Annotated in this window: 48 protein-coding genes and 1 tRNA gene (2 of these 49 running past the window's edge); 28 read left to right on the top strand and 21 right to left on the bottom strand. The window is 68.9% G+C overall.

Annotation, left to right across the window (positions count from 1 at the left end; all coding sequences use genetic code 11):
- Nucleotides 1-78 carry the 3' end of a hypothetical protein gene (locus AB0I19_RS23815; RefSeq protein WP_357151257.1) on the top strand. Its footprint begins 114 nt before the window's first position, so the window shows 78 of its 192 coding nt (coding positions 115-192); its start codon lies beyond the left edge, outside the window; it ends in the stop codon at nucleotides 76-78.
- Between the two features lie 2 nt (nucleotides 79-80).
- Here AB0I19_RS23815 and AB0I19_RS23810 read toward each other — a convergent pair whose 3' ends face one another.
- Entirely contained in the window at nucleotides 81-1,043 is a 963-nt protein-coding gene (locus tag AB0I19_RS23810) for a DUF5996 family protein (protein ID WP_357151255.1), read from the bottom strand.
- A 138-nt stretch (nucleotides 1,044-1,181) separates the two neighbouring features.
- Here AB0I19_RS23810 and AB0I19_RS23805 point away from each other — a divergent pair, with 138 nt between their 5' ends.
- From AB0I19_RS23805 to AB0I19_RS23760, 10 genes are all read left to right on the top strand, one after another.
- Complete coding sequence (locus AB0I19_RS23805; RefSeq protein ID WP_357151253.1) at nucleotides 1,182-2,165, top strand: diiron oxygenase; 984 nt, start codon at nucleotides 1,182-1,184, stop codon at nucleotides 2,163-2,165.
- Between the two features lie 46 nt (nucleotides 2,166-2,211).
- Entirely contained in the window at nucleotides 2,212-2,526 is a 315-nt protein-coding gene (locus AB0I19_RS23800; protein ID WP_067491628.1) for a type II toxin-antitoxin system prevent-host-death family antitoxin, read from the top strand.
- A complete protein-coding gene (locus tag AB0I19_RS23795) occupies nucleotides 2,523-2,900 on the top strand; it encodes a hypothetical protein (RefSeq protein WP_067491626.1) in 378 nt (125 codons plus the stop codon). Before AB0I19_RS23800 ends, AB0I19_RS23795 begins: the two co-directional genes overlap by 4 nt.
- A gap of 101 nt (nucleotides 2,901-3,001) precedes the next feature.
- Nucleotides 3,002-3,622: a hypothetical protein gene (locus tag AB0I19_RS23790; protein ID WP_357151251.1), complete on the top strand. Its 621-nt coding sequence runs from the start codon at nucleotides 3,002-3,004 to the stop codon at nucleotides 3,620-3,622.
- Between the two features lie 91 nt (nucleotides 3,623-3,713).
- Nucleotides 3,714-4,205, top strand: a complete 492-nt coding sequence (locus tag AB0I19_RS23785; RefSeq protein WP_067491622.1) for a helix-turn-helix domain-containing protein — start codon at nucleotides 3,714-3,716, stop codon at nucleotides 4,203-4,205.
- 80 nt (nucleotides 4,206-4,285) lie between these two features.
- Complete coding sequence (locus AB0I19_RS23780; protein WP_357151248.1) at nucleotides 4,286-5,929, top strand: acyl-CoA synthetase; 1,644 nt, start codon at nucleotides 4,286-4,288, stop codon at nucleotides 5,927-5,929.
- A 128-nt stretch (nucleotides 5,930-6,057) separates the two neighbouring features.
- The gene (locus AB0I19_RS23775) at nucleotides 6,058-7,716 is read left to right on the top strand and encodes an acyl-CoA synthetase (RefSeq protein ID WP_357151246.1); all 1,659 of its coding nucleotides are present in this window, start codon (nucleotides 6,058-6,060) and stop codon (nucleotides 7,714-7,716) included.
- Nucleotides 7,717-7,765: 49 nt separating this feature from the next.
- A complete protein-coding gene (locus AB0I19_RS23770) occupies nucleotides 7,766-8,320 on the top strand; it encodes a hypothetical protein (RefSeq protein ID WP_357151244.1) in 555 nt (184 codons plus the stop codon).
- 434 nt (nucleotides 8,321-8,754) lie between these two features.
- Nucleotides 8,755-10,194 (top strand): PepSY-associated TM helix domain-containing protein, encoded by a 1,440-nt coding sequence (locus AB0I19_RS23765; protein ID WP_357151242.1) that lies wholly within the window; start codon nucleotides 8,755-8,757, stop codon nucleotides 10,192-10,194.
- Between the two features lie 111 nt (nucleotides 10,195-10,305).
- Nucleotides 10,306-11,886, top strand: a complete 1,581-nt coding sequence (locus AB0I19_RS23760; protein WP_357151240.1) for an alkaline phosphatase D family protein — start codon at nucleotides 10,306-10,308, stop codon at nucleotides 11,884-11,886.
- On the opposite strand, the gene AB0I19_RS23755 is transcribed toward AB0I19_RS23760, so the two are convergent.
- The 3 genes from AB0I19_RS23755 to galK form a co-directional block, all read right to left on the bottom strand.
- Nucleotides 11,883-12,125, bottom strand: a complete 243-nt coding sequence (locus tag AB0I19_RS23755) for a hypothetical protein (protein ID WP_356986626.1) — start codon at nucleotides 12,123-12,125, stop codon at nucleotides 11,883-11,885. The genes AB0I19_RS23760 and AB0I19_RS23755 overlap by 4 nt on opposite strands.
- Nucleotides 12,126-12,137: 12 nt before the next feature.
- Nucleotides 12,138-13,835 (bottom strand): sodium:solute symporter family protein, encoded by a 1,698-nt coding sequence (locus tag AB0I19_RS23750; protein ID WP_357151300.1) that lies wholly within the window; start codon nucleotides 13,833-13,835, stop codon nucleotides 12,138-12,140.
- A gap of 176 nt (nucleotides 13,836-14,011) precedes the next feature.
- Nucleotides 14,012-15,124, bottom strand: coding sequence for a galactokinase (gene galK / locus AB0I19_RS23745; protein WP_357151238.1), 1,113 nt, complete (start codon nucleotides 15,122-15,124; stop codon nucleotides 14,012-14,014).
- Between the two features lie 264 nt (nucleotides 15,125-15,388).
- Between galK and AB0I19_RS23740 the strand changes: the two genes are divergently transcribed.
- Nucleotides 15,389-16,891: a GGDEF domain-containing protein gene (locus AB0I19_RS23740; protein ID WP_357151236.1), complete on the top strand. Its 1,503-nt coding sequence runs from the start codon at nucleotides 15,389-15,391 to the stop codon at nucleotides 16,889-16,891.
- Between the two features lie 4 nt (nucleotides 16,892-16,895).
- Here the strand turns inward: AB0I19_RS23740 and AB0I19_RS23735 are convergent, their stop codons facing one another.
- Entirely contained in the window at nucleotides 16,896-17,657 is a 762-nt protein-coding gene (locus AB0I19_RS23735) for a DUF6319 family protein (RefSeq protein WP_357151234.1), read from the bottom strand.
- Nucleotides 17,658-17,794: 137 nt separating this feature from the next.
- Nucleotides 17,795-18,964: an alpha-hydroxy-acid oxidizing protein gene (locus tag AB0I19_RS23730; RefSeq protein WP_357151232.1), complete on the bottom strand. Its 1,170-nt coding sequence runs from the start codon at nucleotides 18,962-18,964 to the stop codon at nucleotides 17,795-17,797.
- A gap of 122 nt (nucleotides 18,965-19,086) precedes the next feature.
- On the opposite strand from AB0I19_RS23730, the gene AB0I19_RS23725 reads away from it, so the two are divergent.
- The 5 genes from AB0I19_RS23725 to AB0I19_RS23705 all read left to right on the top strand — a co-directional run bounded on the left by AB0I19_RS23725 (nucleotide 19,087) and on the right by AB0I19_RS23705 (nucleotide 23,836).
- Entirely contained in the window at nucleotides 19,087-19,296 is a 210-nt protein-coding gene (locus tag AB0I19_RS23725) for a hypothetical protein (protein WP_067637281.1), read from the top strand.
- Nucleotides 19,297-19,576: 280 nt separating this feature from the next.
- Nucleotides 19,577-20,344 (top strand): DeoR/GlpR family DNA-binding transcription regulator, encoded by a 768-nt coding sequence (locus AB0I19_RS23720; RefSeq protein ID WP_357151298.1) that lies wholly within the window; start codon nucleotides 19,577-19,579, stop codon nucleotides 20,342-20,344.
- A complete protein-coding gene (locus AB0I19_RS23715) occupies nucleotides 20,341-21,324 on the top strand; it encodes a 1-phosphofructokinase family hexose kinase (protein WP_357151230.1) in 984 nt (327 codons plus the stop codon). Before AB0I19_RS23720 ends, AB0I19_RS23715 begins: the two co-directional genes overlap by 4 nt.
- 45 nt (nucleotides 21,325-21,369) lie before the next feature.
- The gene (locus tag AB0I19_RS23710; RefSeq protein WP_357151228.1) at nucleotides 21,370-23,535 is read left to right on the top strand and encodes a fructose-specific PTS transporter subunit EIIC; all 2,166 of its coding nucleotides are present in this window, start codon (nucleotides 21,370-21,372) and stop codon (nucleotides 23,533-23,535) included.
- Nucleotides 23,536-23,578: 43 nt separating this feature from the next.
- Nucleotides 23,579-23,836, top strand: a complete 258-nt coding sequence (locus tag AB0I19_RS23705; protein ID WP_357151226.1) for an HPr family phosphocarrier protein — start codon at nucleotides 23,579-23,581, stop codon at nucleotides 23,834-23,836.
- A gap of 74 nt (nucleotides 23,837-23,910) precedes the next feature.
- Here the strand turns inward: AB0I19_RS23705 and AB0I19_RS23700 are convergent, their stop codons facing one another.
- Both AB0I19_RS23700 and AB0I19_RS23695 read right to left on the bottom strand, forming a co-directional pair.
- Entirely contained in the window at nucleotides 23,911-25,242 is a 1,332-nt protein-coding gene (locus AB0I19_RS23700; protein WP_357151224.1) for a lipase family protein, read from the bottom strand.
- A gap of 243 nt (nucleotides 25,243-25,485) precedes the next feature.
- Nucleotides 25,486-25,559 (bottom strand) — tRNA-Met (locus AB0I19_RS23695).
- 354 nt (nucleotides 25,560-25,913) lie between these two features.
- On the opposite strand from AB0I19_RS23695, the gene AB0I19_RS23690 reads away from it, so the two are divergent.
- Nucleotides 25,914-26,462 (top strand): transglycosylase family protein, encoded by a 549-nt coding sequence (locus tag AB0I19_RS23690; protein ID WP_067491595.1) that lies wholly within the window; start codon nucleotides 25,914-25,916, stop codon nucleotides 26,460-26,462.
- Nucleotides 26,463-26,531: 69 nt separating this feature from the next.
- Here AB0I19_RS23690 and AB0I19_RS23685 read toward each other — a convergent pair whose 3' ends face one another.
- Entirely contained in the window at nucleotides 26,532-29,513 is a 2,982-nt protein-coding gene (locus tag AB0I19_RS23685; RefSeq protein ID WP_067491743.1) for a UPF0182 family protein, read from the bottom strand.
- Nucleotides 29,514-29,670: 157 nt separating this feature from the next.
- Between AB0I19_RS23685 and AB0I19_RS23680 the strand changes: the two genes are divergently transcribed.
- On the top strand, nucleotides 29,671-30,249 hold the full coding sequence (locus AB0I19_RS23680) for a PPA1309 family protein (protein WP_357151222.1): 579 nt from the start codon (nucleotides 29,671-29,673) through the stop codon (nucleotides 30,247-30,249).
- Nucleotides 30,250-30,371: 122 nt separating this feature from the next.
- Here the strand turns inward: AB0I19_RS23680 and AB0I19_RS23675 are convergent, their stop codons facing one another.
- Entirely contained in the window at nucleotides 30,372-31,397 is a 1,026-nt protein-coding gene (locus AB0I19_RS23675) for a PDZ domain-containing protein (protein WP_357151220.1), read from the bottom strand.
- Nucleotides 31,398-31,524: 127 nt separating this feature from the next.
- Here AB0I19_RS23675 and AB0I19_RS23670 point away from each other — a divergent pair, with 127 nt between their 5' ends.
- The 3 genes from AB0I19_RS23670 (at nucleotide 31,525) to AB0I19_RS23660 (ending at nucleotide 35,425) form a co-directional block, all read left to right on the top strand.
- A complete protein-coding gene (locus tag AB0I19_RS23670) occupies nucleotides 31,525-32,943 on the top strand; it encodes a zinc-dependent metalloprotease (protein WP_357151218.1) in 1,419 nt (472 codons plus the stop codon).
- A gap of 207 nt (nucleotides 32,944-33,150) precedes the next feature.
- Nucleotides 33,151-34,026 carry a TOMM precursor leader peptide-binding protein gene (locus tag AB0I19_RS23665; RefSeq protein ID WP_357151216.1) on the top strand — a complete coding sequence of 292 codons (876 nt, stop codon included), beginning with the start codon at nucleotides 33,151-33,153 and terminating at the stop codon, nucleotides 34,024-34,026.
- Nucleotides 34,027-34,072: 46 nt separating this feature from the next.
- Nucleotides 34,073-35,425: an AarF/UbiB family protein gene (locus tag AB0I19_RS23660; protein WP_067637292.1), complete on the top strand. Its 1,353-nt coding sequence runs from the start codon at nucleotides 34,073-34,075 to the stop codon at nucleotides 35,423-35,425.
- Nucleotides 35,426-35,573: 148 nt separating this feature from the next.
- Here the strand turns inward: AB0I19_RS23660 and AB0I19_RS23655 are convergent, their stop codons facing one another.
- The 3 genes from AB0I19_RS23655 to AB0I19_RS23645 form a co-directional block, all read right to left on the bottom strand.
- Nucleotides 35,574-35,900: a WhiB family transcriptional regulator gene (locus AB0I19_RS23655; protein WP_281201970.1), complete on the bottom strand. Its 327-nt coding sequence runs from the start codon at nucleotides 35,898-35,900 to the stop codon at nucleotides 35,574-35,576.
- Between the two features lie 136 nt (nucleotides 35,901-36,036).
- Nucleotides 36,037-36,369 (bottom strand): hypothetical protein, encoded by a 333-nt coding sequence (locus AB0I19_RS23650; RefSeq protein ID WP_357151213.1) that lies wholly within the window; start codon nucleotides 36,367-36,369, stop codon nucleotides 36,037-36,039.
- Nucleotides 36,370-36,479: 110 nt separating this feature from the next.
- Nucleotides 36,480-38,633, bottom strand: a complete 2,154-nt coding sequence (locus tag AB0I19_RS23645) for an ATP-dependent DNA helicase UvrD2 (RefSeq protein ID WP_357151296.1) — start codon at nucleotides 38,631-38,633, stop codon at nucleotides 36,480-36,482.
- A gap of 93 nt (nucleotides 38,634-38,726) precedes the next feature.
- On the opposite strand from AB0I19_RS23645, the gene AB0I19_RS23640 reads away from it, so the two are divergent.
- A complete protein-coding gene (locus AB0I19_RS23640) occupies nucleotides 38,727-38,957 on the top strand; it encodes a mycoredoxin (protein WP_067637296.1) in 231 nt (76 codons plus the stop codon).
- 6 nt (nucleotides 38,958-38,963) lie between these two features.
- Here the strand turns inward: AB0I19_RS23640 and nudC are convergent, their stop codons facing one another.
- The 4 genes from nudC to AB0I19_RS23620 all read right to left on the bottom strand — a co-directional run bounded on the left by nudC (nucleotide 38,964) and on the right by AB0I19_RS23620 (nucleotide 48,702).
- Complete coding sequence (gene nudC, locus AB0I19_RS23635) at nucleotides 38,964-39,857, bottom strand: NAD(+) diphosphatase (protein WP_357151211.1); 894 nt, start codon at nucleotides 39,855-39,857, stop codon at nucleotides 38,964-38,966.
- A gap of 23 nt (nucleotides 39,858-39,880) precedes the next feature.
- On the bottom strand, nucleotides 39,881-40,933 hold the full coding sequence (locus AB0I19_RS23630; RefSeq protein WP_067491584.1) for a potassium channel protein: 1,053 nt from the start codon (nucleotides 40,931-40,933) through the stop codon (nucleotides 39,881-39,883).
- 231 nt (nucleotides 40,934-41,164) lie between these two features.
- Nucleotides 41,165-44,824: a UvrD-helicase domain-containing protein gene (locus AB0I19_RS23625; RefSeq protein ID WP_357151209.1), complete on the bottom strand. Its 3,660-nt coding sequence runs from the start codon at nucleotides 44,822-44,824 to the stop codon at nucleotides 41,165-41,167.
- Entirely contained in the window at nucleotides 44,821-48,702 is a 3,882-nt protein-coding gene (locus AB0I19_RS23620) for a PD-(D/E)XK nuclease family protein (RefSeq protein WP_357151294.1), read from the bottom strand. The genes AB0I19_RS23625 and AB0I19_RS23620 overlap by 4 nt, the downstream gene beginning before the upstream one ends.
- Before the next feature lie 114 nt (nucleotides 48,703-48,816).
- Between AB0I19_RS23620 and AB0I19_RS23615 the strand changes: the two genes are divergently transcribed.
- The 4 genes from AB0I19_RS23615 to AB0I19_RS23600 all read left to right on the top strand — a co-directional run bounded on the left by AB0I19_RS23615 (nucleotide 48,817) and on the right by AB0I19_RS23600 (nucleotide 52,063).
- Nucleotides 48,817-49,605, top strand: coding sequence for an alpha/beta hydrolase (locus AB0I19_RS23615; protein ID WP_357151207.1), 789 nt, complete (start codon nucleotides 48,817-48,819; stop codon nucleotides 49,603-49,605).
- A gap of 3 nt (nucleotides 49,606-49,608) precedes the next feature.
- Nucleotides 49,609-49,899, top strand: a complete 291-nt coding sequence (locus AB0I19_RS23610) for an MGMT family protein (protein WP_357151205.1) — start codon at nucleotides 49,609-49,611, stop codon at nucleotides 49,897-49,899.
- 59 nt (nucleotides 49,900-49,958) lie between these two features.
- On the top strand, nucleotides 49,959-51,695 hold the full coding sequence (locus tag AB0I19_RS23605; protein WP_357151203.1) for an NTP transferase domain-containing protein: 1,737 nt from the start codon (nucleotides 49,959-49,961) through the stop codon (nucleotides 51,693-51,695).
- A 218-nt stretch (nucleotides 51,696-51,913) separates the two neighbouring features.
- Complete coding sequence (locus AB0I19_RS23600; protein ID WP_157104805.1) at nucleotides 51,914-52,063, top strand: hypothetical protein; 150 nt, start codon at nucleotides 51,914-51,916, stop codon at nucleotides 52,061-52,063.
- Between the two features lie 50 nt (nucleotides 52,064-52,113).
- On the opposite strand, the gene AB0I19_RS23595 is transcribed toward AB0I19_RS23600, so the two are convergent.
- From AB0I19_RS23595 to AB0I19_RS23580, 4 genes are read right to left on the bottom strand one after another with little or no spacing between them, the layout of a single operon-like run.
- Nucleotides 52,114-54,111, bottom strand: coding sequence for an ABC transporter ATP-binding protein (locus AB0I19_RS23595; protein ID WP_357151200.1), 1,998 nt, complete (start codon nucleotides 54,109-54,111; stop codon nucleotides 52,114-52,116).
- The gene (locus AB0I19_RS23590) at nucleotides 54,108-54,947 is read right to left on the bottom strand and encodes an ABC transporter permease (protein WP_357151198.1); all 840 of its coding nucleotides are present in this window, start codon (nucleotides 54,945-54,947) and stop codon (nucleotides 54,108-54,110) included. Before AB0I19_RS23590 ends, AB0I19_RS23595 begins: the two co-directional genes overlap by 4 nt.
- Nucleotides 54,944-55,903: an ABC transporter permease gene (locus tag AB0I19_RS23585; RefSeq protein WP_357151196.1), complete on the bottom strand. Its 960-nt coding sequence runs from the start codon at nucleotides 55,901-55,903 to the stop codon at nucleotides 54,944-54,946. Before AB0I19_RS23585 ends, AB0I19_RS23590 begins: the two co-directional genes overlap by 4 nt.
- Nucleotides 55,900-57,486, bottom strand: coding sequence for an ABC transporter substrate-binding protein (locus AB0I19_RS23580; RefSeq protein ID WP_357151194.1), 1,587 nt, complete (start codon nucleotides 57,484-57,486; stop codon nucleotides 55,900-55,902). Before AB0I19_RS23580 ends, AB0I19_RS23585 begins: the two co-directional genes overlap by 4 nt.
- A 98-nt stretch (nucleotides 57,487-57,584) precedes the next feature.
- On the opposite strand from AB0I19_RS23580, the gene AB0I19_RS23575 reads away from it, so the two are divergent.
- Nucleotides 57,585-57,671 carry the 5' portion of an arylsulfatase gene (locus tag AB0I19_RS23575; protein WP_357151192.1) on the top strand. Its footprint extends 2,268 nt past the window's final position, so the window shows 87 of its 2,355 coding nt (coding positions 1-87); it begins with the start codon at nucleotides 57,585-57,587; the stop codon falls past the right edge of the window.

Here is a 57,671-nt window from a genome sequence, read left to right as displayed (position 1 = left end):
ATCTGGCTGATAGCGGCGGGGATTCTGCTCTATCGGCAGCGCCGGGAAACAGCGGAGAAGACCGCCGAACGGGAGTGACCTCAGATGGTTGCCGTGTCGTCGGCGTGGAGGCGGCGGTCCAGGCGGTGCGGGTTCACGTCGAGCAGCGCCCGATCCCAATCGGCCAGGTCGGCAGCGGCGGCGTAGGTCGTATCGAGGAAGTGCAGGAGGGTGGCGTCGGGGTCGTCCGACTCACGAACCACCTCGTACGGCAGGACGAACTCGCCGAGTGCCGCGTCCCAGTGCGCACCGTCGGGTCCCGCGGGCCGCGACGAATATCCGTCCGGGGCCGGATAGCTGTAGGCGTAGAACATGCCTTCGGTGTCGCCGGGCCAGAATCCCGCGCTGGCGCATTCACGCGAATACGCCTCCTCCATCACCCAGTTCGCGCAGTTGGGCGCCCCGCCGGGATGCGTCGGCGCGCTACGCCCGGAGAAGCGGGTACACGCCAGGTCGAGCGAACCCCAGAACAGATGCACCGGGCTGGATTTTCCGGCGAAGCCCGCTCGCCACAGCTGGAACACCCGATTCGCCTGCACGAGTTGCTGCCAGTAGACGCCGACCGCATCGGCGTCGTAGGACTGATGAACGGTGTCCTCGGCGAACGGGATCGCGGGGTCGACCTCGTTCGGTGAGGCCTCGATATCGACCGTGATGTCCAAGCGTCCGAGCACCTCGACGAGCTCGGCGTAGAAATCGGCGACCGTGCGTGGTCGCAGCGCGAGCGTGGCCCGGCGTCCGTCGCTGGTGCGCAGCACGAGTTCGTGCGCGGCGAAATCGAATTCGATGTCGAGAATGCGGCCGTCGACCGGGATGGCGCCGGTGGCCAACCCCCGCGCGCTCACCGTGAACGTGACGTTCCACCAGTGGTTGATCAGCGGCGTGCCCGCCATCTTCAGCTTGCCGACGATCTGCGACCACATGTGCAGGGTGTCGCGGGTATCGGACCAGGTGTCGACCTTCAGTGCGGGCCAGCGGGCCTTCTCCGGTGTCAGTCGAGCCATCGGGTTCTCACTCCTTCGGTACGCGGCGAGCGGTCGGATTCCGTGGAGCAGCTTTCATCCTACGGCGAGTCGGCACTTGTCTGAGACCCTGGGTCTCATATAACGTGCGAGCTGCGCCACACGAAGGAGACACCGCTGATGCTGTCGACAGTCAAGAACACCGCGACCGATCCCGAGTACCACGAGATCCTGCGCAACCTGTCCGAAGGTTCGGTGAACCGGCACTTCGATCCCTATGTCGACATCGATTGGGATTCGCCCGAGTTCGCCGTGCACAGCGACGACCCGCGCTGGATCATGCCCGACGAGGACCCGCTCGGCCGTCACCCCTGGTACAAGGCGCAACCGATCGAGAAGCAGATCGCCATCGGAATGTGGCGCCAGGCCGGTATCGCCAAGGTCGGCCTGGATTTCGAGCAGCTGCTCATCCGCGGCCTGATGCAGTACCTGATCTCGGTCCCCAACGGTGACCCGGAATTCCGGTACGTTACGCACGAGGCTGCCGAAGAGTGCAACCACACGATGATGTTCCAGGAGATGATCAACCGCATCGGCTACCGCGATGTGATCGGCATGGGCACGATCGACCGCAAGCTCACGATGATCATCTGGCCCGCGGTCAAGTACTTCCCCGAGCTGTTCTTCACGATGATCCTCGGCGGCGAGGAACCGATCGATCACCTGCAGAAGTCGCTGCTGCGCGGCGGTGTGGACCTGCATCCGATGGTGCACCGGGTGATGCAGATCCACGTGGCCGAGGAAGCCCGCCACATCTCCTTCGCCCACGAGTACCTGCGCCGCAATGTGCCGGGCATGAACGCGGTCACCAAATCCCTGCTGTCGGTGCTGTTCCCGGTCGCGATGCGGATCATGCTCGACATGATCATGACCCCGCCCAAGGAGTTCGTCGAGAAGTTCGACATCCCCGCCGAGGTGATGCGCGATGCCTACTGGTCGAACCCGGAATCGCAGACCATGATGCGCAATATCTTCGGCGATGTGCGCGCGCTGGCCACCAACAGCGGCCTGATGAACCCGGTTTCGCGCCTGGCGTGGCGGCTGCTCGGTATCGACGGTCCCGTCACCCGGTACCGCAGCGAACCTGCCCGCAAGGCCGCCTGAGTCGAATTCGCCGTATCCCACTGTACACAGCGATGTACAGTGGGATATGGCCGATTACGAGAGTGTTCCGCTGACCGAATTACGGGGTCAGCTCGGTAGTGTTTTCGACGGGGTGTCCGCGAGCGGACGACCGGTGATCGTCACCAGGGAGGGGAAAGAATTGGTCGCAGTGGTACCGGCGGAAGTGTTGCGGCACGCGGCATTGCCACCCGCCTATTTCAACGACGACCTGCGCGAACAGATCCTCGGCAGACTCGATGACCGGATCAAACAGCATTCCGCCGAAGACATCGCCGAGGCGGAGGCGAAACTGAGCAAGGTGATGGGCGCGCTCGACGGCACGAGCGCGAGCCGCCGGTGAGCGTCGCCGACCACACCGCCCTCACCTCGCTTGCCCTGTCCCCGCTGTTCGGGCAGGTCATCATGCGCCAGTTCACCCAGCAGCGCCGCATCATGGTGGTGCCGACGGTGAGCCTGATGGCCGCCATGCGCGCGGTCGACAATGTCGACGAACTCGGCCGCCTACTCGACAACCGCGTCGCGGTGCGCTGGGCCGACCTCGACGCGGCGGGTGCCATTCGCACGGGAACCACGGTTCCCATCGCCGACAATCACACCGATTGGCCACTCATCGCCCCGGTCGTCTTCACCGCACAGAATCTCGACATGCCGGTGCTCACCGCGAAACCCGAGTTGTATCGCGGATACAAGGTGCACGTCGCCCCGATGCCCTGAACTGTATTTTCGCGGGGGCGGGCAATAAACGTGATCCAGGTCTCCGTTACGGTGCCAGCGACAGGAAAAGCTGTACCAGGAACACTCTAGGAGAGCTGGTTATGCAGAGTTTCATGCGTCGTTTCATCACCGCGGTAGCCGCGACCTCGGCCGCCGCCGCCATTGTTTTCGCAGGCCCCGCCGTCGCCGAACCCACCGAGACCCAGACCGTCGACGTGGCTGCCGCCGTGTCCCAGCTGCGCACCTCCGTCGCGGACAACCCCGGCGCGCTCGCCGCCCTCGACCAGCTCGTCGCCGACGGCACGGTCGATGTCGCCCTGCCCGCGCAGCCGTTCCAGATCCCGGCCACCTCCGATATCGGCCAGAACGGTGGCGGACCCGGCGTGTACGGCTCGGGTATCGCGCTCGATGTCGACGGTTTCCGCTTCGGCTTCTTCGGCGGACCGGGCACTATCTCGCCGAATCAGAACGGCGCCAAGCTCGAGGTGATGTGGCTGAACCTGTCGAACGGGCAGAGCGGGACTGCCGTGCTCACCGAGCACATGGACGTCCCCGTCGACACCACCATCCGCACCGCGCCGCTGAACACCGGCGGCGGCCTGATCGTCGCCGCGGTATACGGCAGCCTGTGGCACCGCTGGCCCGACGCCGGCCAGCCCGACGGTTACGCCTACCGGCTCGGCCACATCCAGCAGCCGTCGTTCGGCGCCGTCACGCGCTGATTCGCACCGACAACGACACCCCGGGCCGTACAGTCCCGGGGTGTTCGCGTTCGGGGCAACGGCGGATCCGGCGGTGGCGTAGGTTGACCGCGTGGATCTGGACGAGCGACTCGAGGCATTGGAGCGGCGGGTCGCCGCCCTCGAAGGCACCCCGCACACCGACGAGCGGCTGCCCTGGGCGGTGGCGCGGTTGCGCGCGGAATTCGACGACGCGGGCGACCGCAACGGCGGCGTCCTGCTGGCAGGCGCGCTGAAGCTGCCGACGGGTGAGCGGGTGGACTGGCAGGCGCAATATGCCACCGACGCCATCGTCGGCGACATCTGGACCATCGAAGCGGCCAATTGCCTTGCCGCCCTTGCCGATCCGGTTCGCCTGCGACTGCTGCGCGAGATCGTGTACGGTCGCCGCACCGCCGCGGATCTGGCGGCCATCGCCGAACTGGGCACCTCGGCCGAGATCTATCAGCATCTGCGCCAGTTGGCGGCGGTCGGCTGGTTGCAGACCGCGGGTCTCGGCCGCTTCGAGGTGCCCGAGGGCAGGCTCGTTCCGCTGCTCGCCGCGCTGGCGAGCGCTCAGCGATGATTGGGAATTGTCCCAATTGTCCTGATTTACCACTGTGACGCAGGCCACCACACTGCTACCGTGAGCAGCGAAGACAAACGATGTGTGGAGGTAGACGAGTGAGCGTGGCCCATCTTCTCGAAACGGTGAAAGCCCTCGGTGTTCTGCGTTCGCGTGGCGTCTCCGATCCAACAAAGCCGCTCGAGACCCTGCGGACGATGAAAGAGTCCAAGATCTACGGCCCGCAGGCCACCCTGGTCCGGCACTCCGCCCGCGTCGCCCCCGAACAGGTCGCCCTGGCCGACGAACGCGGCGAACTCACCTACCGCGAACTCGACGACCAGTCCACGGCGGTGGCCCGTGGTCTCCAGGCGGCCGGCATCAGCGAGGGCATGGTGATCGCGGTCCTGGCTCGCGACCATCGCGGTCTCATCATGTCGATGATCGCGGCGGGCAAGCTCGGGGCGCGCATCGCTCTGATGAACACCGGGTTCGCCAAACCGCAGTTCGCCGAGGTGTGCGAGCGCGAGAAGGTGCGCGCGGTCCTGCACGACAGCGAGTTCCTCGGCCTGCTCGACGCACTGCCCGCCGACCTACCGCGCTACCTCACCTGGGTCGACGAAGGCGCCGAGATCCCGGCGGGCGCAACCACTTTCGACGACCTGATCGCCGCAAACTCCGCCGAGCCGCTGCCCGCGCCGAGCAAGCCGGGCGGTTTCATCATCCTCACCAGCGGCACCACCGGCCTGCCCAAGGGCGCGCCGCGCACCAAGGTGACGCCGATGGCCACCGCGCAGTTCGTCGACCGGGTGCCCTTCCCCAAGCGCGGCGTGATGATGATCGTCTCGCCGATCTTCCACAGCACAGGCCTCGGTACCTGGCTGGTCGGCACCATCCTGTCGAACAAGATCGTCATGCGGCGCCGCTTCGACGCCGAGGCCACGCTGGCCTCGATCGCCGAGCACAAGGTGGAGATGCTGGTCTGCGTGCCGACGATGCTGCACCGGATGACCGAGCTGCCCGCCGAGGTCCGCGCGAAGTACGACCTGTCGTCGCTGAAGGTCATCCTGTTCGCCGGGTCGGCGCTCACCCCTGAGCTGTGCATCCGGGCCACCGAGGTGTTCGGGCCGGTGCTCTACAACCTCTACGGCTCCACCGAGGTGGCCATCGCCTCCATCGCCAACCCCGCCGAGCTGGCGGAGGCGCCGGGCACGGTCGGCCGCTCCCCCATCACCTGCGAGGTCCGCCTCTACGACGAGAACGACCAGCCGGTCCGCGAACCCGGCGCCAAGGGCCGGATCTTCGTGCGCAGCGGTGCCCCGTTCGAGGGCTACACCGACGGCAGGCACAAGCAGATCATCGACGGCTTCATGTCCAGTGGCGACATGGGCCATTTCACCGAGTCCGGCCTGCTCATGGTCGACGGCCGCGACGACGACATGATCGTCTCCGGCGGCGAGAACGTCTACCCGCAGGAGGTGGAGAACCTGCTGATCGAGCACCCGCAGGTGTTCGATGTGGCGGTGGTCGGCGTCGACGACCCCGAGTTCGGAAAACGCTTGCGCGCCTTCGTCGTGCCCGAACCCGGCCAGACACCCGACGCCGCCGCGCTGCAGGCACACGTGAAGGAGAACCTGGCCCGCTTCAAGGTGCCGCGCGAGGTGGTGTTCGTCGAGGAACTGCCCCGTAATGCCACCGGCAAGATCCTGCGCCGGGTGCTCATCGACTATGAGGTGTCACAGTGATGTCTCAGGGCTGAGACGGGCGACACAGTAAGAGCGCCGTGCTTGCTATTGTTAGCACCAGCACTGGATCTCGAAGACGCGGTCCGGCCCCGCGGTGACGCGGGCTCGGTCTGCCGAAAGGCTGTTCGATGTCTCTGTCTCTGCCCGCGCTAGGCGGCACGGCTCGGCGTGCGGGCGATTTCGCCCTCGGCGTCAAGGTCATGGTCGACCGCAAGCTGTTCAACCCCCTACGCCTCGACCATGCCGCGCGCTCGTTCCGCAATGTGTCGAAATTCGGCCCGTTCGCCGGTGTGGTCATGCACGCCGCCCAGACGCGACCCGGCGCGGGCGCGATCGTCGACGAACGCGGTGAGCTCACCTTCGGGATGCTCGACGAGCAGTCGAGCGCGTTGGCCCGCGGGCTGCGCGCCAGCGGCATCAGCGAGGGCGATGTCATCGCGGTGCTGGCGCGCGACCACCGTGGCATGGTGCTGAGCCTGCTCGCGGCGGGCAAGCTCGGCGTGCGCGCGGTCCTGATGAACACCGGTTTCGCCAAACCGCAGTTCGCCGATGTGGCCACCCGCGAGAAGGTCAAGGCGGTACTGCACGACAGCGAGTTCATGGATCTCATGAGCGCCATTCCCGCCGAGATCCCGCGCATCCTGACCTGGGTCGACGAGGCGCACGGTGTGGATCCGTCGATCCCGACGGTCGAATCGCTGATCTCGGGGCGCTCGGTGGAACCGCTGACGCCGCCGAGCAAGCCGGGCGGCATGGTGATCCTGACCAGCGGCACCACCGGTACCCCCAAGGGCGCGCCGCGCGACAAGGTGAGCCCGTTCGCGTCGGCTCAGTTCGTCGACCGGGTGCCGCTGCCCTACAACGGCACGATGATCATGGCGGCGCCGATCTTCCACGGCACCGGTCTGTCGCAGTTCACCCTCGGTCTGGCGTTGGGCAACCGGGTGATCTTCCAGCAGCGCAAGTTCGACCCCGAGCAGACCCTGGCCAATATCGTGCAGTACCGGGCGGATTCGCTGGTCGTCGTCCCGACGATGCTGCAGCGCATCCTCGACCTGGACGAGAAGATCCTGGCGAAGTACGACCCGTCCACGATCAAGGTGATCTTCGCGGCCGGCTCGGCCATCGCACCCGATGTGGTGACCCGCTGCCTGGACTACTTCGGCGACAGCCTCTACAACCTCTACGGTTCCACCGAATGCGCGGTGATGACCGTGGCCACCCCCGAGGACCTGCGCAAGTCGCCGACCACCGCGGGCAAGCCGCCGGTCGGTATCCGCATCGTGCTGCTCGACGAGAACCGCAAGCCGATCACCGAACCGAACGTCACCGGGACGATCTTCGTGGACAACGGTTTCGCCTTCACCGGCTACACCGACGGCCGGACCAAGGAAATGGTCGACGGCATGATGTCCAGCGGCGACGTGGGCCATTTCGACGAAGACGGCCTGCTCTACATCGACGGCCGCGACGACGACATGATCGTGTCCGGCGGTGAGAACGTCTTCCCGCTCGAGGTGGAGAACCTCATCGCGGGCCGCCACGACGTATTCGAAGCGGCCGTGGTCGGTGTCGACGACCGCGACTACGGGAAGCGTCTGCGCGCCTTCGTCGTGCCCGGGCCCGACTCCGCCCGGGATGCCGACGAGATCAAGGACTTCGTGCGCCAGAACCTGGCCCGCTACAAGGTGCCGCGCGAAGTGATCTTCCTCGACGAACTCCCCCGCAACGCCACCGGCAAACTGCTGCGCAAGCCGCTGATCGAGATGGACATCGAGGGGCAGTGATCCCGTCGCACCGTCGGGACCCGTCTCGGCGGTGCTTTATCATCGGCCGGTGATCATCGAGTTCCGGCAGGCGTCCGCGCCGTCGCGTGCCCTCGGCGCGCGCGTGCGCGGTGCCTGTGCGGGCTCGATGTCGGGTGCGTTGTCGCTGGCCGCCCACGGGCTGGCCGCCGGGAGCGCGATGCCCGGCAGCACAACGGTCGCGCTGCTGGCGGCCGTGTCCGCCGTGGTGGGCGCGCTGGTGGCCGGGCCGGTGCGTCACGGTGCGCTCGGGCTCGCGGTGGTGCTGCTGGGTGGTCAGCTCGTGGGTCACACCACGATGAGCTGGTCCGGTCACGGACACCACGTGGAGGATTCGCTCGGCCTCGGCATGCTCACGGCCCACACCGTCGCGGCCGTCCTCGCCGCGGTGGTCGTCATCGGCGCCGAAGCCGCTTACCGCGCCGCGGGCGCCCTGCTGGCCCGCGCCCTCCCCCAGCGCTACCGCACCCCGCGCATTCCCGGTCGCGCACCGCTGCGCCTCACCCACCGCGACCGCGTCATCCTGCGCGTCCTCACCGCGCGATCACTGCGCACCCGAGCCCCGCCTCTCGCCTTCGCCTTCTGACCTTTTCCCGGTGCGCGCGATCTCGCGCACTGGTCACCAATGCATGCACCCGTGCTCGGCGGCTGTGAGTCTCGCCCGCCGACCGGCTTCGTGCGCGCCCGCTCGCCGTGATCGCGGTGGTCGGTGCGCTCGCGCGGCTCCGGCCTGGCGGTTCATCGTGGCCGGCGGCTGACAGCTCGCCTCGCGACGTCGGCCACTGTGCTCACGCGGCGGCGGCCGAGGCATACCGCTCGAAGCGATTCGGTGGGCTCGTGCCCGACAGACCTCGTGTTCGCGGAGCACGCCGACGAAAGCCACGGTAGCTCGTGTCTTCCGGCGCGGATGTCGTGGCTGATTCTGTGCGACTGCCGATGTCTGCTTCGGCGAACGCTCGTGCGGTGGCTGCTGCTCGCGATGGTGAGCACCGGGTTTCACTACTTCAGAAACGAATGATGATGAGCATTACCGATATTCGTCCGGCCGAGAGTTCGGTCGGGGACGGTGAGCGGTCACCTCGCGCGCGGCGCGGGATGCGGGTCGCTCCCTTGGCCATGCGGCTGCATTTCTACGCGGGGTTCTTCGTCGCCCCGTTCATCCTGATCGCGGCGCTCACCGGCGCGCTGTATGCGATCGCGCCGACGATCGAAGGGTTCGTGTCGCGGGATCTGCTTCAGGTGCAGACCTCCGGGCCGGATCAATCCTTGTCGGCGCAGGTGGGCGCCGCGGTCGCCGGCAAGCCCGACCTGGCGTTGGTGGCCGTCGCCCCGGCCGCGGCCGACGGGGAAACCATGCGGGTGTTGTTCAGCGATCCCGCGCTGGGTGATTCCGAACGCCTCTCGGTGTTCGTCGACCCGCACACCGCCCAGCCGGTGGGCGAGGCCGTCGTCTACGGCAGTGGTGGCGCGCTGCCGTTGCGGGCGTGGCTCAGCGAGTTCCACCGGAGTCTGCACCTGGGTGAGCCCGGGCGGCTCTACAGCGAGCTCGCGGCCTCGTGGCTGTGGGTGATCGCCCTGTTCGGGCTGGTGCTGTGGGTGAACCGGGTGCGCAAGCGTCGTGCGCGCAACGGTGCGCGGTGGCTGGTAGCGCCGGATCTTTCGCAGCCGAAACGCCGGAAGATGAACTGGCACGCCGCGATCGGTGTGTGGACGCTGCCGGTGATCCTGTTGCTGTCCGCGACGGGTCTGACCTGGTCCGCCTATGCCGGTGAGAACGTGACGAAGCTGCGCGAGGAAATGAGCTGGACCACCCCGGCGGTGAGCGTGGCACTCCCCGGCGCGGCCGCACCGGCGACGACCGGCGGCGACCACCACAGCGGCGGTAGCACCACACCCGCACCGGTCGATCAGCACCTCAGGATCGCGCAACTCGACCGGGTATACGAGGTTGCGCGGGCCAACGGCATCACCCAGGCCGCCGAGATCACTGTCCCGGCGGAATCGGACGCCGCTTTCGGTGTCAAGGAGCTGCGCAAGCCGGGCACCTACACGATCGACTCGGTCGCGGTCGACGGCAACGGCACAGTCACCGATCGACTCGCCTACGCCGACTGGCCGCTGATGGCCAAGCTCACCAACTGGGGTATCGCCTTCCACATGGGGCTGCTGTTCGGCCTGGTCAACCAGCTGTTGTTGCTGGCGATCATGCTCGGTCTCGTGGTCATGATCGTCCTCGGCTACCGGATGTGGTGGCAGCGGCGACCCACCCGCGCGGGCTCTTTGCCGATGCCACCACGGCGCGGAGTACTACGCAAGACGTCGCTGTGGATCACGATTCCGCTCGTCGCGGCGGCCGTGGTGATCGGATGGTTCGTACCCCTGCTCGGGCTCAGTCTGCTCGGGTTCTTCCTGATCGACGTGGCGCTCGGCCTGGCCGCCCGCGCCTACCCGAACAGCTGAGTGCGCTGTCGGCGAGGTGAAACTGCCTCGCCGACAGCCGCTTTCGGCTTGGCAACCGGTGCTTTCCCCGCGTGCCCGGTCCGCCCGGCGCGGGATGCTTAGGATCGGGGCATGGCGATCGACCGGCGGCAGTTCCTCCGATACGGCGCGGCCGGGTCGATCGTGGCGGCGGTCGGGGTGTCGGCGGCGAGCAGCGCACCGTTTCCCGCACCCCGTTTCCTGGGCGAACCGTTCTCCCTCGGCGTGGCCTCCGGCGAACCGACACCCGACGGTGTGGTGCTGTGGACCCGGCTCGCCCCCGACCCGCTGGCCCCCGACGGGTACGGCGGTATGCCGGTCGACCCGGTGACGGTCGACTACGAGGTCGCCGAGGACGAACGATTCACCAAGGTCGTCGTCCGGGGTTCGGCGGTGGCCACCCGCGCCCTCGGCCACAGCGTGCACCCCGAGGTGACCGGCCTGGCGCCGGACCGCTGGTACTACTACCGCTTCCGCGCGGGCTCGGCCATCTCACCGGTCGGACGCACCCGCACCGCGCCGCCGCCGGACCGGCCGACGCAGCGGATGCGATTCGCGTTCGCCTCCTGCCAGTCGTGGAGCTCGGGCTACTACACCGCCTATGAGCACATGGCCGCCGAGGACCTCGACCTCGTCGTCCACCTGGGCGACTACATCTACGAGTCCTCGTGGGTGGTCGCCCGGCGCGGCGTGAAGCTGCCGCCGCAGCTCGAGGGCGAAGCGGTCGACCTCGCCGGATACCGGCTGCGATACGCCCAGGCCAAGGCCGAAGCGCCACTGCAAGCCGCCCACGCCGCGTTCCCCTGGCTGGTCACCTTCGACGACCACGAACTCGACAACAACTGGGCCGGTGAGCATCCCGGCCTCGGCAACGACGTGCACCGCCTGCCGTTCCTGTTCCGGCGCCGCAAAGCCGCCGCGTTCCAGGCGATGTACGAGCATCAGCCGATGCGCCTGGCACAGCTCCCGTCGGGTTCGGCGATCCGCCTGCATCGCCGCTACCGCTTCGGCGACCTGGCCGAATTCACCATGATCGACACCAGGCAGTACCGCGACGAACAGGCCTGCGGCGACGGCAAAGCGGTGCTCGACTGCGCCGACCGGTACTCGACCGGGCGTTCGATTCTCGGTGCGGCCCAGCGTGACTGGCTCGTCGACGGTTTCGCCGCGTCCACCGCGCGCTGGCAGATCCTCGGCAACCAGGTCGCCATGGCCGAATCCGACTACGATCCCGGCCCGGATCTGCTGCTCGGCACCGACGCCTGGGACGGCTACATCGCCGACCGCAATGCCGTGCTCAGCGCCGCCGTCGACCACGACGTGGCCAACCTGGTGGTGATCACCGGTGACCGGCACGAGAACTACGTCGCCGACCTGCACCGCGACTACACCGATCCCGAATCACCCGTGGTGGCCACCGAATTCACGGGCACCTCGATCAGCACGGGCGGGGACGGCGAGGACTTCCCCGACACCGGCCGCGCCCTGCTGGCCGCCAACCCGCACATGCGGTTCTACAACAAGCAACGCGGCTATGTGCGGGTCGAGCTCGACCATGATTTGTGGCGCAACGACTTCCGGGTGGTGCCGTACGTGCGTTCGCCGGGGGCGCCCATCAGCACCCGTGCCAGTTTCGTCGTGCAGGACGGCATTCCGGGCACGATCGAGGCCTAGTGGGTGAAGTCCTCCAGCGTCTGCTCGGGCACTTCGGGTACCTGCACGGGACGTAGCAGCGCCCAGCCGACGAATACCACTGCCACTCCGGCCATTCCAAGACCAGCCCACAGATTCACATCGACCCCGCCGGTCTTCGCCTCCTGGGCGGCGGAGTCCTGCAGCAGTGAGGTGACCACGAGCACGACACCGTAGAGACCGAGCAGCGCACCGATGATGGTGCGGATATCGAAAAGCATTGCGACGACTCCTTATCCGATGACGATATTGAGCGCGACCACCAGCACGAGCGCGATCCCGGCGAGCAGGACCGGTCGCTGATACCAGGGCAGCGAGTCGGCGTCGGCGTCGGTGCGCAGCGCCTTGGGAGTCTCCGAGTACACCAGGCCCACCAGCTCGGCGGCCGGCTTCGGCCGGGTCACCATCGTCACCGCCACGCTGACGACGATATCGACGACGAAGGCCACACCCGCGGCGACGAAACTGGCGCCCTGCCCCGACAGCGAGGTCACCCCTGTCTCGTTGAGCACGAACACCACGATGGCGGCCAGCGTGCCACTGACCAGGCCGATCCAGCCCGCGGCCGCGGTCATCCGCTTCCACAGCATGCCGAGGATGAAGGTGGCGAACAGCGGCGCGTTGAAGAAACTGAACAGCGTCTGCAGGTAGTCCATCATGTTGCTGAACCCGCCCGCGATGAACGCGGTGAAGATCGCCGCCACCGTCGCACCGACCGTGGCCAGCCTGCCGACCCGCAGGTAGTAGCCGTCGGACCGGTCCTTGCGCACGTACTGCTGCCACAGGTCGAAGCTGAATACGGTGTTGAACGCGGAGATATTGGCCGCCATGCCCGCCATGAACGCCGCGAGCAGACCGGCGAGCCCCACCCCGAGCAACCCGTTGGGCAGCACCTCTTTCATCAGGAACAGCAGCGCCTGGTTGTAGGTGACATCGCCCTCGAAGTCGGGGTTCGCGGCGACCTGCTGCTTGTACTCGATCATCTGCGGGACGAGGACCGCGCTGATCATGCCGGGGATCACCACGATCAGCGGGATGAACATCTTCGGGTAGGCGCCGATGATCGGCGTGCGCTGCGCGGCCGCGATCGAATGTGTGGCGAGGGCTCGCTGAACCTCCACAAAATTGGTCGTCCAGTAGCCGAACGACAGCACGAAACCGAGACCGAACACGATGCCCATGATCGAGGCGAAATTGTCGGTGAACCCGCTCATCGCGTTGCCCGGCCAGGTGTGCAGCTGGTCGGCGCCGCCCGGTGACGCACTCACCTTGTCCTGCAACCCGTCCCAACCGCCGACCCGATGCAGCCCGACGAGGGTGAGCGGCAGCAGCGCGGCGACGATCACGAAGAACTGCAGCACCTCGTTGTAGATCGCGGCCGACAACCCACCGAGGGTGACATACGACAGCACGATCACTGCGGCGACCGCCACCGAGATCCACAGCGGCCAGCCGAGCAGCACGTTCAGGATGGTGCCGAGCAGGTAGAGGTTCACCCCGGCGATCAGCACCTGCGCCACGGCGAAACTCAGCGCGTTCACCAGGTGCGCGCCGGTGCCGAAGCGCCTGCGCATGAACTCCGGTACCGAGCGCACCTTCGAGCCGTAGTAGAACGGCATCATCACCACGCCGAGGAAGAGCATGGCGGGCACGGCGCCGATCCAGAAGTAGTTGAACGTCGGGAAGCCGTACTGAGCCCCGTTGGCGGACATGCCCATGATCTCCACCGCGCCGAGGTTGGCGGAGATGAAGGCGAGGCCCGTCACCCAGGCGGGTAGCGACCGGCCGGACAGGAAGAAGTCGACACTGGAGGACACCCGGCTGCGTGCGATCAGGCCGATGCCGAGGACGAAGACGAAATACAGGGCGACGAGCGCGTAATCGACCGGAGCCGCGTCCAGCCGCAGCGACGACGAGGCATCGAGCACGATCGAGGGCGAATGAGCAAGCGGCACAGTGGATCCCTCCTGGACTGGGAACCGGGCGGCGTAGAGCGTCGTTCACACGGCGCGGGCTGCGACGCCCGCCGAACTGTTTCGGTTGGTACCACTGTGCGTGATTGTGCCCCGCGTCACACCCGAAACGGGGTGAACAATTGGGCAACCGTTCAATCCAGTTTGCGGGCGCCCGCCCCCGGTTCGGCCGTGATCACCCGGGGCGCGGCCAGGTCCGCCGCCGTGAAGCGCCGCCCGATCGCGGCGCCGATCCGGTCGGCATCGGCGCGTTCCACCAGGGCGAGCACGCTGCCGCCGAAACCGCCGCCGACCATCCGCGCACCGTAGGCGCCCGCGTCGAGCGCCGCGTCGACGGCGAGGTCGAGCGCCGGTGTCGAGACCTCGAAGTCGTCGCGCAGTGACCGGTGGGAGGCGGTGAGCAGCGGGCCGATGGCGCGCGGGTCGGCACCGGAACGCAACCGCGAGACCACGTCGAGGACGCGATCGTTCTCGGTGACGACGTGGGTCGCCCTGCGGCGCAGCACCGGATCGTGCAGCCGGGCCATGTTCAGCTCGGTGGCGTCACGCAGCGCGTGGACGCCGAGAACGGCGGCGGCCGCCGCGCATTCGTTGCGACGCTCGGCGTAGCCACCGTCGGCCAGGTCGTGTGGATGACCGGTATCGGCGACGATCAACGCCAGCCCCGCGGCCCGCAGGTCGAACGGGATCTGTTCCACCGCACCGGCTTCGCCGTTCAGATAGGCACGCACATCGAGGAACAAAGCGTGGCCCTCGGTACACAGGATGGCGGCGGACTGGTCGAGGATGCCGGTCGGCACACCGGCGAAACCGTTCTCGGCCGCCCGCGCGATCCGCACCATCGCCCGGTCGTCGAGGCCGGGCGCGAACAGGTCACGCAGGGCTATGGTCACCGCGCAACACAACGCCGCCGAACTCGACAGGCCCGCACCGATCGGCACCGCGCCGTCGAGTTGGAGATCGACCCCGGTGATCGGACGCCCACCCGCGACGAACTCGCCCACCACACCGAGCGGATAACGCGCCCAGCCGGGCAGCTGATCCCGTTGCCCGGCAAGATCGTCCAGGGCCAGTTCGACGTCCTCGCCCGGCCGCTGCACCGAAGCGACCCGTACCCGGCCGTCCGTACGCGCCCCGGCCGCGCACACCACCCCGAGCGACAACGCGATCGGCAGCACGAACCCGTCGTTGTAGTCGGTGTGCTCGCCGATGATGTTGACCCGGCCCGGCGCGATCCACCTGTCCACCCACACTCCCTTCTCACCGCCCCCCGAACACCACCCCTGCGGACCATCAAACACCGTCTACCCGTGCGGCAGCCGAATCCCTGTCGCGACGGCGCGGGACGTGTCATGATCGACTCAGTTGTAAAGGTTTTTCAGCGTCGGCGCGCCCGCCGGCCGGGAATTCCACTCGGACAACGACACTCGGTGCTCCTCGGCCGACACCCCGAACCGAATTCCCCGGCTCCACGTTTCATCGGCGCGTCGCGGCGGATCGAGGGGGATCTGATGAAGGTCGGCACAGCACATCGGGGTAGTACGCGCTGGTGGACGCCTTCGCTCGGCGCGGTGGGTGTCATCGCGATCGCACCACTGCTCGGCGGCCGGCCCCTGTCGTTCCTGCTGCTCCTGATCGTGGCCGCGGGCAGTCTGACGATGATCGGCGTCGGCCTGCGCCGGTTCCGGCCCGCCAACCGACTGCCCTGGTGTCTGCTCGCCACGTCCATCCCCCTTTTCGCCGCGGGCACCACGATCCGTGAACTGGACACGCACACCACCTGGCACCCGGCCGACGATCTGAGCACCCTGGCCGCCTACGTGTGCCTCGCGCTCGCGGCCGTCGGCTGGTTGCAGCCGCGCAGGCTCACCGGTGCGTGCGACTCCTGGCTCGACTCGACTCTCATCGGCATCAGCGCGCTCCTGACCTCGTGGACGTTCCTGATCTCGCCGATTCTGCGCCACAACACCGGTGTCGACGCGGTGATCGCCGCGAGCTACCCGGTGATCGACGCGCTGCTGCTCACGGCGCTGGCGCATTCGCTCGTCACCGTCGCCCGGTCCGACATCGCCTTGCGGCTGTTGCACGTGGCGCTGCTCGCAGTGCTGGTCTCGGGAGTGGTCGAAAGTCTTTCGGCGGCAGGATTTCTCGCGACCCAGAACCCATTCGGTCTGGTGCCGCACCAGCTGGCCTATCTGCTGGCGGGGCTGGCCGCGCTGCACCCGACCATGGACGTGAGCCGCGACGGCGCCGAGGCCCATCCGCACCGCTCGCGCAGGCGGGCGGGCGTGATCGCGGTGGCTCTGGTCGGCGCCTCGCTGATGAGCGTGGTCGGCACCGATCTCGGCACGGGCGACCGGATGGTGATCTGCCTGCTGCTCACCTCGCTGCTGGTCGGGGTGCTCGTGCGCAGCGAACGCGCCATCGCCCGCAGTCAGTTCAGCGAGCGCCGCGCCCAGTACCGGGCCGACCACGACGTGCTCACCGGACTGCTCAACCGGGCCGCACTGCTGCGCGCACCGCAGCGGCTGCGCACGCAGTGGGCGGGAAAACCATTGTGCCTGCTGTTCATCGACCTCGACGGCTTCAAGATGGTCAACGACAGTTACGGCCACGCGATCGGCGACGAGCTGATCGCGCGGGCCGCGTCCCGCATCCGTCGCACGGCGCGGCGCACCGACGTGACCGCCCGCTACGGCGGCGACGAATTCGTCGTCCTCTCCCCGCGCACCCGCGCCGAGGCGGCGGTCCTCGCCGAACATCTGCTCGGCGCGTTCGTGCGGCCCTTCGAGCTGAGCTGCGGGGAAATCCCCATCACCGCCAGTATCGGGGTGGCGTGCGTGCGCACCCGGCCCAGCGACACCACCGTCTACGACCTGATCCGCGAGGCCGACGCGGCCATGTATCACGCCAAGGAGCACCGCCTCGGCCTGACTTTTCACGACGACATGCACCGGCCGGGTTTCCGGCGGGCACTGCGCCGCGCCGCCGACCCGACGAGCACGGCGGTGTGAGGTGTCAGTCTCCTAGTTCGGCGAGCAGCCTTTTGGCCGCCTCCAGTTCGGCCTGCAGCTGAGCCACCTTGGCCTGCTGCACCTCCCGCGCGGCCTCCAGGATCCCCGCGACCACTTCCTCGACCTCCGGGTGCAGGATCTTGGCAGCCTGGGCGACCGCACCGCTGTTCACCGCGAGCCCCTTGACGCTGCGCTTCTTGCCGTTCACGACGTCGACGGTCCATTCGCCGTCGGCGGTGCCGGTGAGGGTGACGGTGACCTCGGGCGCCTTGGGCTTGCGCGCCGCCGTAGCCTTGGCCGGACGCGGCGCCGCCGGTTTCGCTGCGGCGGTGGCCTCGTCGGGCACGGGCGCGAGCGAACGCGGCGCGGCGGGCTTCGGCGCGGCACTCGGCGGAGACGAGGGCTGGGTCACGTGGGTGTCCTTTCGGTTGCTCGGCTCGGGAACGTGGTGCGTGGCGGGCTTGGCGCCGCCGGGCGCAACGGTAGTCCCGCGGGCCGGCTTGGTCAGCGTCACCTCGCTCGGGCCGAACGAGAGCACATCTTTGGAACCGGTCGGGCGCACCTGCAGGAAGTCGCCGTCGGCCGGGTCACCGAGCGCGACGATCTTGCCGGACTTGCCCTCCTCGATGCCGACGGCCGCAGAGGTGAACCACACCATCGGAGGTTTGCCCTCGGCCAGCTCGCCTGCGATGCGCGCGAGCTCGGCCTCGGACAGAACCGGAGGAGCTGATCGACGGGATGCGGACTTGGTGCTCGGCGAGGACATCGTGGACTCCGGGAGGTTGGTGCGTGCTAGAGCGTGGTGTGCCCCTGATGATGCCGCACCCCACCGACAAGTTCCGGCCGAGCCCGTCGGCGGGACCCCAAAACCCGCCCCCCGAGCGGGTTCTGGGGCCGAAGATCTCAGCCGCGAGTGGCGTGGATGCTCCGGCGGATGTTGGCGCGCACGGCGGCCACGTCGGGGTAGCCGTTGACGGCCAGCAGCAGGTCGGCCTCGGCGGCGTAGGCCCGCAGCAGATGCACCAGACCGCGTACCCCGCCCAGAGCCAGCGCGTAGACGTAGGGCCTGCCGATACCGACCATCGTCGCACCGAGCCCGAGCGCCTTCACCACGTCGGCTCCCGAACGCACGCCGGAGTCGAAGAGCACCGGCACCCGGCCATCGCAGGCGGCGGCGACCTCGGGCAGGGTTTCCAGCGCGCTCAGTCCGCCGTTGGCCTGGCGCCCACCGTGATTGGAGCAGTAGATGCCGTCGGCGCCGAGGTCGATGGCGCGGCGTGCGTCGTCGGGATGCGAGATGCCCTTGAGGATCAGCGGCAGGTCGGTGAGCGAGCGCAGCCAGGTCAGGTCGTCCCAGGTCAGCGAGTGACCGAAGGTCGAAACCCAGTGCAGCACAATCATCTTCGGGTCGTCGGAACCGACCATCGCCTGGAACACCGGGTCGCTGGTGTAGTTCTTCAGTACATGGCCACGCAGCTGCGGGAAGTTGCCGCTGGACAGGTCGCGGGGCCGCCAGCCTGGCACCCAGGTGTCGAGGGTGACGGTGATGCCCGCGTAACCCGCGGCTTCGGCGCGGTGCACGAGGCTTTCCGCGAGTTCGCGATTCTTGGGGGTGTAGAGCTGGAAGAACGACGGGGTGTCGCCCGCGTGCGGACGAACCTCTTCCAGGGGGTCTTCCATCAGCGTCGAATACATCGCGGGCACACCGGTTTCGGCCGATGCCTTGGCGATCGCGATGTCACCGTGCCCCTGTTCACCGACCAGACCGATCACACCGACCGGCGCCAGGAACAACGGACTGGCGAAGGTGTGCCCGAACGCGCTGACGGTGAGGTCGCGTTCGGTCGCGCCGACCAGCATGCGCGGCAGCAGCCCCCAGTCGGCGAAGGCTTCGGCATTGCGTCGCTGGGTGAGCTCGTCACCGGCGCCACCGGCGATGTAATGCAGCAGCGTATCGGGCAGGGCGGCGGTGGCTTTACGCTCGAGAGTGGCGTAGTCCATGGGGAATTCGGGCAGAACGCCCCCGAGCGCGGTGAGATAGATCTCGTTCTGATAGTCGGCGAACTGACTCATCGCTGAACTTTCGCACGCGACCCGCCCTCGCGCGCCGCCGGGGCCATGTAAGGTGCGTCATACTCCAACGTAGGCAGCACCTACCCCCAGCAGCGCGTTCCGAGATTGTGAGTGCCCCTGTCGTGACCGTCGTCGAACACTCGGCCGCTCCCGCCGATCCGGATGTAGCACTGGCCGAACGCATCAACTGCGACCGCGTGCGCCACCTGACCCGGCTCGCCCTCGGCCTGTCCCAGGATTCGATGGATCTGCTCACCTCCGTCACCGATCGACTACGCGCCGCCGAAGGTGCGTTACGCGATCCGCTCACCAGCGACCTCGGCTTCGACTGACCTCCCCTTGATTCCGAGCGCTCGACGCTCGACCATTCCGGCTCCCGCGCCGTAGAGCGCGCAGCCGTGCGCAGGCCCCATCGCGCGGCCCCGTCCGGGCCCCGATCGTGCGGCCGCCTCGTGTTCTGCCCGCGTTATGCGGATATCTCCTTCTCCCGGTTGCCGTGGCCTCGTCATGCCCGTCGGCAACGATTGTGACTCGGCTCACCAAAAGTCGTTGACAAAGCCACACAAGTGGGCATAAAACAACATGAGTACACATTCACGAACCGGAGGAACCATGTACGCCGAGGAACGGCAACAGGCCATCGCGACCCTCGTCGGGCAGCGCGGTCGCGTCTCCGTCGCCGAACTCGCCGACAAATACGGGGTGACCACCGAAACCGTCCGCCGCGACCTGGCCGTACTCGACCGGCTCGGCCTGATCCGGCGAGTGCACGGCGGAGCGGTCGGGGCGGGCGCGCTCACCACCATCGAACTGGGCACCGTCGAACGCGACAGCACCCGCGCCGCCGAGAAGGACCGCATCGCCGAACTCGCCCAGCGCTACCTGCCCGCGTCCGGTGGCAGCGTGCTGTTCGACGCGGGCACGACGACCTCACGGGTCGCGGCCGCCCTACCGGTCGATCTGGACCTGGTCGCCGTCACCAACTCGCTGCCCGTCGCCACACGCCTCACCGGGTACGCCGGGGTGCGGACGCATCTGCTCGGTGGGCGCGTGCGCGGTGTCACCCAGGCCGCCGTCGGGGCCGAAACCCTGCGCGTACTGGGCGAATTGCGCGTCGACGTCGCGTTCGTCGGCACCAACGCGCTCACCGTTCGACACGGGCTGTCCACCCCCGATCCTGAGGAGGCCGCCGTGAAGCGGGCCATGATCGCGGCCGCCGACCGCGTGGTCGTCGTCGCCGACGCCTCCAAGATCGGGCGCGAGGACTTCGTGAGCTTCGGTACCACCGCCGATATCGACGTGCTGGTCACCGACACCGACATACCGTCCGCCGCACACGACAAACTGATCGCCGAGGGAATCGAAGTGGTGCTCGCATGATCGTCACACTGACCGCGAACCCGAGTGTCGACCGGACGGTGACGCTCACCGAACCGCTGCGCCGAGGGCAGGTGCACCGCGCGGCGAACGTCACCTCCCAGCCCGGCGGCAAGGGCGTGAACGTGGCACGCGTGCTCACCTCGGGCGGGGCGTCCGCGCTCGCCGTGCTGCCGGGCACCGAGGACGACCCGGTGGTTAGCGGATTGCGCGGCGCGGGCATCGCGTTCCGTGCCGTGCCGACCGTCGGCGCCCCACGGACCAATCTCACGATCGCCGAAATCGACGGCACCACAACGAAAATCAACGAACCCGGGCATCCGCTGCGAGCGCCGGAACTCGACGCACTCGCCGGCGCGCTGGCAGAAGCGGCCGCGGGCGCTTCGTGGGTCGTGCTGTCCGGTTCGTTGCCGCCCGGTGTGCCCGTGGATTGGTACGCGCGGCTCGTGGGTGAGCTGTCGGCCACCGGCTCGGCCAGGATCGCGGTCGACACCTCCGAAACACCGTTGCTCGCCCTGTTCGACGAACCGGGTTCTGCCGCACCGGATCTCATCAAACCGAACAGCGAGGAGCTTGCCCAGCTCACGGGGCTTGACGCTGGCGATCTCGAGAATCCCACGGCCGCGGCGCAGGCGGCCACGTCACTGATCGAGCACGGCGTCGGTGCCGTGCTCGCCACCCTCGGTGCGGCGGGAGCGGTGCTGGTCACCGCCGAGGGCGCCTGGTTCGCCGGTGCGCCGCCGATCGTCGCGCGCAGCACGGTCGGTGCCGGCGATTCCGCACTGGCCGGGTACCTGCTCGCCGATCTGGCCGGCCTCGATCCGGCCGATCGGCTGCGCGCCGCCGTCGCCTACGGCAGCGCCGCCACCGCGCTGCCCGGTACGGAACTGCCGGGCCCCGCCGACATCCTGCTCGAAGCCGTCATGGCCCACCCGCTCCCGGACGCGCTGCCGAAGGCACTGGGCGACACCGCGACCAGCTGACCTCCCGTTCGATCCCGCTCCACCCGACACCGGAAAGACACGACGATGGCCGATTCGATCATCACCCAAGACCTGGTCACGCTCGACGCCGACTTCGGCGCCGACAAGCAATCGGTCATCACCGCACTGGCGGGCACCCTGGCCGCGCAGGGCCGGGCCACCGACGCAGGCGCCGTCAGCGAGGCCGCGCTGAACCGGGAGGCCCAATCGGCGACCGGATTACCCGGCGGCATCGCCATCCCGCACTGCCGGGCCGCTGCCGTCACCGCCCCCTCGCTCGCCTTCGCCCGGCTCTCGCCCGGCGTCGACTTCGGCGCACCCGACGGACCGGCCGACCTGGTGTTCCTCATCGCCGCCCCCGAAGGCGCGGGTGCGGACCACATGAAGCTGCTGTCGTCCCTGGCACGGGCGCTGGTCCGCCCTGCCTTCGTCAACGACCTTCGCTCGGCCGCCACACCCGCCGAGGTTGTCGCGTTGGTCGATGGGGTCATCAATCCGCCTGCGGCGACAGCCGACACGACTGATGCTGTCGGTGCGGGTGCGGCCACTGCCTCATCGTCCGTCGCGGGCGCGACTTCCGCGTCCGATGGAGGTAACTCACCCGATGCCGCCGGTCATGCGGCATCGAGCGGTGACGCGGTCACCCCAGCTGACGCGACCGACCTGAATAAAGCGGCGACGGGTGGTGCGGCGGGTGCCGACGTCACGACTCGTCGAAGCGACACGAGTGAGACCGCCGACGCGGGAGCACCGACGAAGATCGTGGCGGTCACGGCGTGCCCGACCGGCATCGCCCACACCTATATGGCCGCCGATTCCCTCGCCGCCGCCGCGGAGCGGGCAGGCGTCGACCTCGCGGTGGAGACCCAGGGATCCAGCGGTGGAGACAAACTCGATCCGGGAACCATCACCGGCGCCGACGCGGTCATCTTCGCCACCGATGTGGGAGTGAAAGATCGGAGCCGGTTCGCGGGGAAACCGGTCATCGAATCCGGCGTGAAGCGGGCCATCAACGAACCGGACACCATGATCGCCGAGGCGGTCGCGGCCGCACGGACCCCCGGCGCCGCCACGGTCGGCGGGGCAGCACCCGCGACAGGTGAGCAGGCGGCCAAGGGCATCGGCTGGGGTACGCGGCTGCGGCAGATCCTGCTGACCGGTGTGAGCTACATGATCCCGTTCGTCGCGGCGGGTGGCCTGCTGATCGCGTTGAGTTTCCTGCTCGGCGGTTACGAGATCTCCGACAGCGCCAAAGACATCGTGCTGAACAACTCGCTCACCGACCTGCCCGACGGCGGTCTGGCCACCTATTTCGCCGCCGTGCTCAACCAGATCGGTGTGCTCGCGTTCGGCTTCCTCGTTCCGGCGCTGGCCGGGTACATCGCCTTCGCCATCGCCGACCGGCCCGGTCTCGCACCGGGCTTCACGGCGGGTGCGATCGCCCTCGTCGTCGGCGCGGGCTTCCTCGGCGGCCTCGTCGGCGGTCTGATCGGTGGTTTCGCGGCGCTGTGGGTGAGCAAACTGCCCGTCCCCACGTGGGCGCGCGGGCTGATGCCCGTGGTGGTGATTCCGCTGCTGGCCTCGCTGATCGTCGGTGTGCTGATGTTCGTGCTGCTCGGCAAGCCGTTGGCGGCGGTCACCGACGCGCTCACCGATTGGCTCGGTGGTCTTTCGGGTAGTTCGGCGATCGCGCTCGGGGTGATCCTCGGTGTGATGATGTGCTTCGACCTCGGCGGCCCGGTGAACAAGGCGGCCTACTCGTTCGCCGCCGCTGGCCTGTCGGTCACCGACAACACCACCTTGCGGATCATGGCCGCGGTGATGGCGGCGGGCATGGTTCCGCCGCTCGCGATGGCGCTGTCGACCACGCTGCGGCCCCGGCTCTACACCGAGGCCGAGCGGGAGAACGGCAAGGCGGCCTGGCTGCTCGGCGCCTCGTTCATCTCCGAGGGCGCCATCCCGTTCGCCGCGGCCGACCCGCTGCGGGTGCTGCCGTCGATGATGGTCGGCGGCGCGGTGACCGGTGGCATGGTCATGGCCACCGAGGTCACGCTGAGCGCACCGCACGGCGGGATCTTCGTGTTCTTCGCCATCGGCCACGTGCTGTGGTTCATCGTGTCGGTGCTCGCGGGCACCGTCGTCGGCGCCGCCTGCGTCACCCTCGCCAAGGAGTTCACCGGCAAGAAGTCACCCGCTCTGGCCACCGCGTAAGTCACCCTCGCACAACATCACCTCGCACAACAAGGAGAAACTCATGCCAAGCACCACCGTCACCGTCGGCTCGTCGGTCGGCCTGCACGCGCGCCCCGCTGCCCTGATCGCGGAGGCGGTGGGGGCGGCGGGCGTGCCCGTCACCATCGCGCTCGCGGGCGGCGATCCGGTCGATGCCGGGTCGGCGCTGATGATCATGACCCTCGGCGCGGGTCAGGGCGCGGAGGTCGTCATCAGCTCCGACGATCAGCCGACGCTCGACAAGATCGCGGAACTGGTGGCCAGCGACCTCGACGCCTGACCACACGCTCTACCGCCGACGGCGCCGACCCCCCCCAGGGGCGGCGCCGTCGGCTTTTGCCCGCCCGGCCACGGTCAGGGGCACTCCCGCGGCGCCGGTGTCCCGGTCAGCCGGGCATCCATCCACTCCATCGCACCGGGCCAGCCGGCCATCATCCCGAGGCTGTGTTCGGTGGGCAACGACCGGAAGACCACCTGCGTATCGCCGGCGCAGTGCCGCCTGGCGACGGCGAGACCCTGTTCCGGTGGTACGCCGAAATCGAATTGCCCGTGATAGATGTACAGCGGCGCGTCGGCGGTGCGGCCGCTCAGGTCGGTGCGTGTGAAGATCTCCCGGATCGCGTCGGAGGCGAGCGGGTTCGGTGGTGACATCCCGACGTCCACCGGCAGGCCGAGCAGACCGAGCGGGCCGTTGCTGTCACCGCAGAGGTCGCGGATCGGTGAGGTCGCCACCCACTGACCGAGATGGTTCAGCTGGGCGAGCAGGGCGGGGTGTTCGCGGGCGACGGCGAAGCCCGCGGCCATCAGGATTCCGGAGGCGAAGCTGCCGTTGAAGCGGGCGGCGATGGCGGGATAGTCGCTGATCAGGCCGCCCATAGCGACCCCGGCGAGCGCGTCGCCGAGTTCGGGTGCGTATTCGGGTTGCAGCACGGCGGCGCCGTAGGCGGCGATCGCGCCGCCGGAGTACCCGCCGACGGCGAACCGGCTGTCGCCGAATACCTCGGGACGCACCGCACGCACCGCGCGAATCGCGTCGAGCACCGCGTGCCCGGCGACCGTCGGCTCCGCGTACGCCATCAACGGTCCCTCGTGGTCCGGCACGAGCACCGCATGGCCCCGGTTCAGCGCCCAGGCCATCGTCGGCGGGAAGAGGTCGCCCATGTTGAATTTCGGGTGGGCACCGTGGGCGAGCCCGTATCCCGGCGTGCAGGACGCGCCGAGCGAGTTGATCGGCAGGGCGTTGACCACCACTTGCCTGGTCGTTCCGGACGGGGGTGCGGTTGTGGGAATGAGCAGGGTCGCGGTCGCGAAGGACGGCGCGCCGCGCGAGTCGGTGGTGCGGAACTTCAGCAGCACGGCCTGCTGGATCGGCACGACCGCGAACGGCGCCGCCGTGGCAGTCACATCGCGCTGTTCGATGATCTCCCCCGGGCGCCGGTCCGCGAGGTCGGCGGGCCAGGCGTCGAACAGGGTGTCGCCGGTCGGGGTGGCGCGGGTGGCTTGCCACAGGGCGGCGACGTCGGCGGGAAGGTCCTTGATCAATTGTGTGGACGCCGCGGGCAGCGACGGGGCGGGCAGGACGTCGTCGACCAGCGACGGCCCTGCCCAGGCCGGGGCTGCCGTGAGCGCCGCCGCGACGGCGAGCGCGGTGATCGCGCAGGTTCGCAAACTACCGGGCCGCGACATGTGGTCCCTCCCCAGGAGCATCAGCCGGATCGTGGGGCGGTCGACCCCACGCGGCCATCGAGGCCGTCCCGAACCTATGCCGGGGAATCCGTGGACAACACGGTGTCGGCTGCGTCCTTGTACATGTCACCGACGGTGAACAGCGGGAACGGTGACGGTCAACAGGGTCGCGAGACGCAGCCGTACGGCGCCTGGACAAAAAGAAGACGGTCCTGACCGTGTGACCAGGACCGTCTTCGTTTGTAGCGGGGACAGGATTTGAACCTGCGACCTCTGGGTTATGAGCCCAGCGAGCTACCGAGCTGCTCCACCCCGCGTCGGTGAATACAACATTACACACGGGTTAGCGTAGATGCCAAATCGTCAGGTCAGGCGGGGTTTTTCGCAGTTGCGGAGCCCTCTTCCCCGACATGGGATCCACGACGGTGCGTTCAATTGTGATCACCATCACCGGAATCTAGGCAAACCCGGCCCGCATGTCGGATTCGGTGACGGGGATCACTATTTCGGCGTGATCTCGGGCACATAACGGTGCGATTACAAACTGTTCGGCACTTATGCATTCCCGCCGGATACACCGCATAAACCTCGAAAAGACGACTGTTCCAATCACACAATGAGTCCGTTATCAAGATGTGATCGGCGCGCAATTCTTGGTTAGCGTCTCCCCCATGACTGAAACCCGGAAATTCCGCACCCGTGCCCTCGGCGTCGCCGCCGTCACCGGCGCCCTGGTTGCCGTTCCGTTCAGCCTCGCCACCGGTACCGCCTCCGCCGCCGCCCACAACTGGGACGGCGTCGCCCAGTGCGAGAGCGGCGGCAACTGGGGCATCAACACCGGCAACGGTTACTACGGTGGCCTGCAGTTCTCGCAGAGCACCTGGGCTGCCAACGGCGGACAGGGCTCGGCCCACACCGCGAGCAAGGAAGAGCAGATCCGCGTCGCGGAGAACGTGCTCGCCACCCAGGGTGTCGGCGCGTGGCCGCACTGCGGCAAGTACCTCCAGGCCGCCGAGCCCGAGCCCATCCCGGCCCCGATCGAGGAGCCTGCCGTCGAGCTGCCGGTCGAGCTGCCCGCCGAGGCCCCCAGCGAGGTGCGCGCCGCCGTCGACCAGGCGACCGCCGCGGGCCGTGCCCTGGCCGAGCAGTACGGTGTCGCCGGTCAGTACCAGGACCTGCTCAACGCCAACGCCCCGCTGATCGCACAGATCGCCGGCTGATCCACTCGTTTCCCCCTGCAGCAAGAAGGCCCCGCCGATTCCGGCGGGGCCTTCTTGTGTCGCGAACCGTTACCGGCCGCCCGCGTCCTGGTAGGCCTGCACGGCCTTGTCCAGTTCCTCGAGCGCCTTACCGAAATCGGCGAAGTTGCCCGTGCGCATCGCGGTGCGCACCGCCTCGATCTTGCGGCTCAGCTCGGCTGCGGCGGCTTCCTGAGTCGGCGTCGACGGGGTACCCGACGCGGGCGGCGGCGGAACGACGCCACCGGCTGGCGGGGTCGAGCCCTGGTCGACCGGCGGGGTCGCCCCCGGTTTCGGCTTCACCGACGGGTCGCCGCCGAACGGTGTCGCCAGCGAACCGGCGCCCGGGATCACCTGATTGAGCGCGTCGGCCAGGGTCGCCGCGTAGCCCACCTTCACACCGCCACCGGAGTCGCGGTAGCTCACCAGCACGCGCAGCAGCTGCGGGAACGTCGACGAACCGGTGTTGCGTTCGTTGTAGAACGGTTCCACGTACAGGATGCCGCCGTCGGCCACCGGCAGGGTGAGCAGATTGCCGTAGCGGATCTTGTTCGAGTTCGACAGCAGCGTCTTCTCCCGTGACACCGCGTCGGCGGTGGTCATCGAGTTCTGTGTCTGCTGCGGACCCTGCGTCTGCGTCTCGCCGGGCAGCTGCAGCACCGTGAACTTGCCGTAGCCCTCCGGGTCCGAGCGGACCGAGATGTAGGCCGACAGGTACTCGCGGTTGTAGCCGACCATCGAGGACGTCAGGTTGAACACCGGCTTGTTCGTCTTCGGATCACCGAGCAGCACGTAGTACGGCGGCTGGTTGAAGGTGCCGCCCTCGATCGTCGGATCGCTCGGCACCGACCAGAAGGCGTTGTTGGTGAAGAACTCGCGCGGGTTGTCCACGTGGTACTTGGTGAGCATCTCGCGCTGCACCTTGAACAGGTCTTCCGGGTAGCGGAAGTGGGCGCGCAGTTCCGCCGAGATCTCGCTCTCGGGCTTCACCGCATCCGGGAAGACACCCTGCCAGGCGTTGAGCACCGGGTCGTTGGTGTCGGTCTCGTACAGGGTGACGGTGCCGTCGTAGGCGTCGACGGTCGCCTTCACCGAGTTGCGGATGTAGCTGACCTCCTTGCGCGGGATGGCCCGGCCGGTCTTCTTGTCGATGCTGTCCTCGACGGCGCCGTCGAGCGAGGTCGACTGCGCGTAGGGGTACTTGTCGAGGGTGGTGTAGGCATCGACGATCCACACGATGCGCTCGCCGACAACCGCCGGGTACGCGTTGCCGTCGGTGGTCAACCACGGCGCCACCTTCTGCACCCGATCGCGCGGCGACCGGTTGAACAGGATCTTGGAGTCGTCGCTGATCGCCGAGGAGAACAGGATGTTGCGCTCGGCGTACTTGGCGGCGAAGGCCAAGCGGTTGAACCAGTTGCCCACCGGCACGCCGCCGCTGCCGTCGTAGGTGAATTGCGCGGTGTCGGAATCGTATTCGCGCGGCGCCTCACCCTCGGCGGTACCGACGATGGCGTAGTCGGGGTCGGTCTGGGAGATCAGCTCGCCGAAGTAGATGCGCGGCTGATCGACCTTGATCACCTGCTTGTCCTTCTCGGTGAACAGGTCGCTCACCGTGAACAGCGGGTACCCCGAGTCGCTGCCGCCCGAAGCGCTCTGCGCATCCGACTGCGGCTTGTTCACCCGGTTGGCGGGCGCGGCGACGAAACCGTTGCCGTGGGTGTAGACGGTGTGCTGGTTGATCCAGTCCTTCTGGTTACCCGACAGCGCCGCCGGATGCAGCTCGCGCGCGGCGACGATGTAGTCCTGCAGCTCGCCGTTGACGTTGTAGCGGTCGATGTCGAGCGACTCCGGGAAGCCGTAGAAGTTCTTGCGCTGCTGCAGCTGGGTGAACGTGGGCGAGAGGATGTTCGGGTCGAGCAGCCTGGCATTGCCGATGGTCGCCGCGTCGGCGGGGACCTCGAGCGGGCTCTTGGTGCTCACACCCTGGTAGTCGCGATACTCGACCTTGTCGTCGGTGATGCCGTACGCCTCGCGCGTGGCTTGGATATTGCGCTCGATGTACTGGCTTTCCTTCTCGGCGGCATTGGGTCGCACCGAGAACTGCTCAACGACCATCGGCCACACCGCACCGACCAGGATCGAGGAGAGCACGAGCAGCGCCGCCGCCATCGCGGGCACCCGCAGATCGCGCAGCACGATGCCTGCGAAGAACGCGATCGCGCAGATCACCGCGATCGAGAGCAGGATCAGCTTGGCAGGCAGTACCGCGTTGATGTCGGTGAACGACGGACCGCTGAAGGTGGGTTCCTTGCGCGTGCTCGACAGCAGGTCGTACCGGTCGAACCAGTACGCCACGGCCTTGAGCAGCACGAAGATGCCGGCGATCACGGCCAGCTGCACCCGTGCGGCACGGGTGAGCGCGCCCTCGCGTCCGGCCAGGCGCAGCCCGCCGAACACGTAGTGGGTCACCAGGTTCGCGAAGAACGCGATGACCACCGCGACGAACAGCCAGTTCAGCACCATCCGGTAGAACGGCAGGTCGAAGGTGTAGAACCCGATGTCGAGATGGAACTGCGGGTCCTGCTGACCGAAGTCGCCGCCGTGCAGGAACAGCTGCACGGTTGCCCAATTCGACTGCGCCACCAGGCCCGACAGCAGGCCGAGCAGCACCGGGATGCCGATGCCGAACCAGCGCAGCCGCGCCATCACGGTGGTGCGGTAGCGCGCGATCGGATCGTTGGGCCCGGCGACCGGCACGAACACCGGACGCGAACGGTAAGCGAGCAGCAGCGCCGCCCACACCACGAGCCCGACGAACAGGCCGATCACGACGAACAAGATGAATCTGGTGCGCAGCACACCCAGATACACACTGCGATAACCGACCTCGCCGAACCACAACCAGTTGGTATAGGCGTCGGTGAGGCGGGGCCCGAGCAGCAGCAGCGCCGCGAGGACGACAGCCGTCACCAGCAGCACACGGCTGCGTCGGGACAACGAAGGTAAGCCGGTGGGGGGCCGCATGCCCACGGTGCCACTCTCCATGCTCCGGCGGTTCCGCGACCGATTCCGGGCGCGGACACCGCAGTCCGATGTTGCGGGTGATCCTGTTCGGGATCGTTGGCGCCCACTCTACGGAAATCGGACACCGTGCAAGCGGCAGGGCCGAAAATGATTGGATGGTCGGGTGACCGATGACGAGCACGCCGAAGTTCTCCTCGCCCGCTGTGTGCGCGAGGTCGTCGAGTTCGCCGACGCCGAGGGCTGGGGCAATCCGCCGCAGATGTTCGCGTTGGTGCCGACCGCCGACCTGGCCGCGGCCGAACCGGACCTGCAGGATCAGCTCGACGAGGGCAGCGAACTGACACCGGTGGCCCAGGAAGCCTTCCCCGACGACATCACCGGCGGTTCGATGGCGCTCGACGAATTCCTGGCCACCACCACCTGGCCGCCCGCGGTCGAGGGTTGCGTGCTCGTCCAGGAGATCGTGGTGCTGCCGCCGGACGCGGAGAGCGATCTGGACGAGGCGCTCGTTCCGCTGCTCGCCGACGACGAAGCCGCCGACGCGGCCGGGCGCGCCGCCGCCCACGCCCACCCGGGCCGCCGCGATGCCCGCCTCATCGCGGGCGTGTTGCGCCAGGGCGCGTCGCTGTGCCTGCTGCAGATCCGCCCCGAGGACGACGACGGCTTCGGCGACCTCGACCTGCGCACCTACCCGAACCTGGCACCGGGCCTCGTCGAGGCCCTGCACCACACGCTCGAGTGATCAACTGCCGAGTTCTCGGCGCGTCCCCCGCCTCTGGACTGACCGGAGGGTGCGACGAAGGAGTGCCCGGAGGGAGGGAAGAGGCGGGGGTTTAGCGCCGAGAACCGCGGCGCCAGCCGCCGTCATGCACAGCTGATGGGTTCGCGGCCCGCTTCGATGTCGGACAGGGCGGTGATCGCGGTGTCGAGGGTGTCGACCTTCACCAGTCGCAGCCCCTCCGGGATGCGCTGAGCTGCCTCGTTGCAATTGGCGGCGGGCACGAGGAAGGTTTCGGCGCCCGCCTCACGCGCGGCGATCATCTTGTACTGGATGCCGCCGATCGGGCCGACCTTGCCGTCCTGGTCGATGGTTCCGGTGCCCGCGACGAACTTTCCGCCGTTGAGTTCACCAGGTGAGAGCTTGTCGATCAGGGCCAGGCTGAACATGAGCCCGGCCGAGGGACCGCCGATGTCGGCGAGGTTGAATTCCACCTTCAGCGGCGGGCGCCCGCCCTCGCCGAGGCCGATGCCCAGGTAGCCCTTGTCGCTGTCGTCGGGGCGGGCGGCGAGGGTGATCGGGGTGGTCTGCTCGACGTCGCCGCGCCGGTAGACGACGGTGATGACGTCGCCGGGGCCCTTGGTGCCGACCAGGTCGATCACTTCCTGGGGTGCGGTGATCGGCTTGCCGTCGATGCTGATGATCTGGTCGTCGGCGGCGAGGATGTCCTTGGCCGGGCCGTCCTCGACGACACCGCGCACCAGGACCACCGTCGGCAGGTTCAGGTGGTGCAGCGCGGCGACCTCGGCGTTGCTCTCGGAGTCCTTGAAGTCCTGCTGGTTGGACTTGTCCACCTCTTCGCGCGACACGCCGGGCGGGTACACCTCGGCGCGCGGGACGAGGCCGTGCTCACCGCTCACCCAGAAGCCGAACGCTTCGAACAGGTTGAGCTCGTCGCGCACCGAAACGGTCGTCATATTGAGCTGACCGGTGGTCGGATCGAGGGGTGCGCCCGTGACGTCGACCACCTGCTTACCGTCGACCTGGCCGAGGGTGTCGAAGGTCGGGCCGGGGCCGAGTGCGACGAACGGGACGGTGACCACACTGCCGACCACGCCGAGCACGAGGACGGGTACCAGGGCCACGATCAGGGTGAGGATCCGACGATTCACTCCGACCACAGTAGTGATCACCTTCGGCGGGTGACGGCAGTGCCACGCTTTTGCGCTGTCGGCCCTGCCGAGGATTTCGCGATGCGCGAACACCGTGGACCGGCAGGTCCCGCGTAACGTAAGAGGCATGAGCGATCACCCCTTCGGCTTCTCGAACCGCGACGACGACGAGTCCGGTAAGCGTCGCGACGAGGCGAACGGACCCGGCGGATCGGATCCGTTCGGTTTCGGGGCGGGCGGCACGGGCGGTTTCGACCCGTCGCAGCTGGGTCAGATGCTGACCCAGCTCGGCCAGATGATCAGCGGCATGAGCCAGGGTGGCGGCCCGGGCGGCGCCCAGTCCGGCCCGGTCAACTACGACGTGGCCAAGCGGCTGGCACGTCAGCAGCTCGGTGCCAGCGTCGCACCGATCGCCGCGAAGACCTCCTCCGCCGTCGCCGACGCGGCGCACCTGGCCGAGCTGTGGCTCGACGGTTCGACCGTCCTTCCGGCGGGTGCGAACAAAACCGTGGCGTGGACGGCCAACGACTGGATCGAGGAGACGCTGCCCACCTGGAAGCGCCTGTGCGACCCGGTGGCCGAGCAGATCTCGGGCATGTGGACCGCGCAGTTGCCCGAGGAGGCCAAGCAGTTCGCCGGTCCGATGGTCGGCATGCTCGGTCAGATGGGTGGGCTCGCGTTCGGTTCGCAGCTGGGTCAGGCGCTCGGTCAGCTGGCCAAGGAGGTGCTCACCTCCACCGATATCGGGCTGCCGCTCGGACCGGCCGGAACCGCGGCGCTGCTGCCGAGCGCCATCGCCTCGTTCAGCGAGGGACTCGAGCAGCCCGAGAGCGAGATCATGGTGTTCCTCGCCGCGCGTGAGGCCGCGCACCAGCGGCTGTTCGCGCATGTGCCGTGGCTGCGTCAGCAGGTGCTCGGGGCGGTCGAGGCGTACGCGCGCGGCATCAAGATGGACTTCTCCGCGCTGGAGGACGCCGCCCAGAACATCGATCCGATGATGCTCAGCGATCCGTCCAAGCTGGAGGAACTGCTCTCGCAGGGCACCTTCGAACCGCAGACCACGCCCGAGCAGAAGGCCGCGCTGGAACGGCTGGAGACGCTGCTGGCGCTGATCGAGGGCTGGGTCGACGTGGTGGTCGCCGACGCGGTCGGCGAGCGGTTGCCCGGTGCGACGGCACTGTCGGAGACGCTGCGTCGCCGCCGTGCGACCGGTGGGCCCGCCGAGCAGACCTTCGCGACGCTGGTGGGTCTCGAGCTGCGCCCGCGCAAGGTGCGTGAGGCCTCGGCGCTGTGGCGCAGGCTCACCGACGACGCGGGCATGGAGCGTCGCGACGGAGTGTGGGCACACCCCGACCTGCTGCCCGATTCCACCGACCTCGACTCCCCCGCCGGGTTCATCGACTCCGTGATCGGCGGCGGCACAGGCGCTTTCGACGATCCGCTGGCCCAGCTCGCCGAGACCGAGGCCCGCGAGCGCGACCAGGCGCAGCAGGACGAGAAGAAGTCCGACGACACCGGCGACGACCCGGAGTCCGACCACTCGTGACGGTGCGCGACCACCGGCGGTGAACAACTTTCCGTCGGTGGTTGCGCGACACGGCTTTTCGGCGTGGCGTCGTCTCGAATCGCCGTGACGACGGGCGGAACATCGTCTGTTCACAAGATGAGATCGTCGAAACGACACGCCCAAAACCTGTGGATAACTGGGCTTTCGGGCCCTGGTCGCAGGCGAGTCGACGCCGATACTTCTGGCATGACGACCACAACACCACTGCGCGGCCCGATGCTGCACCCGAGGGTGACCACCCTGGTCCGGCCATCGGGCACGGTGCAACTGGGCTGGGACCCCGAACGCGCGCTCGTCCTCGAGACCACCGAGCTCGACACCGGCACGGTGCTCGCCTTCCTCCGGCTGCTCGACGGCCTGCAGTCGCGGCCGCAGATCATTTGGCGTGCCGGAGAATTCGGCATTTCTCCCGATCGCACCGTCGCGTTGCTCACCGCGATCGACCGAGCGGGGCTGCTGCTGCAACCCGAGCGCAAACAGGCAAAGATCCGGTCGATCACCGTGCACGGGCTCGGCCCGTTGTCGGACGCGGTGACGATCGGGTTGCGCCGCATGGGTTTCCGACCCTCTCGATCGCGCACGTTCCGCCCCGAGGTGGTGGTCGGTGCCCCCGGTTGCGATCTGGTGGTGCTCACCGACGCGCTGATGATCGACCCGCGCCTGTCGGTCGACCTGGTGTTGCGCCGGGTGCCGCACCTGCAGGTGCGGGTGCGCGACGGTATCGGCGTCGTCGGTCCCCTCGTCCTGCCCGGTCAGACCAGCTGCCTGCGGTGTGCCGACCTCACCCGTGCGGGCCTCGACCACGACTGGCCGCACCTGGCGGCGCAACTGCTCGGCCGTACCGGCCACGCCTCCCCCGCCGGCGTGGCGGCGACCACCGCACTGGCGCTCGGTGAGCTGGAAGCCATCGTCGAATGCTCACCGCGACGACGGCCCGCGACCCTGGACTCCACCATGGAACTCGACCTCGATTCGCACGAACTGCACCGCAGACCGTGGCCACCGCACCCGGAGTGCGGCTGTCGGACACTGGCCGGTCATCGTGCGGAGGTGGCCCGATGATCGCCGGTGTGAGCATTCCCATGGCACAGCGGCCGCAGGTTCGGCCATGATGGGTAGCGTGTCCGAGATCGTGCGCCGCAGCTCAAGCCGCAATGCCAAGTTGGCCAAAATTCCGCTCGGCATCGCGGGGCGAGCCGCCGTCGGGTTCGGCAAGAAGCTCGTCGGGGGTGACAAGCAGCAGATCAACGCCGGATTGAACCAGAAGGCCGCCGAGCAGTTGTTCGCCGTGCTCGGCGAACTCAAGGGCGGCGCGATGAAGTTCGGCCAGGCCCTGAGTGTGATGGAAGCCGCCGTGCCGGAGGAATTCGGCGAGCACTATCGCGAGGCTCTCACCAAGCTGCAGGCAGCCGCACCGCCGATGCCGATCGAAACGGTGCACCGGGTCCTGGACCAGCAGCTCGGCACCAAGTGGCGCGATCGTTTCCAGTCCTTCGACGACACCCCCGCCGCGTCGGCCAGCATCGGTCAGGTGCACCGGGCGGTGTGGTCGGACGGGCGCGCGGTGGCGGTGAAGGTGCAGTACCCCGGTGCCGACGAGGCGCTGCGCGCCGACCTGAAGACACTGTCGCGGATGTCGGGTCTACTGGCGTCGGTGATCCCCGGCGCGGACGTGAAGCCGCTGCTCGCCGAGATCACCGAACGCACCGAGGAAGAGCTCGACTATCGCATCGAGGCGGCCAACCAGCGCCGCTTCGCCGCCGCCTTCGACGGGCATCCGCACATCGTGGTCCCGAAGGTAGTGGCGGGTGCGCCGAAGGTGATCGTCACCGAATGGCTGGACGGCACACCGGTCTCCGCGCTGATCAAGGCGGGCGCCGAGGACCCGGAAGGCACGCGCGCGCAACGCAATCGGATTGCCGAGCTGATGGGCACCTTCCACTTCTCCTCACCCGAGCTGGCCGGCCTGCTGCACGGCGACCCCCATCCGGGTAACTTCCTCGTGCGCCCCGACGGCAAGCTGGCGGTCCTCGACTTCGGTGCCTGCGCGCCGATGCCCGACGGTTTCCCCCGCATCCTCGGCGAAATGCTGGCGCTGGCGGTCGCCGAGGACCACGAGGCCCTCACCCGGCTGCTCTACGAGCACGGCTGGGTGATTCCGGGTCGCAAGGTGACGCACGAGGAGATCGAGGCCTACCTGCGCCCGTTCAGCGACCCGATCCGCACCGACACCTTCCATTTCACCAGGGCCTGGATGCAGCGGGTCGCGGGCAAGGCATCGGAATTCTCCAGTCCGGAGATGAAAACCGCTCGGGCGCTGCAACTTCCGGCGGAATACGTGATGGTCTTCCGGGTGCTCGGCGGCTCCGTCGGCATCCTCGCCCAGCTCGACGCGGAACTGGGTTTCATGCGGCTGGTCCGCACCTGGGTGCCCGGCTTCCCCGCCGAACAAGCCTCTTAGCCGCCCAGAACAAACGAACCGCCCACCGACGCACGGTGAGCGGTTCGCTTGCGGTACAACCCTTTTCCCGAGTTCATGCTGTGTTCATGCGGCATGCTCGGGCGGCCTGCGTGGTTACACTCCGTTGCCGCCTCCAGCCGCTGACCGCTCATGCCGAGATCGCGACCTTGCGCGGGCGGCCGCGCGGGCGCTTGCGGGCGATCACGACACCCTGGTCGAAGATCTCACCGCCCCAGACACCCCACGGCTCGCCGCGGTCGATGGCCGCCGTCAGGCAGCCCTTACGGATCGGGCAGGAGGCGCACAGCTGCTTGGCCTGCTCGAGATCGGTGGGGCTCTCGGCGAACCACAGATCGGGGTTTCCGGCCCGGCAGGGCAGGGTCTTGGTGGTGACCTCACGGACGCGAGGGGTCTGCGCCACGGTTCGGCATGTCACGTCAGTAGTGGCCGTCGGCCAGTCCTGGGCGGTGAACACGTCGTTCTCCTTCAGCTCGTTGCAGCGGTCGTGGTGTTCGGTGTGCGAACCCGGAGCCTGCGGCTGAGGAGCCGAAAACAATGGCCACGGATTTCGCTTCTCGCGATCCGTGGCCAGGAGGTCTAGGGAGGAATTCCTACCTAGTTCGACATCTGTGTCGAGACCTGAGCACGGTCGCTGGGTGGACGCGGAGGCGGGTTGCGCCGCCGAAGATCGCCGGTGCGTATCCGGCCTCATCGGCGAACGTGTCTGCCGATGCCGGAACGGCGGTCGGCTGCCAACCCACAATGGGCTTGTCCTGGAGACGAACAGGGCTGTGCTGATGCATGACAGTCATCGGGACAGCTTTGGTATCGACGCCGGACAGACCGGTCCCCTGCAGAGCGAGGACCCCCCGGGAGGCGGACACCATGAATTCGTTCATCAGGTCGCGATTGCCCATCGCGACGAATGCGGTGTTGCTGTTCATCTGACTGCCTCCCTCCTGAACTCGTGTGCTGATAGTTTCCACGCGCCGAGATCACTCTCGGTGCGTGCTGTCCACCATAGGCAAAGATCGATAAGCGGACAACCTATTTTCTACCTGGGGTTTTGTGTCTTCGCCCGCATCCGCGACGCGACGATCGCGAGCACATCGGCGCCGTACTGCTCGATCTTCTTCGGGCCGATGCCCGCGATGGCCGCCAGCCCCTTGTCGTCGGCGGGGAGCTGTTCGGCGATGGCGGTGAGGGTGGTGTCGGTGAACACCACGAAGTCGCGCACGCGCAGGACCTCCGCCTTCTCCGCGCGCCACTCCTGCAGGGCCGCGAGCAAGTCGGCGTCGAGTTCGGCCGGGCAGCGCCTGCAGCGGCCGAGCATGGAGGCGTAGGTGCCGATCAGCGGTTTCGCGCAGACCCGGCACAGTGGGCGTTTGCCGTCGGCGTCCTTGGGGCCCGTGGCTGTCGCGGCGATGCGCGAGGCGGGCGAGTCGTCGGGGACGAGGCCGTTGAGGAAACGGGAACGCCTGCGCACCCGTCGGCCGCCCTCGGCGCGGGCCAGCGACCACGAGACTGTCAGGTGTTCGCGCGCGCGGGTGACGCCCACGTAGAGCAGCCGGCGTTCCTCTTCCAGGCCCGCCTGGTCGGACGGGCTGCCGTCGTCGCCGAGTACGTGCTGGATCGGGAGCGTGCCGTCGCTGACGCCGACGAGGAACACCGCGTCCCATTCCAGGCCCTTGGCGGCATGCAGCGACGCCAGCGTGACGCCTTCGACGGTCGGCGGGTGTTTGGCCTCGGCGCGGGTGGCGAGCTCGCGGAGCAGACCGGTGAGGTCGATCTCGGGGTCGTGGCCGACGAGTTCCTCGGTGAGCTGCACCAACGCCAGCAGCGCGGACCAGCGTTCCTTGGCCTGGGCGCCCGCCGGTTCCTCGGCGGTGAGCCCGACCGAGGCCAGCTCGGCGCGGACCAGCGTGATGAGCCCGCCGCCGCTGCGCGCCTCGTCGGGCAGATCGTCGCGGGTATCGGCCTGACGCAGCTTCTGTACGGCCTGGCGCACCTCTTGGCGCTGGAAGAACCCTTCCCCGCCGCGCACCTGGAACGGGATACCGCGCTCGTTGAGCGCCTGTTCGAACGGTTCGGACTGGGCGTTGATCCGGTAGAGCACCGCGATCTCGGCTGCCGGTGTGCCCGCGGCGATCAGCTTCTTGATCTTGCCCGCGACGGCCGCGGCCTCGGCGGGCACGTCGGGGTACTCGGCGAATTCGGGTTCCGGGCCGTCGGGCCGCTGGCCGACGAGCGCCAGCCGGGTGCCCGCAATACGTCCGCGCGCGGCACCGATCACCCGGTTGGCCAGCGACACCACCTGGGGGGTGGAGCGATAGTCGCGTTCGAGCCGGATGACAGTGGCGTCGGGGAAGCGGCGGGAGAAGTCGAGCAGGTAGTTGGGGGTGGCGCCGGTGAAGGAGTAGATGGTCTGGTTGGCGTCACCGACGACGGTGAGGTCGTCGCGCTCGCCGAGCCAGGCGTCGAGCACCCGCTGCTGCAGCGGCGTGACGTCCTGGTACTCGTCGACGACGAAACTGCGGTACCGGCCGCGGAATTCGTCGGCGACGGCCGGGTAGTCCTCCAGCGCGGCGGCGGTGTGCAGCAGCAGGTCGTCGAAGTCGAGCAGCAGACCGTCGGCGGAGGTCTTCGCCGACTCGTACCCGGCGTAGACCTGGGCCACCCGGGTGACCTCGACGGGGGCGTCGCGGTGGTATTTCGCGGCGGCCGCCGGATAGTCCTCCGGGGCGATCAGCGATGCCTTGGCCCACTCGATCTCGCTGAGCAGGTCGCGGATCAGTTCGGTCGAGCTGCCCAGCCCCGCCCGGTTGGCCGCCTGGGCGACCACGGGGAACTTGCTGTCGAGCAACCGCCACGGCACATCGCCGACGACCTGCGGCCAGAAGTACCGCAGTTGCCGCAGCGCCGCCGCGTGGAAGGTGCGTGCCTGCACCTGCCCGGCGTCACCGCCCAGGCCCATCGCGCGCAGCCTGCCGCGCATCTCCCCCGCGGCGCGCGCGGTGAACGTCACCGCCAGGACCTGGTCGGCTTTCACGTGACCGCCCGCGATCAGGTGTGCGATGCGGTGGGTGATGGTCCTGGTCTTGCCGGTACCCGCCCCCGCGAGCACACACACCGGTCCCCTCGGTGCCCGCACCGCGGCGGCCTGTTCCGGGTCGAGGGCGGCGAGATCGAGTGCTGACACGGCCACCATCATGACAGCGCCCGCCGACAAGAACCCGGCCGGAACACCAGGGCCGGTCGAGACGTTGCACATCGCGTGAGCGAAACAACCCCTGACCTGACGATGTACTCCACCACCTGGTGCGGCTACTGCCGCCGCCTCAAGACCCAGCTCGACGAGGCGGGCATCACCTACACGGTGATCGACATCGAAGAGGACCCCGCCTCGGCCGATTTCGTCGGCAGCGTCAACAACGGCAACCACGTCGTCCCGACAGTGAAGTACCGCGACGGTTCCACGGCGACCAACCCCACGCTCGCCCAGGTAAAGCAGGCCCTAGCGGCGCAGTCCTGACGCTTCCTACAACTCAGCCCAGGATTCGATGATGGTTCGGGCGATCGAGATGGAGCCGGGGACCAAGAGACGGGCGTTCGTGTCGCGGGTGGACCAGTCGCCCAGGTTCAAGGCGGCACGGACCTCGTCGCGGGTGAACCAGTGGGCTTCTTCGATCTCACCGTCGGAGAAGGCGAGTTCCTGTGCGGGATCGCCGACGGCGGCGAAACCGACCATCAGCGAGCGCGGGAACGGCCACGGCTGGCTGCCCAGGTAGTTGATCTCGCGCAGGTCGACACCGACCTCCTCGCGGACCTCGCGTTCCACGCACCGTTCCAGCGATTCACCCGCTTCGACGAAGCCGGCGAGCAGCGAGAACATCGCGGGCGGCCAGCTGTGCTGGCGGGCGAGCAGTACCCGGTCGGCGCCGTCGTGGACCAGGACGATCACGGCGGGGTCGATGCGGGGGAACTCCTCGACGCCGGTGCCGGTCAACCGGGACCAGCCGCCGCGCGCGAGGGTGGTCGACGTCCCGTCACCGCCGTGGAAACCGGCGTGGTCGTGCCAGTTGAGCAGGGCGTAGGCCGTGGAGAGCAGTTCGGCGGTGAAGTCGTCGACCGCGCCGAGCGTGCGCAGATCTTTCAGCGTGCCCTCGAGTTCCGGCTCCCGCACCGCCCACAGGTGCGCGCCCTCGGCGACCCCGAGGAACACCGCCCGGTCCTCGGGGAAATCACCGAACGCGGTGGCCGCGTCGAGAACGATGGTGCCGCCGTCCACCCGCACCCGCCCGCGCGGATCCACCCGCAGCACCCTGGCCTTACCCCACCCCTCGCGCAGCGCGGCGGGATCGACCCGCACGTGCTCTGCCCGATCGATGGTGGAACGCGACAGCAGCGGAACGTTTTTCAGTCGGAACGACACATCGCCGAGCCTAGCCGCTGCCGTTATTTGCCGCCGTTGCGGATGTAGAGCAGCTTGTCGCCCGCGTCGAGCGCGTCGACCTCGGGCTCGCCGACGCGGATCAGCTGACCGTCGCGCACCACACCGAGCACGATGTCGGACAGATGACGCGGCGACCCACCGACCTCGCTCGGCTCCACCTCACGCTCGGCCACCGCGAAACCCTCTTCGGGCGTGAGCAGGTCCTCCATCATCTCCACGACCGTCGGAGTGGTGGTGGCGATCCCGAGCAACCGGCCCGCCGTCTCCGACGACACCACCACCGAGTCGGCGCCGGACTGGCGCACGAGGTGGGTGTTCTCGGCCTCGCGGATGGCGACACAGATCTTGGCGGTCTTGTTCAGTTCGCGGGCGGTGAGGGTGACCAGCACCGCGGTGTCGTCGCGGTTGGTCGCCACGATCACCGACGACGCCCGCTGCACGCCCGTCAGGCGCAACACATCGGACTTGGTCGCCGAACCGTGCACGGTGACCAGACCCGCACCCGCCGCCGCCTCCAGCGCGATCGGATCGGTATCGACGACGACGATGTCGGACGCCTGCACACCATCGCCGAGCATGGCATCGATCGCGGTGCGTCCCTTGGTGCCGTAACCGACGACAACGGTGTGATTGCGCACGGTGTGCCTCCATCGCTGAATCTTGAACGCCTGCCGGGACCGCTCGGTGAGCACGCTGAGAGTGGTGCCGACCAGCACGATCAGGAACAGGACACGCAGGGGTGTGATGACGATGATGTTCACCAGCCGCGCCGACGGGGTGATCGGGGCGATATCACCGTACCCGGTGGTCGACAGCGACACCGTGGCGTAATACATCGCATCGAGGAACGACAACTCGTCACCGGAATTGTCGCGGTAGCCGTGGCGGCCCAGATACACCACGCCCGCGGCGGTGAACAGCAGCAGGATCGCGAAAAGGACGCGGCGGGTGAGCGAGGTCCAGGGACTGATCTGCTCGACCGGGATGCGCAACAAACCGACCAGCGCGTAGTCGGGACTGCTACTCAGCCCGAGCGGGCGGCGCTTGTCGAACATCGTCGCGCTCCTTTTTTGGCGGCTGGCGCCGCGGGTCTCGGCGCTAAACGCCGCCTCTTCCCTCCCTACGGGCACTCCTTCGTCGCACCCTTCGGTCAGTCCAGAGGCGGCGACGCGCCGAGACCGGCCGTCGTATTCGCTTCGCGAGGAAGACTAGCTGGCGCCGCGGGTTCGGCGCTGAACACCGCCTCCACCGGTCGTGGTTTTCCGCTTCGCGGGAAGAGTATCGGCTCAGTGGGGGTCTTGCTGTTCGGTGTCCTTGTTTTCCGGGGCGGCGTCGTGGATGAGGCGGGCCAGTTCGTCCGGGCCTGCCAGGTCGGTGGGGGCGATGGTGCGGCCGGAGCGTACGTAATGGAAAGCGGCGCCGACTCGTTGGAGGATCGCGTCCTCGGATTCGCCGGTGCGGGCGGCCATCAGGCGGGCCCAGGCCAGGCGGTAGACGGCGAGCTGCATGGCGACGGCGGGTTCGTCGGCGGGGCCGGGTTCGGCGCCGGTCTTCCAGTCGACGACGATCCAGCGGTCGCCGGGTTCGGCGAAGACGGCGTCCATCCGGCCGCGGATGACGGTGCCCGCGATGCTGGTTTCGAACGGGACCTCCACGTCGATGGGGTTGCGGTGCGCCCAGGGTGAGCGACGGAAGGCGGCCTGCATGGTGGCGAGTTCCTGATCGGCGCGGCCTGCCGTGTCGGCGGCGCCGGGTAGTTCGTCGAGGCCGAGCAGCTGGTCGGTGCTGTACCAGGACTGCACCCAGGCGTGGAAGGCGGTGCCGCGCCGGGCCATCGGGTTCGGCGGGTAGGGCAGGGGACGGCGCAGGCGGGCGGCCAGGCGGGTGGGGTCGGCGCGCAGTTCGACCAGGGCGGTCGCGGGGAGCTGGCCGGGCAGTTCCACCTGCTGTTCGGCGAGTTCGGCGGCGGTGAACTCGGCGAGCAGGGCGTCGACGTCGTTGGCCCAGCCTTCGGGATCGTCGTCCTCGGGCGCGGACTCGGTTGGCGTGCCGCGTAACTGGTCGAGGGCTGCGCGGACGAGGGTGGCGCCCTGTTCGATGGGGTCGCGGCGGTCGCCGAGGGGGTCGCGTGGCCAGTGGGCGGTCGGTGGGTTGTCGGCGAAGGGGTTGACGGCGTCGGCCGGTGGTTTGTCGTCCCAGCGGGCGATGGTCGCGACGCCGTAGGCGGGGCTGTCGGGGTCTTCGTTGGCCTCTTTGAGTTCGAGCAGGAACTCCGACGGCCCCTTCTGCGAGGTGCCGGTTTCGGGCCAGTAGTAGGCCGAAACCAGCAGTACCCGTTCGGTTCTGGTGAGGGCGACGTAGAACAGGCGGCGCTCTTCGTCGAGGCGGCGGCTCTTGAGCGCGTCGCGGTGTTCGGTGATGGCCTGTTCGAGTTCGGCACGGTCACCGACGCCGCTCAGGTCGAGGACCGGGACGCCTTCGGCGGCGTCGGGCTGGGCGCGGTCGCCGCGCAGGGTGGTGGGAAGTTCGGTGAGGGCGCCGAGCCAGGTGCTCAGTGCGGTGGTGGAGGGGAAGACCGAGGCGCTCACGTGCGGCACCGCGACGACCTCCCATTCGAGCCCCTTGGCGGCGTGCACCGTGAGCACCTGCACGCGGTCGCGGGCAACTTCCACTTCGCCCGGCTCCAAACCGTTTTCGACGGATTCGGCGGCGGTGAAGAAGGCGAGCAGGCCGCTGAGCGAGGCGCGCGAGTCGGCGGCGTAGCCCGCGACCACCTCGGCGAAGGCGTCCAGGTGTTCGCGGCCCGCGCCGCCGCCCGCGATCGCGCGGCGCGTCTGGGTTTCCACGCCGACACCGATGGTCCGCTCGACATCGGCGACGAGCTCGACCAGTGGTTGCCCGCTGCGTTCGCGCAGGGCGGCCAATTCCTCGCCGAGTGCGATGATGCGCGCGTAACCCGCCTCCGAATAGTTTTCCGCCGGACCGGGGTCGGCGATGGCGTCGGCCAGGCCCGCGCGTTCGGTGGGTTCCGGGGCCACTTCACGCAGGGCGGACGCCAGGCCGGTCGCGTCGGTGATCGCGGTGGAGGCATCGCCGGACAGGCTCCCGATCGACAGCATCCGAGCCCGCTTGGCCAGGGCAGCCAGGTCGGCGACACCGATGCGCCAGCGCGCGCCGGTGAGGATGCGCACCGCCGCGCTTCCGGTTCCCGGTTCGGCGATGAGTCGCAGCGTGGCGACGATGTCGGCCACCTCGGGGGTCGCCAGAAGGCCACCGAGACCGACGATTTCGACGGGAAGGCCCTGTTCACGCAAGGCTTCGGCCAGCGGTGCGGCGTCGGCGTTGCGCCGGATCAGTACCGCCGACGTGGGTGGTGGCTTCCCGTCTTCCCGCGCCTGGATCCACTCGCGGGCGATCCGCTCGGCGATCCAATCCCGTTCCTGGGCAACAGTTTCCGTGAGCGCGAGTTCGACAGTGCCCGCATGTGCGTCGGGCTTGGCACGCAGGGCGTCCACGGTCGCACCCCCGGCCGCGCGCGCTCGCGACCGCAACGGGTCGGCCACGAGGTTGGCCAACGCCAGCGCTTCGGGTGGATTTCGCCAACTGGTGAGCAACGGCAGAATCGGCGCCGGAACCCCTTCGCCCACAGGGAAATCTGTCGCGAACCTGGGCAGGTTCGCCGCCGAGGCACCACGCCACCCGTAGATCGACTGCATCGGATCACCCACCGCCGTCACGGCGAGCGCACCGGAACCTGCTTCCCCGGTGACGCCGTCGCGCGCCTCGTCACCTACGGCACCACGGCGACCCTCACCATCCGGCTCACCGTGACGACCGCCGCCCCCCTCACCACGCCGATCATCACCGACGCCATCACGCGCACCACCATGGAGGCCGGGGCTGCCGGCCCGACGCACATCGGGCGCGATTTCACCGGGGGCTGGGTCGTCGGACCACAGCGTGGCGTGGTCAGACGTGGCCGACGCGCGCACCCGCACCGGCTCGCTACGCCGATTCTGTTGTACCGCCCTGGCATTGCCGAACAAGGCCGACAGCAGGACTCGCTGGGCATGGCCGGTGTCCTGGTACTCGTCGAGCAGCACCAGTTTGAAACGGGCGCGTTCAGCGGCGGCGACCTCGGGGTGGTCGACGGCCAGGCGGGCAGCCAGGGACATCTGCGAGCCGAAGTCGAGGGCACCTCGGCGTTCGAGTGCCTCGGCGAGCTGATTGACCAGCGGGAGCAGGGCGACGCGTTCGCGCTGGGCGTTGACCACGTCCTGGAGTTTCTGGCTGGGCCCACCGCGCTGACGCGGTCCGGCGGGCAGGGTGTAGACGAGTTTTTCCAGTTCGGCGTGCGCTTCGGCGAGTTCCTCCGGCTCCACCAGGTGTTCGGCGAGCTGCCCGGACAGCGCGAGCACCGCCTCGGTGACCGAGACGGGGGTGCGGTCGGTGTCGAGGTCGCCGTCCCAGGAACGGACCACCTCGTGAGCGAGCTGCCACAGCTGCGTCTGGGTGAGCAGCGCGGCCGAGGGTTCCACCGGCAGCAGCAGACCGTGTGCGGTGAGCAGCCTGCCCGCGTAGGAGTGGTATGTGCTGATCTCCGGTTCGGCGCCCGCGATGACGGTGCGCAGCGCGCCGCTGGGGTCGATCTCGCGGACCAGCGGCGCACCGGCCAGCCGGGCCAGGCGGGTGCGGATGCGAGACGTCAACTGCTGTGCGGCTTTTCGGGTGAACGTGAGGCCGAGCACCTCGTCGGGGGCGACGAGCTGATTGGCGACCATCCACACCACGCGCGCGGCCATCGTCTCGGTCTTGCCCGCGCCCGCGCCCGCGACGACCAGCGTGGGACCGGGCGGCGCCGCGATGATGGCCGCCTGTTCGTCGGTCGGTGGCGGCAGGCCGAGCGCGTCGGCCAGCCGCTGCGGGGTGACGCGCACGCCGCTCACTCGTCGGTCACCTGCCGTCCGGTGTCACGCACGGGACAGCTGCCGCCGACCGGGCAGTGCCTGCACCCGTCGTTGCGCACCGCGAGGTAGCCGGGGCCGCGGGTGGCCGCGGCGGCGTCGTGGATGGTGGTTCGCCACTGCTCGAGTCCCTCGGCGTCGAGGGGGTCCTGGGCGCGTTCGGTCGCCCCGGTCTTGTTGTGGGGTTTGGCGACGTAGACCAGGCGCGCACCGCCCGGCTCCCCAGGTTCGGCGTCCTCGTCGTCGAGCGCGCCGTGGGCGGCGGCGACCTGGTAGGTGGCCAGCTGAGCGTGGTCGGCGACGGTCTTCGCGCTGATCGGTGTCTTGCCCGTCTTCACGTCGACGATCACGAACCGGCCTTGCGCGTCGCGTTCGAGCCGGTCGACCCGGCCCCGGATACGCACGGGCCGTTCCCCTTCGGCGCGCGGCGGCAGCACGCAGTCCACCGGCACCTCGACCCCGGCCTGCGTGAGTTCGCCACGGGTGGTGCGCACCCAGGCGAGGAAGGTCTCGAGCATGGCCTCGGTGCGGCGCAGTTCCTGGCGGGAGTGCCAGCCGGTGGCCGGGTCGATCGCCTTCCACGCCTGGTCGAGGGCGGCGCGCACCTGGTGTTCTGGCACGTTGCCCGCCAGTGCCTGCACCAGGGTGTGTACGAGGTTGCCCTTCACGGCGTGCGGGTTGTCGCCGTCGGTGCCGCCGTGGCGTTCCAGCGCCCAGCGCAGCGGGCAGGTGCGCAGCAGTTCGACCGTCGACGGGGACAGGCCGATGGGTGAATCGTCGTCGTCCCACAGTTCGCGTTCGCTGCTCAGGGCCGCGGTGCCGTACCAGTCGTCGGGGTCGGTACCCGGCACACCCGCATCGGCGAGGCGCGCCAGCTGCCGGGCCGCACGGTCGCGGCGCCGCGGGTCGGCGCCGGGATCGCAGACCACACCGCGCAATTCGGCGACCAGCGCGTGCATCACCAGCGCGCGGCCGGGATCGGCGACGGGCAGGGCGCCCGGTTCGCCGGTGTCGTCGTCGCCGAGCAGTTCGGTGAGGAACCGCGACGGCACCAGGTCCTGGTCTCCCGCAACCAATTCGACGGCGGTCACCAGCAGTGAGCGCCGAGCCCGGCTGCACGCGACGAGCAGCAGTCGGCGTTCTTCGGCGAGGATCGGGGCCGCCCGGTTCGTCTTCGCCGCCGGGTCGACACCGGCCACCAGGTCGACCAGGTCCTCGGTGTGCAGCAGCGTGCCGCGCGCTCGTGGGTTGGGCCAGATGCCTTCCTGCACGGCGGCGACCGCGACCACGTCCCACTCCCGGCCTGCCGCGGCGTGCGCGCTGAGCAGCGTGACGGCCTCTGTCTCGGCGGTCAACGGCCTGCCCTGCTGTGGAATCTGCTGGTGCAGCAGATATTCGACGAAACCCTCGATGCCCGCTTTTGGTAGCCGGTCGACGTAGGCCGCTGCGGCGTCGAACAATTCGACGGCGGCGTCGAGATCGCGGTCGGCCTGCATACCGGCCGCGCCGCCGCGCCGGGACTGCCGGAACCAGCGGCGTTCCAGTCGCGAACTGGTCCACAGGGTCCACAGCACGTCCTCGAGGCCCTTGTCGTGGGCTTGGGCCTGCCTGGCCTTGTCGACGGCGCGCAGCACCCGGTGCAGCGGGGCCGCCTCCACCTCGGTGAGACCGTCGAGCAGGCGGGGCTCGCCGATACCGACGATGAGGTCGCGCAGCACCTCGGCCGAGGACTGGTCGATCAGCGGGACCTCGGCCGGTTCCGGGCGCGTCGGCGTAGCGACGACGTCCGGTGCGGGCGGCATGGTTTCGGCATCGAGGACGTCGATGTCGTCCGGAAGCCGTTCGGCGACATCCCAGTCCGGTTCCGGCTCCGGGCGCAACGGGTCGTCGGGGTCCGGCGGCGGGGGTAGCCACTCGTCGTCGACCGGGTCCGGTTCGGGCTCCGGCCATTCCGGTGGCGGCGGCGGTTCGTCCCACAGCAGGAACTGGTCTGCCGCTTCGGGCGGCGTGCCCGCCAAGGCGCCGGTGCGCTCGAGGTCGAGCACGGTGCGGCGGATGCCACGGCGCAACCTGCGCAGCGCGATCTGATCGGCCCCACCGAGCGGTCCCGACAGCAGATCCATGGCGTCTTCGGGCGAGAACACCGAGTCGATGGCCCGTCGCGACCCCGGCCGCGACCGGTCACCGGCCAGCAGCACCCGCAGCGCCAGCACCATCCACGCCGCGCCACGCCTGCGCGCCAGCGGTTCGGCCACGGCGGGCCTGCGCACCGGCACTCCGGCGGCCAGCAGCGCCCGCCGCAACGGGGCAAGCGACAACGGCACCGATCGCACGATCACGGCCATGTCCGACCACGGCACCCCGTCGGTGAGATGCGCCCGCCGCAGATGGTCTGCGATCAGCGCGGCTTCCTTGGCAGGCGTCGACAACACCCGAACCCGCACGCTGGTCTCGTCGTCCGGCGGCGGTCCGGCTGCCGGATCCCCGCCGAGCGCGATCGGCTGCGCCGGATCATGGCCGGCTACAGCCTGTTCGTCAGGATGCCGATCAGCCGCGAGCGGATCGGGCGCCTCCTCGTGCAACCGGCGCGGGGCCGGATCGGCCGCCTCGGAATCCTGACCGCTTCCCGCCGGGTCACCTCGCCGCGAATCGTCATACGCCACAACCTCATCGGACCTGCCCTGGCCCCGCCGCTCGGCAGCCGGATCGGGCCCGGGGCCATCGGGCTCGCCACCGCGCGATTCCACCTCGGCTTCTGGCTCGTTCAGGTCAGCGCGCGACTCCTGCCCCGGCAGCACTCGATGACGCGCACTGCCCGGCAGCCGGGCGGCGATGCGGGCGGTGGCCAGGCGGATCGGCGCACCGCTGCGGTGATTGTGGCGCAGGATGATTCGGCGTTGGGGGACCGTGTCGAGGTCGACGAGGAACCGCGAGTCGGCGCCACGGAAGGTGAAGACGGCCTGGTCGGGGTCGCCGGTGACAACAGTGCTCGCGCTCCCGCTGCCGATCGCGCGCACCAGGGTCGCGGCTTGCGGATCCAGGTGCTGGGCGTCGTCGACCAGCAGGTACCGGATCCGATCACGTTCGGCGGCAAGGAGATTGCGGTCGCCCGCGAGCGCGTCGAGGGCGGCACCGACCAGTTCGGCGGCGTCGAGGGCGGGCGCGGTCGCTTCCGGCGCGGCCACACCGACCGACCAGCGCAGCATCGACGCCTCTTCATAGCGCTGCAGGAACCGACCGGCGGCCACCCACGCGTCGTTGTCGTGTTCACGGCCCAGCTTCATCAGATCCTCGGGGCCGATCCCGCGTTCGGTGGCACGCAACATCAGGTCGCGCAGTTGTTCGGCGAACCCGCCGAGGGCGAGCGCGGGTTGCAGGCGCGGCGGCCACAGCCCGCGCGCACCCTGCTCGATGTCCTCGAGGTCGCCGCGCAGCATCTCGCGCAGGACCGCGTCTTGTTCGGCACCGGTGAGCAGACGCGGCGGCGGGTTGCCGTGCCGTTCGGCGTGCCGGCGCAGCACCGAGAAGGCGTAGGAGTGCAGGGTGCGCACCATGGGTTCGCGGCTGGCGCCGGGGATGCCGGTGTGCGGGCCCAGCCTGTGGGTGATGGCGTCGCGCAGGGCCGCGGCGGCGTGTTTGGTGTGGGTGAGGACGAGGACCGAGGACGGGTCGGCGCCGTCGGTGATGCGCGCCGCGACCAGGTCGACCAGCAGCGAGGTCTTGCCCGTGCCGGGGCCGCCGAGCACCTGCCAGGGCAGCCAGCCGGGGCGCGGCGGGGCGGGTTGGGCTTGTTCGGCGAACAGCGCGCGCACAGGCGCGCCCCAGGCCCGCGGCCGGGGCGCTCGCGTCGTCCGGCGCACTAGTCGCACCGAGCTATCCGATCGCACCACATCGGCTATTGCAACAGACCCCACCGACACGCCCGCCCACCCCCATCGGGGGACACGCTGCGCGATAGTGCGCGACCGGCCACAATGGCTGTCGTGTCGTCGCTTCATGTACAACGTTTCGGCCCCGCCGACGGTCCCGTCGTCCTCGCCCTGCACGGCCTCACCGGCCATGGCAACCGGTGGGAAACCCTCGCCACCCGGCATCTGCCGCAGGCCCGGGTGATCGCGCCCGACCTGCGCGGACACGGTCGTTCCACCTCGCTGCCGCCGTGGGACATCGACACTCTCGCCGCCGATGTGGCCGCGCTCGTGCGGGCGGAGACCGACGGCCCGGTCGTGGTGGTCGGGCATTCGTTCGGTGGCGCGGTCGGCATCTATCTGGCGCGCGCCCATCGCGAACTCGTGCGCTCGCTGGTGCTGCTGGATCCGGCCATCGGGATCGACCCGAAGCTGATGGAACAGGTGGCCGCCGCCGATCTGGCCTCACCCGACTACACCGATGTCGACGAGGCGCGTTCGGACAAGCAGGTGAGCGCGTGGGGCCCCGACGAGGTCGACCCGGCCGAACTCGAGCGCGAGCTCGCCGAGCACCTGGTGCCCGCCGAGGGCGGCCGGGTGCGGTGGCGCACCTTCCAGCCGGCGATCACCTCGTATTGGGGACAGCTGGCCCGCCCGTTCGTGCTGCCGCCCGCCGACGTGCCGACGGTGCTGGTCCAGGCCGCCAAGGTGCAGCCGCCGTACGTCACCGCCGAATTCCGTGGTGCGCTGGCCGCCGAGCTCGCCGATTTCACCGCTCACGACTGGGATTGCGACCACATGGTCCCGCAGGCCCGTCCCGCCGAGACGGCCGCGCTCATCGCGTCGGTGCTGTAGACCGTGCCCGCGACGACCGACGACCAGGTGGAGCGGGTGCGCGCCCTCGTCGCCGCCATCCCACCCGGCCGCGTCGCCACCTACGGCGACCTCGCCGCCGCGGTAGGCCTGTCCTCGCCGCGCACGGTCGGCTGGATCATGCGCACCGACTCCTCCGACCTCCCCTGGCACCGCGTCGTCCCCGCCTCCGGCCGCCCCTCCCCCCACCTCGCCGGCCGCCAGCTGCGCCTCCTCGCCGAGGAAGGAGTCCTTATCACCGACGGCCGCATCGACCTGCGCACCGCCCGCCTCTGACGATCGGGTCGGGTCGGCGCGGATAGCATGGCCGACATGTCGACTACTTCGCTGGTCTCATGACCGATGCCGATGCGATCGTGCTGGCGGGAGGGCGGGCCAGCCGGATGGGTGGGGTCGACAAGCCCGGGATCGTGATCGGTGGGCGGTCGATGCTCGAGGCGGCGCTGGGGGCGGTGAGCGATTGCGGTGAGGTGGTTGTCGTCGGTCCGCCGCGACCCGAACTCGACGCGCGGATCAAGCAGGTGCGTGAGGTGCCGCCGGGGTCGGGGCCGGTGGCCGCCATCGGCACCGGGTTGGCCGCGCTGGAGCCCGAGTCGGCACCGTGGATCGTTGTGCTCGCGGCCGACATGCCGTTCCTGACGCGCGACACGGTGCGCCAATTATTGCTCCGCGCAGCCGAATCCACCGCGGAAGCGGTGTTCGCCATCGATGCGTCGGGGCGCCCGCAGTACCTGGTCGGCGTGTGGCGGCGCACCGCGCTCACGGCGGCGCTGGCGGGTCTGGACGCCCTGGTGAACCAGCCGATGAAGGCGATCATCCCCACCGAGACGGCACTGGTCGAACTGCCGGGCACCACCGACTGCGACACCGAGGAGGAGGTGCGCCGGGCCCGCGAGTCCGTCGACAACGACGCCCGCCTCGACCTCACCGAAGCCAGGAATCGCATCGCCGGCGCACTCACCCCGTTGATCGCCTACGACGCCGCTTTCGCCGACGTACCCGGCGCCGCCCTGGCCGAACCGGTGGTCGCGGCGGGCGCGCTGCCGCGCTTCGACGTCTCCGCGATGGACGGCTACGCCGTGTGCGGTGACGGCCCGTGGCGATTGCGCCGCGATGTCGGATTCGCCGGTGGCGCAAGGCCGCTCGGCCTGTTGCCCGGTGAGGCGGTGCGGATCGCGACCGGTGCGCACGTGCCCGACGGGACCACCTCCGTGCTGCGTGACGAATTCGCCGTCGTCACCGGCGATGATCTGGCACGGCGGCCCGGCACACCGATCCGGGGCGATGTGCGGCGCAGCGGTGAGGACCTGCGGGTCGGTGATCAGGTCGCACCGGCGGGCACCCGGGTGACCGCGGCGCTGCGCTCGGCCGCCGCCTCGGTGGAGGTGACAGCGGGTTCGGTCCGTGGGCCCGTCCGAGCTCGAATAGTGATGACCGGTGACGAGATCCGCAGCACCGGCCCGCTGCAGACCGGCCAGACCCGCGATTCGATCGGCCCCGTCCTGCCGGATCTGCTCACCGGCTGCGGTGTGCGCGTGGTCGACCGTGTGCACCTGCGCGACACCGCGCACAGCTTCGACGACATGCTCACCGCCACAACCGGTCTCGATCTGCTGGTCGTGGTCGGCGCCACCGGCGGCGGCGCCGCCGACCAGTTGCGCACCGCGCTGGCGCGCACCGGTGCACGCATCGTCGTCCCGAGACTCGCACTGCGCCCTGGTGGTTCGACCGTCGTAGCCGAATTACCCGACGGACCAACGGTTCTCGGACTGCCTGGTAATCCCTTCGCCGCCATCGCCGTACTACTCGCCCTCACCCCGGCGATCGTCGCGGCCCGCACCGCGTCGGCGCCGCCGCGCACCGTTCTCGGCCCGCTGCACAATGCCGCCGAAATCGCCGCCCCCGTCACGCGCATCACGCCCGCGCGCTACGCCCCCGGCGGCGGCTGGATCGGCGACCCGAATATCCGCACCGCCCACCTGGGCGGTCTCGTCGACCGCGACGGACTGGTCGTCGTCGGACCATCGGCCGAAGACGGCGACCTCGTGGAATTCCTCCCGCTCCCGAGTTGAAACAATGTCGCCCGAATTACCGTCGGTGACTGCCGAAAATACCGGGACACGCCGAATATCCGCTGGTAGGAATGCTATTTATCGTTCAACTCTACCGCCGCGACGACTCGATGCCTATCGTTGAGCAAGTCAGGCGTACCCCGCCTCGAAAAAGGCGGAATTACGCCGGACATCCGAATTAGGCGAAGTATTCATCCCTCGGAAAGGACCGTGTGGAGATGGCTGAGAAGTCGAAGAAAACGCCGAAAAAGATGCCCAAGCAGATGCCCCGCCAGCAGCAGGAGCAGCGGCAGGAGCAGGACTCGCAGCGGATGACGCGAGCAGGCCAGGATGATCGGCGCGAGCCGCGCCGCCCAGGCAGCCACTGATCCACGCGTGTCGACGAGCCGCCGGTACCGGTACCGGCGGCTCGTCCGCGTCAGGCCCCGATCGGCAGGGCGGCGTCACGTCCCCTGCGAGCCGTCGACGGATCGGGCGCGGGGACCGCGTCGAGCAGGCGACGGGTGTAATCCTGCGCTGGTGCCGCGAACACCGCGCGTGCCGCACCGGTCTCCACGATCCGGCCCTGTCGCAGCACCAGGACGCGGTCGGCGACCTGATGCACCACGGCCAGGTCGTGACTGATGAACAGGCTCGCGAATCCGTATTCGGCGCGCAGATCGGCGAACAGGTCGAGCACCTGTGCCTGCACCGAGACGTCGAGCGCACTGGTCGGTTCGTCGGCCACCAGCAGCCGAGGCGCCAGTGCCAGCGCCCGCGCCAACGCCACGCGCTGACGCTGCCCACCGGACAACTCCGCGGGCCTGCGCTCGGCGTAGTCCCTCGGCAACCGGACCGACTCGAGCAGATCGCCCACCTTGGACCGCAGCAGGGCTCCCGAAGCGACTCGATGCACCTGGAGCGGTTCACCGATCGCGGCGGCGATGCTGCGTCGCGGGTCGAGCGAGGCGCTCACATCCTGATGCACGAGCGCCACGTGCTTGCGCAACCCGCGCAGCTCCCGCCGGGGCAACCCGGTCAGCGACACACCCTGTAGCTGCACGGTCCCCGAGGTCGCGGGCACCAGCCCGAGCGCGGTCCGCCCGAGTGTGCTCTTGCCCGAACCGGACTCCCCGACGATGCCGAGTACCTCGCGCGGACTCAGCGTCAACGAGATGTCGTACAGTGCGGGGAATGCGGCACCACCGTGCCGACCGGGATAGACCACGGACAACTCGTCGATCCGCAACACCTCGCGGTACTCCGGTCCCGGTACGCCCCCGCCCTTCTCGGCGACGACCGCCGGTTTCCGTGCCACCACCCTCCGCAGCGCCCGCTCGAGACCCCGAGTCGCGCGACCCGCCGCACCATCGGAATCGAGGCCGGCTTCCCTGGCCACACCATCGGACTCCGCAGGAAGGGCTGGAGCGATACCGTCCCCAGCGCCCACTGGGTCGGCCGCCTCGGCACCGGCATCGAACCGCACCGGGTCGGGCCTTTCGGTGCTCGAAGCGTTCGGGACGACGTCGGCCTCGTTCGCACCGCGAGTCGGGATCACCGTCTCGACCGGCTGGGTCTCGGGCACGCCGTCGGGGTCGCTTACCTCGGGCGCCACCGCTGCCCCACCGCGCGCCGAACGTGCCGGCAAGCGCGGGACCGACGCGAGCAACGTGCGGGTGTACTCGGCCTGCGGTGCGGCGAACAGGTCGAAGACGGGCTGCTGTTCGACCACCTGGCCCGCGCGCAGCACCACCACGCGGTCGGCGATCTCGGCGACCACGCCGAGGTTGTGGGTGATGAACAGCACCGAGGTGCCCCGATCGCGTCGCAGCGTGTGCAGCAGGTCGAGGATTTCGGCCTGCACGGTGACGTCGAGCGCGGTCGTCGGCTCGTCGGCGATGAGCAGCTCGGGTTCGCCCGACAGCGCGAGCGCGATCACCACGCGCTGCTTCTGCCCGCCCGAGAGCTGATGCGGGTACCAGTCGAGGCGTTCGGCGGGTTCGGGGATGTCGACGGCGGTGAGCAATTCGATCGCGCGGGCACGGGCCGCGGCCTTGTCGGTGACGCCGTGTGCGCGCAGGGCCCGCACGAGCTGGGTGCCGATCTTCTGCACCGGATTGAGCGCGGTCTGCGGCTCCTGGAACACCATGGCGGCCCGGGTGCCGCGCAGTCCACGCAGGGTCGCCTCGTCGGCGCCGACGATCTCGGTCGCGGCGAGGGTGACCGACCCGCGCGCCCGCGCGGTCACCGGCAGCAGTCCGAGCGCGGCCCGCGCGGTGAGCGACTTTCCCGACCCGGATTCGCCGACCAGCGCGACGACCTGTCCGCGCCGCACCTGGAAGCTCACCCCGTGCACCACCGTCTTGTCCCCGAAGGCGACGACCAGATCGGTGATGTCGAGCACGACATCATCGGGCTCGCGCTCTTGCGTACTCATCCCGATCTCCTCGCGTTGCCCAGTGATTGGGCGATCAACAGAAACCCGAGCGTCAGCCCGGCGACGACGACCAGCGGCCCGACCGCCATCCACGGATTGGCGTCGAGGTTGCCGATGGATTCGCCGGTCAGCGAGCCGAGCGAGGGATTCGGGGGCTGGACCCCGATCCCGATGAAGCTCATCGCGCCCTCGAGGAACACCGCGACCGACAGCGACAGCGCGAACTGCACGACGAGCGGTTCGACCGCGTTGGGCAGCACGTGTCTGCGCAGCGTCCACCAGGTGCCAGCGCCGATCACCTCGGATGCCTCGACGAAGGGTTGTTCGCGCACCGCGAGCACGGCGGTGCGGATCTGACGACCGAAGATCGGGATCTCGGCGGCCACGATGACGATCACCACCGCGTGCCAGCCCGGCCCGGTGATCGCGGCGAGGGCGATCGCGAAGATCAGCGACGGGAAGGCCAGCACCAGGTCGAACAGGCGCTGCACGGTGACATCGGCGAAGGGGTGCACGGTGGCGGCGAGCCCGATCAGCGAACCGAGCACCGCGGCGAGCGGCACCGCGAGTGCCACGATGAGCAGGTCGACGCGGATTCCGGCCAGCACGCGCGCGGCCACGTCGCGGTTGAGGTGGTCGGTGCCGAGCCAGTGCTGTGTGCTCGGGCCGAGCAGGTTGGCGGACGGTATCTGCGTGAGCGGGTCGAAGGGGCTCAGTACCCCGGCGAACACACCGGCGAGCGCGATCACGCCGACCAGGAGAACACCGGCCAGTCCCTGACCACTGCGCAACGCGGCCGCTCGCCGCGCGCGTGTTTCCGCGATTGCGACGGTCACGATCGTCCCCCGATCCGGACTCGCGGGTCCAGCCACGCGTGGGCGAGATCGGTGAGCAACTGGATCACCACGAACACCGCGACGGCGAGCAGCAACAGCACCTGCACCACCGGGTAGTCGCGCCGGCTGATGCCCTGCTCGATGAGCTGACCGATCCCCGGCCACACGAACGCCGCCTCCACCAGCACCGCCCCGCCGAGTAGCTGACCGGTCTGCAGGCCGAGCACGGTGAGCGAGGTCGGCAGTGCGTTGCGCAGCGCCCCGCGCGTGACGATCTCGCGGTGGTCGACACCGAGCGAACGTGCCGTGAGCACATAGGGTTTGGTGAGTTCGGTCCGCAACGACTCGGTGAGGAACCGGGTCAGCGCGGCCGCCACCGGCAGTGCGAGGCAGATCGCGGGCAGCAGCAGATACTGCACCGCGATATCCGGCCGGGCGATGAACCCGTCCGGCGGCACCCCGCCCGAGGGCAGGATCGGGATCGCGACGGCGAACACCAGCACCAGCAGTGGTCCCACCACGAAGGTCGGCAACGCGACGGCGATCGTATTCGCCGCCGCCACCACGGTATTCAGCCAGCGACTCGGCCACAGCACCGAGGCCAGCGACACCGCAAGGCTCACCACCACGGCGAGCACCAGCGCGGTCACCGTGAGCACCAGGGTGTTGGTGAGCCCACGACCGACCAGGTCGCTGATCTGCCCACCGATGAGGTAGGACCGGCCGAGGTCGAGGGTGACCAGATCGCCCAGCCAGCTCAGGTATTGCACGGGAATCGACCGGTCGAGACCGAGCTGATGCCGGATGGCCGCGACGGACTCGGGTGTCGCGTCGTTGCCCGCCAGGATGGTGGCCGGGTCGCCCGGCACCAGCCGCAGCAGCAGGAAGATCAGCACCGAGGCGCCGAACAGGACGAGCAGTGCAGAGGGCAGGCGGTGCAGCAGGTAGCGCGTCATGACAGGAACGTGTCGGTGAGTACGGGTTCGCGGCGCTTGGTCCAGGCGAATCCGTGCACCGTGTTGCTGGTGGAGTACTGCTGGAAACGCACACCGATTTCGATCAGGAACAGCCCTTCGAGCAGCTGATCCGTCACGGCCCGGTAGGCGCGCACCGCGTCGGGTCCGGTGCCCTGCGGCAGTTGCCATGCGGCATCGGCGGCCGCGGTGTAGGCGGGCGACTCGTAGCGAGAGGCGTTGCGGCGGGCGTTGAACGGGTACGCACTCACGGTGAGGGTCGACGGCACGAACTGTGCCCACGAGTGGTCGGTCACCCACAGGCCGCGGAACTGCTGGCCGGTCAGTTGTTTCACGAAAGCTGCGTTGTCGATCGGGTCGAGATCCACCTCGATGCCCACCTCGGCCAGATTGGCCTGCACGATCTGGGCGGTCGCCTCGAACCCGGGCGGGAAAGTCAACGGCAGGCGCGGTGGCTTGGTGACCTGGGCCAGCAGCGCCTTGGCCTTGCCGATGTCTCTGCCGTACCTGGTGTTGAGCGACTCGTCGAACGCCGGAGAATTCTTCGGCCACGGCACATTCAGTGGATAGCCCGCGCCGCGAAAGACCTCGGTGACGATCCGTTCGCGGTCCAGCGCGTAGGCGATGGCTTGCCGCACCCGCACATCCGCCAGCGACGGCTCGGAGACATTGACCCCCACATAGGTCTGCAGTTCGGCGCCCTCGAGATTGTGCACTGTGAAACCGCCACTGTTGGACAGGTTCTCGGCGTCGCGGAAGGTCAGTTCGCGCGCAGCGGCGACCTGACCGGTCTTCAGCGCGTTCAGCAGTGCCTGCGGATCGGGGACGATCGACACCTCGACCCGATCGAGGTAGGGACGATCCGGGACCCAGTACCCGGTGTTCTTGGCGAAGATCAGTTGTGAATTCGGAATTCGCTGTACGAAGGTGAACGGCCCGGTGCCGATATAGGTTTCACCGGTGCCGAGTTTGTCGGCGGTTTCGCTGTCGAGAATGGGCACCGTATCGAGCAGATCGAAGATATTGCTCACCGGATGGGCGAAACGCAGGACGATCCGGGTGGGCGAGACGATATCGAATTCTGTCACCGCGGCGGCGGTTGACCGCAATTGCGCAGACCATTTCGGGTCGGCGTAGGTGCGGATCGAAAACTCCACATCCTTGGCCGTGAACACCCGCCCGCTGTGGAATTTCACGTCGTCGCGCAGGTCCAGACTCACCGAGCGGCCGTCGGCGGCGAGCTGCCAGGCCTTGGCCAGCAGCGGCTGTGGTTCGAGTGAATCGTTCGGGTAGCGGATCAGCGATTCGTAGACCAGGCCGACGAGCACCGGGGTGGCGGCGGTATTGGTGAGCAGATTGGCGGGCACCAGGTCCTCACGGATGCCGACCTTCAAGGTGCCACCGCGCACCGGCGTCGCGTCGTCGCCGCCTGCCTTCTGCTCCGAGACCGCGGAGGTGCACGCCGCGAGGGCCGCCCCGCCGAAGATGGCCGCGGCAGCGATACCGCTGGTGCGCAGGAAATTTCGGCGATGGATACCGCCACGCGATGCATTGTTCGTTGACACGACAGCGACGCTAACAATGTGCGCGACACCGGTCACCGATTCCGCGCAGGCTGCATCTAACCCTGGTGACCAGCCATTTTGTCCAGTTCACTGCGGGAATGCCAGTTCCACCCCACGCACGCGGTTACGAATCCTTCGCAGGCTCGATCGGACGCACCTCCGCCGATTCCACGCCGCATTGGACC

The sequence above is a fragment of the Nocardia sp. NPDC050413 genome (genome assembly GCF_040655475.1).
GTDB classification, from domain to species: Bacteria; Actinomycetota; Actinomycetes; order Mycobacteriales; family Mycobacteriaceae; genus Nocardia; species Nocardia coubleae.
This window is presented reverse-complemented; position numbering and strand designations above follow the sequence as displayed.

Excerpts from the sequence above, each read along its gene's own strand:
- AB0I19_RS23690 (WP_067491595.1), top strand. The coding sequence starts at position 25,914 with ATGACTGAAACCCGGAAATTCCGCACCCGTGCCCTCGGCGTCGCCGCC.
- AB0I19_RS23665 (WP_357151216.1), top strand. The coding sequence starts at position 33,151 with ATGACGACCACAACACCACTGCGCGGCCCGATGCTGCACCCGAGGGTG.
- AB0I19_RS23595 (WP_357151200.1), bottom strand. The coding sequence starts at position 54,111 with ATGAGTACGCAAGAGCGCGAGCCCGATGATGTCGTGCTCGACATCACC.
- AB0I19_RS23810 (WP_357151255.1), bottom strand. The coding sequence starts at position 1,043 with ATGGCTCGACTGACACCGGAGAAGGCCCGCTGGCCCGCACTGAAGGTC.
- AB0I19_RS23775 (WP_357151246.1), top strand. The coding sequence starts at position 6,058 with ATGTCTCTGTCTCTGCCCGCGCTAGGCGGCACGGCTCGGCGTGCGGGC.
- AB0I19_RS23800 (WP_067491628.1), top strand. The coding sequence starts at position 2,212 with ATGGCCGATTACGAGAGTGTTCCGCTGACCGAATTACGGGGTCAGCTC.
- AB0I19_RS23700 (WP_357151224.1), bottom strand. The coding sequence starts at position 25,242 with ATGTCGCGGCCCGGTAGTTTGCGAACCTGCGCGATCACCGCGCTCGCC.
- AB0I19_RS23615 (WP_357151207.1), top strand. The coding sequence starts at position 48,817 with ATGGCTGTCGTGTCGTCGCTTCATGTACAACGTTTCGGCCCCGCCGAC.
- AB0I19_RS23670 (WP_357151218.1), top strand. The coding sequence starts at position 31,525 with ATGAGCGATCACCCCTTCGGCTTCTCGAACCGCGACGACGACGAGTCC.
- AB0I19_RS23650 (WP_357151213.1), bottom strand. The coding sequence starts at position 36,369 with ATGAACAGCAACACCGCATTCGTCGCGATGGGCAATCGCGACCTGATG.
- AB0I19_RS23645 (WP_357151296.1), bottom strand. The coding sequence starts at position 38,633 with ATGGTGGCCGTGTCAGCACTCGATCTCGCCGCCCTCGACCCGGAACAG.
- AB0I19_RS23730 (WP_357151232.1), bottom strand. The coding sequence starts at position 18,964 with ATGAGTCAGTTCGCCGACTATCAGAACGAGATCTATCTCACCGCGCTC.
- AB0I19_RS23765 (WP_357151242.1), top strand. The coding sequence starts at position 8,755 with ATGAGCATTACCGATATTCGTCCGGCCGAGAGTTCGGTCGGGGACGGT.
- AB0I19_RS23705 (WP_357151226.1), top strand. The coding sequence starts at position 23,579 with ATGCCAAGCACCACCGTCACCGTCGGCTCGTCGGTCGGCCTGCACGCG.
- AB0I19_RS23605 (WP_357151203.1), top strand. The coding sequence starts at position 49,959 with ATGACCGATGCCGATGCGATCGTGCTGGCGGGAGGGCGGGCCAGCCGG.
- AB0I19_RS23755 (WP_356986626.1), bottom strand. The coding sequence starts at position 12,125 with ATGCTTTTCGATATCCGCACCATCATCGGTGCGCTGCTCGGTCTCTAC.
- AB0I19_RS23660 (WP_067637292.1), top strand. The coding sequence starts at position 34,073 with ATGATGGGTAGCGTGTCCGAGATCGTGCGCCGCAGCTCAAGCCGCAAT.
- AB0I19_RS23760 (WP_357151240.1), top strand. The coding sequence starts at position 10,306 with ATGGCGATCGACCGGCGGCAGTTCCTCCGATACGGCGCGGCCGGGTCG.
- AB0I19_RS23585 (WP_357151196.1), bottom strand. The coding sequence starts at position 55,903 with ATGACGCGCTACCTGCTGCACCGCCTGCCCTCTGCACTGCTCGTCCTG.
- AB0I19_RS23780 (WP_357151248.1), top strand. The coding sequence starts at position 4,286 with ATGTGTGGAGGTAGACGAGTGAGCGTGGCCCATCTTCTCGAAACGGTG.
- AB0I19_RS23715 (WP_357151230.1), top strand. The coding sequence starts at position 20,341 with ATGATCGTCACACTGACCGCGAACCCGAGTGTCGACCGGACGGTGACG.
- AB0I19_RS23735 (WP_357151234.1), bottom strand. The coding sequence starts at position 17,657 with ATGTCCTCGCCGAGCACCAAGTCCGCATCCCGTCGATCAGCTCCTCCG.
- AB0I19_RS23740 (WP_357151236.1), top strand. The coding sequence starts at position 15,389 with ATGAAGGTCGGCACAGCACATCGGGGTAGTACGCGCTGGTGGACGCCT.
- AB0I19_RS23640 (WP_067637296.1), top strand. The coding sequence starts at position 38,727 with ATGTACTCCACCACCTGGTGCGGCTACTGCCGCCGCCTCAAGACCCAG.
- AB0I19_RS23790 (WP_357151251.1), top strand. The coding sequence starts at position 3,002 with ATGCAGAGTTTCATGCGTCGTTTCATCACCGCGGTAGCCGCGACCTCG.
- AB0I19_RS23630 (WP_067491584.1), bottom strand. The coding sequence starts at position 40,933 with ATGTTCGACAAGCGCCGCCCGCTCGGGCTGAGTAGCAGTCCCGACTAC.
- AB0I19_RS23720 (WP_357151298.1), top strand. The coding sequence starts at position 19,577 with ATGTACGCCGAGGAACGGCAACAGGCCATCGCGACCCTCGTCGGGCAG.
- AB0I19_RS23805 (WP_357151253.1), top strand. The coding sequence starts at position 1,182 with ATGCTGTCGACAGTCAAGAACACCGCGACCGATCCCGAGTACCACGAG.
- AB0I19_RS23710 (WP_357151228.1), top strand. The coding sequence starts at position 21,370 with ATGGCCGATTCGATCATCACCCAAGACCTGGTCACGCTCGACGCCGAC.
- AB0I19_RS23600 (WP_157104805.1), top strand. The coding sequence starts at position 51,914 with ATGGCTGAGAAGTCGAAGAAAACGCCGAAAAAGATGCCCAAGCAGATG.